Source organism: Bradyrhizobium cytisi (assembly GCF_008123515.1).
In the GTDB taxonomy this organism is placed as follows: domain Bacteria; phylum Pseudomonadota; class Alphaproteobacteria; order Rhizobiales; family Xanthobacteraceae; genus Bradyrhizobium; species Bradyrhizobium cytisi.
Genome location: NZ_VSSR01000025.1, coordinates 114809 through 171200, shown reverse-complemented (window position 1 = coordinate 171200; position 56392 = coordinate 114809). Strand labels below are relative to the sequence as shown.

At 63.6% G+C, this 56392-nt stretch carries 49 protein-coding genes and 1 pseudogene (1 of these 50 only partly in view); 31 read left to right on the top strand and 19 right to left on the bottom strand.

Annotated features, from left to right (window positions below):
- Positions 1-217: 217 nt before the first annotated feature.
- The 3 genes from FXB38_RS17540 (at position 218) to FXB38_RS17530 (ending at position 2210) form a co-directional block, all read left to right on the top strand.
- Positions 218-658 carry a GNAT family N-acetyltransferase gene (locus FXB38_RS17540; RefSeq protein WP_148752111.1) on the top strand — a complete coding sequence of 147 codons (441 nt, stop codon included), beginning with the start codon at positions 218-220 and terminating at the stop codon, positions 656-658.
- Between the two features lie 416 nt (positions 659-1074).
- Positions 1075-1566 carry a septal ring lytic transglycosylase RlpA family protein gene (locus FXB38_RS17535; RefSeq protein ID WP_148752110.1) on the top strand — a complete coding sequence of 164 codons (492 nt, stop codon included), beginning with the start codon at positions 1075-1077 and terminating at the stop codon, positions 1564-1566.
- A 125-nt stretch (positions 1567-1691) separates the two neighbouring features.
- Positions 1692-2210: a P-loop nucleotide/nucleoside kinase family protein gene (locus tag FXB38_RS17530; RefSeq protein ID WP_148752109.1), complete on the top strand. Its 519-nt coding sequence runs from the start codon at positions 1692-1694 to the stop codon at positions 2208-2210.
- A 170-nt stretch (positions 2211-2380) separates the two neighbouring features.
- Here FXB38_RS17530 and FXB38_RS17525 read toward each other — a convergent pair whose 3' ends face one another.
- Positions 2381-3289, bottom strand: a complete 909-nt coding sequence (locus FXB38_RS17525) for a LysR family transcriptional regulator (RefSeq protein ID WP_148752108.1) — start codon at positions 3287-3289, stop codon at positions 2381-2383.
- Positions 3290-3420: 131 nt separating this feature from the next.
- Here FXB38_RS17525 and FXB38_RS17520 point away from each other — a divergent pair, with 131 nt between their 5' ends.
- The 7 genes and pseudogenes from FXB38_RS17520 (at position 3421) to FXB38_RS42775 (ending at position 9355) form a co-directional block, all read left to right on the top strand.
- Complete coding sequence (locus FXB38_RS17520) at positions 3421-4635, top strand: MFS transporter (protein WP_148752107.1); 1215 nt, start codon at positions 3421-3423, stop codon at positions 4633-4635.
- A 50-nt stretch (positions 4636-4685) separates the two neighbouring features.
- Positions 4686-5105 carry a (R)-mandelonitrile lyase gene (locus FXB38_RS17515; RefSeq protein WP_148752106.1) on the top strand — a complete coding sequence of 140 codons (420 nt, stop codon included), beginning with the start codon at positions 4686-4688 and terminating at the stop codon, positions 5103-5105.
- Complete coding sequence (locus FXB38_RS17510; RefSeq protein WP_148752105.1) at positions 5102-6118, top strand: zinc-dependent alcohol dehydrogenase family protein; 1017 nt, start codon at positions 5102-5104, stop codon at positions 6116-6118. Before FXB38_RS17515 ends, FXB38_RS17510 begins: the two co-directional genes overlap by 4 nt.
- 238 nt (positions 6119-6356) lie before the next feature.
- The gene (locus FXB38_RS17500) at positions 6357-6704 is read left to right on the top strand and encodes a hypothetical protein (RefSeq protein WP_148752104.1); all 348 of its coding nucleotides are present in this window, start codon (positions 6357-6359) and stop codon (positions 6702-6704) included.
- Positions 6705-7082: 378 nt separating this feature from the next.
- Positions 7083-7355 (top strand): annotated as a pseudogene (locus FXB38_RS17495) (SUMF1/EgtB/PvdO family nonheme iron enzyme); the annotation flags it as partial.
- Positions 7356-7572: 217 nt separating this feature from the next.
- Positions 7573-8892, top strand: a complete 1320-nt coding sequence (locus FXB38_RS17490) for a TAXI family TRAP transporter solute-binding subunit (protein WP_148752103.1) — start codon at positions 7573-7575, stop codon at positions 8890-8892.
- 286 nt (positions 8893-9178) lie between these two features.
- On the top strand, positions 9179-9355 hold the full coding sequence (locus FXB38_RS42775; RefSeq protein WP_187434946.1) for a hypothetical protein: 177 nt from the start codon (positions 9179-9181) through the stop codon (positions 9353-9355).
- 104 nt (positions 9356-9459) lie between these two features.
- Here the strand turns inward: FXB38_RS42775 and FXB38_RS17485 are convergent, their stop codons facing one another.
- Together FXB38_RS17485 and FXB38_RS17480 are read right to left on the bottom strand one after the other, a co-directional pair.
- Positions 9460-9912, bottom strand: a complete 453-nt coding sequence (locus FXB38_RS17485; protein ID WP_148752102.1) for an arsenate-mycothiol transferase ArsC — start codon at positions 9910-9912, stop codon at positions 9460-9462.
- Positions 9913-10025: 113 nt separating this feature from the next.
- Positions 10026-10523, bottom strand: a complete 498-nt coding sequence (locus FXB38_RS17480; RefSeq protein WP_148752101.1) for a YkgB family protein — start codon at positions 10521-10523, stop codon at positions 10026-10028.
- A gap of 217 nt (positions 10524-10740) precedes the next feature.
- On the opposite strand from FXB38_RS17480, the gene FXB38_RS17475 reads away from it, so the two are divergent.
- Positions 10741-11058: an antibiotic biosynthesis monooxygenase family protein gene (locus FXB38_RS17475; RefSeq protein WP_148752100.1), complete on the top strand. Its 318-nt coding sequence runs from the start codon at positions 10741-10743 to the stop codon at positions 11056-11058.
- A gap of 266 nt (positions 11059-11324) precedes the next feature.
- Here FXB38_RS17475 and FXB38_RS17470 read toward each other — a convergent pair whose 3' ends face one another.
- Positions 11325-13055, bottom strand: a complete 1731-nt coding sequence (locus tag FXB38_RS17470) for a methyl-accepting chemotaxis protein (protein ID WP_148752099.1) — start codon at positions 13053-13055, stop codon at positions 11325-11327.
- Positions 13056-13276: 221 nt separating this feature from the next.
- On the opposite strand from FXB38_RS17470, the gene FXB38_RS17465 reads away from it, so the two are divergent.
- The 4 genes from FXB38_RS17465 to FXB38_RS17450 all read left to right on the top strand — a co-directional run bounded on the left by FXB38_RS17465 (position 13277) and on the right by FXB38_RS17450 (position 19771).
- Positions 13277-14659: an ethanolamine ammonia-lyase subunit EutB gene (locus FXB38_RS17465; RefSeq protein WP_187434945.1), complete on the top strand. Its 1383-nt coding sequence runs from the start codon at positions 13277-13279 to the stop codon at positions 14657-14659.
- A 171-nt stretch (positions 14660-14830) separates the two neighbouring features.
- Positions 14831-16417: a B12-binding domain-containing radical SAM protein gene (locus FXB38_RS17460; RefSeq protein ID WP_148752097.1), complete on the top strand. Its 1587-nt coding sequence runs from the start codon at positions 14831-14833 to the stop codon at positions 16415-16417.
- Positions 16414-17199: an ethanolamine ammonia-lyase subunit EutC gene (gene eutC / locus FXB38_RS17455; protein ID WP_148752096.1), complete on the top strand. Its 786-nt coding sequence runs from the start codon at positions 16414-16416 to the stop codon at positions 17197-17199. The genes FXB38_RS17460 and eutC overlap by 4 nt, the downstream gene beginning before the upstream one ends.
- A 205-nt stretch (positions 17200-17404) precedes the next feature.
- Positions 17405-19771: an efflux RND transporter permease subunit gene (locus FXB38_RS17450; RefSeq protein ID WP_148752095.1), complete on the top strand. Its 2367-nt coding sequence runs from the start codon at positions 17405-17407 to the stop codon at positions 19769-19771.
- 166 nt (positions 19772-19937) lie between these two features.
- Here FXB38_RS17450 and FXB38_RS17445 read toward each other — a convergent pair whose 3' ends face one another.
- Positions 19938-20435, bottom strand: a complete 498-nt coding sequence (locus tag FXB38_RS17445) for a hypothetical protein (RefSeq protein WP_148752094.1) — start codon at positions 20433-20435, stop codon at positions 19938-19940.
- Between the two features lie 457 nt (positions 20436-20892).
- Between FXB38_RS17445 and FXB38_RS17435 the strand changes: the two genes are divergently transcribed.
- The 8 genes from FXB38_RS17435 (at position 20893) to FXB38_RS17400 (ending at position 27934) form a co-directional block, all read left to right on the top strand.
- Entirely contained in the window at positions 20893-21126 is a 234-nt protein-coding gene (locus tag FXB38_RS17435) for a hypothetical protein (protein ID WP_027533949.1), read from the top strand.
- A 191-nt stretch (positions 21127-21317) separates the two neighbouring features.
- Positions 21318-22214: a squalene synthase HpnC gene (hpnC, locus tag FXB38_RS17430; protein ID WP_148752093.1), complete on the top strand. Its 897-nt coding sequence runs from the start codon at positions 21318-21320 to the stop codon at positions 22212-22214.
- Entirely contained in the window at positions 22204-23043 is an 840-nt protein-coding gene (gene hpnD, locus FXB38_RS17425; protein WP_148752092.1) for a presqualene diphosphate synthase HpnD, read from the top strand. Before hpnC ends, hpnD begins: the two co-directional genes overlap by 11 nt.
- Positions 23043-24299 (top strand): hydroxysqualene dehydroxylase HpnE, encoded by a 1257-nt coding sequence (hpnE, locus tag FXB38_RS17420; protein WP_148752091.1) that lies wholly within the window; start codon positions 23043-23045, stop codon positions 24297-24299. The genes hpnD and hpnE overlap by 1 nt, the downstream gene beginning before the upstream one ends.
- A 63-nt stretch (positions 24300-24362) precedes the next feature.
- Positions 24363-26330: a squalene--hopene cyclase gene (shc, locus tag FXB38_RS17415; RefSeq protein ID WP_148752090.1), complete on the top strand. Its 1968-nt coding sequence runs from the start codon at positions 24363-24365 to the stop codon at positions 26328-26330.
- Positions 26327-27076 (top strand): phosphorylase, encoded by a 750-nt coding sequence (locus FXB38_RS17410; RefSeq protein ID WP_187434944.1) that lies wholly within the window; start codon positions 26327-26329, stop codon positions 27074-27076. The genes shc and FXB38_RS17410 overlap by 4 nt, the downstream gene beginning before the upstream one ends.
- Positions 27077-27270: 194 nt before the next feature.
- Positions 27271-27546, top strand: a complete 276-nt coding sequence (locus FXB38_RS17405; RefSeq protein ID WP_148752088.1) for an AbrB/MazE/SpoVT family DNA-binding domain-containing protein — start codon at positions 27271-27273, stop codon at positions 27544-27546.
- Complete coding sequence (locus FXB38_RS17400; RefSeq protein ID WP_148752087.1) at positions 27533-27934, top strand: type II toxin-antitoxin system VapC family toxin; 402 nt, start codon at positions 27533-27535, stop codon at positions 27932-27934. The genes FXB38_RS17405 and FXB38_RS17400 overlap by 14 nt, the downstream gene beginning before the upstream one ends.
- Before the next feature lie 105 nt (positions 27935-28039).
- On the opposite strand, the gene FXB38_RS17395 is transcribed toward FXB38_RS17400, so the two are convergent.
- The 4 genes from FXB38_RS17395 to ispH all read right to left on the bottom strand — a co-directional run bounded on the left by FXB38_RS17395 (position 28040) and on the right by ispH (position 31647).
- Complete coding sequence (locus FXB38_RS17395; RefSeq protein ID WP_148752086.1) at positions 28040-28495, bottom strand: nuclear transport factor 2-like protein; 456 nt, start codon at positions 28493-28495, stop codon at positions 28040-28042.
- A gap of 64 nt (positions 28496-28559) precedes the next feature.
- Positions 28560-29165, bottom strand: coding sequence for a protoglobin domain-containing protein (locus FXB38_RS17390; RefSeq protein ID WP_148752085.1), 606 nt, complete (start codon positions 29163-29165; stop codon positions 28560-28562).
- 359 nt (positions 29166-29524) lie between these two features.
- The gene (hpnH, locus tag FXB38_RS17385; protein ID WP_148752084.1) at positions 29525-30685 is read right to left on the bottom strand and encodes an adenosyl-hopene transferase HpnH; all 1161 of its coding nucleotides are present in this window, start codon (positions 30683-30685) and stop codon (positions 29525-29527) included.
- Positions 30686-30720: 35 nt separating this feature from the next.
- Positions 30721-31647: a 4-hydroxy-3-methylbut-2-enyl diphosphate reductase gene (ispH, locus tag FXB38_RS17380; RefSeq protein ID WP_148752136.1), complete on the bottom strand. Its 927-nt coding sequence runs from the start codon at positions 31645-31647 to the stop codon at positions 30721-30723.
- A 461-nt stretch (positions 31648-32108) separates the two neighbouring features.
- Between ispH and hpnN the strand changes: the two genes are divergently transcribed.
- Positions 32109-34697, top strand: coding sequence for a hopanoid transporter HpnN (gene hpnN / locus FXB38_RS17375; protein ID WP_148752083.1), 2589 nt, complete (start codon positions 32109-32111; stop codon positions 34695-34697).
- On the opposite strand, the gene FXB38_RS17370 is transcribed toward hpnN, so the two are convergent.
- Positions 34665-35294, bottom strand: a complete 630-nt coding sequence (locus FXB38_RS17370) for a DUF2147 domain-containing protein (RefSeq protein WP_187434943.1) — start codon at positions 35292-35294, stop codon at positions 34665-34667. The genes hpnN and FXB38_RS17370 overlap by 33 nt on opposite strands.
- Positions 35295-35436: 142 nt before the next feature.
- Between FXB38_RS17370 and hpnO the strand changes: the two genes are divergently transcribed.
- Positions 35437-36828: an aminobacteriohopanetriol synthase HpnO gene (gene hpnO, locus FXB38_RS17365; RefSeq protein WP_148752081.1), complete on the top strand. Its 1392-nt coding sequence runs from the start codon at positions 35437-35439 to the stop codon at positions 36826-36828.
- A 93-nt stretch (positions 36829-36921) separates the two neighbouring features.
- Here hpnO and FXB38_RS17360 read toward each other — a convergent pair whose 3' ends face one another.
- From FXB38_RS17360 to FXB38_RS17340, 5 genes are all read right to left on the bottom strand, one after another.
- Positions 36922-37686 (bottom strand): anti-sigma factor family protein, encoded by a 765-nt coding sequence (locus FXB38_RS17360; protein WP_148752080.1) that lies wholly within the window; start codon positions 37684-37686, stop codon positions 36922-36924.
- Positions 37683-38231, bottom strand: a complete 549-nt coding sequence (locus FXB38_RS17355) for a sigma-70 family RNA polymerase sigma factor (protein ID WP_187434942.1) — start codon at positions 38229-38231, stop codon at positions 37683-37685. Before FXB38_RS17355 ends, FXB38_RS17360 begins: the two co-directional genes overlap by 4 nt.
- 139 nt (positions 38232-38370) lie before the next feature.
- On the bottom strand, positions 38371-38709 hold the full coding sequence (locus tag FXB38_RS17350; protein WP_148752078.1) for a cupredoxin domain-containing protein: 339 nt from the start codon (positions 38707-38709) through the stop codon (positions 38371-38373).
- A 24-nt stretch (positions 38710-38733) separates the two neighbouring features.
- Positions 38734-39678, bottom strand: a complete 945-nt coding sequence (locus FXB38_RS17345; RefSeq protein WP_148752077.1) for a metallophosphoesterase family protein — start codon at positions 39676-39678, stop codon at positions 38734-38736.
- Positions 39679-39994: 316 nt separating this feature from the next.
- Positions 39995-41614 carry a GMC family oxidoreductase gene (locus FXB38_RS17340; RefSeq protein WP_148752076.1) on the bottom strand — a complete coding sequence of 540 codons (1620 nt, stop codon included), beginning with the start codon at positions 41612-41614 and terminating at the stop codon, positions 39995-39997.
- A gap of 174 nt (positions 41615-41788) precedes the next feature.
- Between FXB38_RS17340 and FXB38_RS17335 the strand changes: the two genes are divergently transcribed.
- Positions 41789-42961: a M20 aminoacylase family protein gene (locus FXB38_RS17335; protein WP_148752075.1), complete on the top strand. Its 1173-nt coding sequence runs from the start codon at positions 41789-41791 to the stop codon at positions 42959-42961.
- A 73-nt stretch (positions 42962-43034) separates the two neighbouring features.
- Here the strand turns inward: FXB38_RS17335 and FXB38_RS17330 are convergent, their stop codons facing one another.
- From FXB38_RS17330 to FXB38_RS17320, 3 genes are all read right to left on the bottom strand, one after another.
- Positions 43035-44657: an inorganic phosphate transporter gene (locus FXB38_RS17330; protein WP_148752074.1), complete on the bottom strand. Its 1623-nt coding sequence runs from the start codon at positions 44655-44657 to the stop codon at positions 43035-43037.
- Positions 44658-44756: 99 nt separating this feature from the next.
- The gene (locus FXB38_RS17325) at positions 44757-46199 is read right to left on the bottom strand and encodes a UdgX family uracil-DNA binding protein (RefSeq protein WP_148752073.1); all 1443 of its coding nucleotides are present in this window, start codon (positions 46197-46199) and stop codon (positions 44757-44759) included.
- A complete protein-coding gene (locus FXB38_RS17320; protein ID WP_148752072.1) occupies positions 46199-47434 on the bottom strand; it encodes a putative DNA modification/repair radical SAM protein in 1236 nt (411 codons plus the stop codon). The genes FXB38_RS17325 and FXB38_RS17320 overlap by 1 nt, the downstream gene beginning before the upstream one ends.
- 162 nt (positions 47435-47596) lie before the next feature.
- Here FXB38_RS17320 and FXB38_RS17315 point away from each other — a divergent pair, with 162 nt between their 5' ends.
- From FXB38_RS17315 to FXB38_RS17305, 3 genes are read left to right on the top strand one after another with little or no spacing between them, the layout of a single operon-like run.
- On the top strand, positions 47597-48409 hold the full coding sequence (locus tag FXB38_RS17315; protein WP_148752071.1) for an ImuA family protein: 813 nt from the start codon (positions 47597-47599) through the stop codon (positions 48407-48409).
- Positions 48300-49889 (top strand): Y-family DNA polymerase, encoded by a 1590-nt coding sequence (locus tag FXB38_RS17310; protein WP_187434941.1) that lies wholly within the window; start codon positions 48300-48302, stop codon positions 49887-49889. Before FXB38_RS17315 ends, FXB38_RS17310 begins: the two co-directional genes overlap by 110 nt.
- A complete protein-coding gene (locus tag FXB38_RS17305; protein WP_148752070.1) occupies positions 49886-53266 on the top strand; it encodes an error-prone DNA polymerase in 3381 nt (1126 codons plus the stop codon). The genes FXB38_RS17310 and FXB38_RS17305 overlap by 4 nt, the downstream gene beginning before the upstream one ends.
- Before the next feature lie 155 nt (positions 53267-53421).
- On the opposite strand, the gene FXB38_RS17300 is transcribed toward FXB38_RS17305, so the two are convergent.
- Positions 53422-53709 (bottom strand): hypothetical protein, encoded by a 288-nt coding sequence (locus tag FXB38_RS17300; RefSeq protein ID WP_148752069.1) that lies wholly within the window; start codon positions 53707-53709, stop codon positions 53422-53424.
- Between the two features lie 53 nt (positions 53710-53762).
- On the opposite strand from FXB38_RS17300, the gene FXB38_RS17295 reads away from it, so the two are divergent.
- Positions 53763-55178: a CoA transferase gene (locus tag FXB38_RS17295; RefSeq protein ID WP_148752068.1), complete on the top strand. Its 1416-nt coding sequence runs from the start codon at positions 53763-53765 to the stop codon at positions 55176-55178.
- Between the two features lie 145 nt (positions 55179-55323).
- Positions 55324-56392 carry the 5' portion of an efflux RND transporter periplasmic adaptor subunit gene (locus tag FXB38_RS17290; protein ID WP_148752067.1) on the top strand. 176 nt of this gene lie beyond the right edge of the window, so the window shows 1069 of its 1245 coding nt (coding positions 1-1069); its start codon is at positions 55324-55326; the stop codon falls past the right edge of the window.

Genomic DNA, 56392 nt, shown 5'->3' with positions numbered 1-56392 from the left:
CCAGAGGCCCACCGAGCGTGCGTCTTTTCATCCTCCCATCAGGAGACGTATTTGAAACTCTGTTGCTGCGATGTTACACGGCCCGGGGCGTCACTCAGTGGACTTTTCGGACATCTGTCGAGCCGACGACATATGGGCTGCGCTTGGCCCCAAGCCTAACGGCCCATGGTGCGTTGTCCTGTCGGCTAATCGCAACAAACCGGAAATCCGCATCGTGATGTCCATGATAACCCTCCGCGAGATAACCGCTGCAACTGTGCGGGTGGTTTGCGCCTTGGAAACCAGAGAGGAGCAGAAGCGCTTTGTCGCCCCCAACGCACTCTCAATAGCGCAAGCATATTTCGAGCCGCGAGCCATCTTCAGGGCAGTATACGCAGACGAGGTACCGGTTGGCTTCGTGATGTGGAAGCCAGCCGATGAGGCGGAAGTTGCCTATCTTTGGCGGTTGATGATCGACCATAACCACCAAAAGATGGGCTACGCAAAACAGGCGATCACGCAGCTGATCAACCTTCTCCGCGATGCTGGCTACCGACGAATGCAGACGAGCGTCGTGCTCGGCGATGGCGGTCCGCTAGACTTCTATCGTTCGATCGGATTCGTTGAGACTGATGCGATGCTCGCAAACGGGGAGCGGGTTCTAACGCGCAGCTTGTAGAATTCCGTACGAGTCCGCAGCCGCTTCATCCGCATCGGCGACGGTCCGGACCAAGTCCACCTCGCCGCAATCGGCAAGGAGCTGATCAAAGCGCGGCGGGGTGATATGCAGATGTCCCGAAGTTCCGCGCCATTGCCGTTCTCACGGGCGTTGCGCGATGAGCCCTCACCGCTGAGTACGTAAGACTCCGGGGATCAAGACTCATCGCTCCAGGTGTCATGTTGCTGACTCATTCCCTGTCTTAGACAGCGACAACGAAAACACGATGCGGGAACCGCTCAGGTTCTCGCAATGGTTCCGCAAGCCAGGGGTGGCACGAATCCGCAAGAGACTGGCGCAAGTCGAAAAACGCTGACGCGTTCGCTTGGCCATGTTCTGCGGCATCGGGAACCGTACGAAAAATCAAAGGAGATATAATGGTGTTCCGCTCGAGCGCCGCAATTTGCGGCGCCCTGGTTGCGCTTGCCGTTTCTGTGACCGTTGCCCGCAGTGAAACAAGTGGGGTTCATTCAAGCACCGTCGTCGATGCCGCCCGTGGAGATGTGATCGTTGGCGCAGCATCGACATATAATCCGTTCAAGCCCGGCAAGGAGGAGGGTGGCCCGAGAACAGCCTCCGGCGAGCGTTATGATCCCTCAGTCTGGACAGCCGCCATCAAGACGGGCTTGCGTCAGAAATTTGGCGGGGTTCAGTTCGGCGCAAGACCGAAATTTGCACTCGTCGAGGCCGTCGGCAAGAAGGTCATCGTCAAGATCAATGACGTGGGGCCGCTCAGGCCCGGCCGCATCATCGATCTCAACGAGCGGACGATGCGCCATTTCGACCCGAGCATGGAGCTTGGAGTCCTTCCTCAGGTCACCGTCAGGCCGCTGTCCGGCGACGATTGGACTCCTGGGCCGGTTGGCTGAACGTTGTAGCCGAAAAAGGCATGGCACAACGGGTTGGAATCATGCCGCCGTGGGCTTTGCTTTCTTTGAGACCGTTGCTCTGCGTCGCCCATTGCAGGCCGCAGCATGCCGATGGATGATGAGGCATGGCAAGCCGGCAACCCACCCTCATCGTTTTCGGCGGCCTTCCCGGCACCGGGAAGACCACGCTCTCACGCGAGCTGACGAGACGGTTTGCTGCGACCTATATCCGCGTCGATGCGATCGAGCAGACGCTGCGCGCGGCGGGCCATGACGTCGGCCAGATGGGCTACGTCATCGCCAATGCACTGGCGGCCGAGAACCTGCGGCTCGACCGCGTGGTGGTCGCGGATTGCGTCAATCCGGTGCCGGCAAGCCGCGATGGCTGGCGGCAAACGGCCCTGCAAGCATCGGCGCGCATCGCCGAGATCGAAGTGATCTGCAGCGACGTGGCTCTGCACCGGCAGCGCGCGGAAGCGCGCACGTCCGACATCGCCGGCCTCAAGCTGCCGAGCTGGCACGACATCGTCAGTCGCCATTATGAACCATGGGATCGCGACCATCTGGTGCTCGATACCGCCAGTGATTCGATCGATCATCTGCTCGAACGGATGGAGATCTATCTTCGCGACGAAACCGGTTGAGCTGGGTTCCGCCCCACAGCGACATTTTGTCCGCGCCAACCCCGTCATCATCCGTTCAAAATCCGTTGCTAGTCTCCCACGTGACGATTGGTTCGCCGGATGTACGCGGACTGCATCGCAAGCCTCGGCCCTCGTGCCGGGGCTTTTCGTTTGGACGCACATCAGCGCGACTAGCCGCGCTTTCTTCGCGCTTCGTTGTAGCGGAGCGCGTCGACGATCACCTTGAATGCAGCCGAGTTCTGCCGTGAGGTCGGATAGTAGATGTAATAGCCGTCGAATTTCGGCGACCAGTCGTCGAGCACGATGACGAGCTCGCCGGACCGGACGTGCCGCGTCACCATATCTTCGGGAAGATAGGCGATGCCGAAGCCTTTGATTGCGGCTTCGATCATGGCGCGGGAGTCGTTGAAGGTCAGTTGCCCCTCGACCCGCACCCGGAGGTCGGGACCTTTCTTGGCGAACTCCCATACATAATGACCGCCGGCCGCCGCGCGCCGCTTGATGCAGACATGCTTCAGGAGGTCCTGTGGATGCTTCGGCTTCGGATGCTCTTTCAGATAGGCGGGCGAGGCGACCGCGACGAGCCGCCAGTCCGGACCGATGCGCACCGCGATCATGTCCTTCTCGACGCTCTCGCCGAGGCGGATGCCGGCATCGAAGCCGTCCTCGACGATGTTGCGGAAGGCCGTGTCGAGGCTGAACTCGACCTTGATGTCGGGATATTTCGTCAGGACTGGCACCAGCTTCGGCCAGACGGCCTTTTCCAGGGCATGGTCCGAGAGCGTAATCCGGATAGTGCCCGACGGCTTGTCGCGCAGGGACATCAGTGCGGCGATATCGCGTTCGATCTCCTCGATGCGCGGCGCAACCGATTGCTGGAGCCGCTCGCCGGCCTCGGTCAGGCCGACGCTTCGTGTCGTGCGCGTGAGAAGCCGCAGGCCCATCTGCGATTCCAGGCGCTTGATCGTGTGGCTCAGCGTCGACTGCACGACGCCCAGTTTCGCGGCGGCCTTCGTGAAGCTGCGCTCGCGGGCGACAGCCACGAAAGCCAGCAGATCGTTGAAATCCTGAGCGGCCATGGGCCGCCACTATTCATGGCTCACATCGATTAATGCAAGCAAATTATATCGGCTAATCGAATGCCGTCGGCGGCGCTATGTGTTGCCGTGACCAGCGCCGGTGTGGGCGCTTCGCGACATATGGATCCCCGATGGACGTCACGACAAATCAGAAGACGATGCAGCCAGTGGCCGCGTGGAGTGCAGTTTTTGCACTGTCGCTCTGCGCCTCGACGCTGGTCGCAGCCGAATGGATGCCCGTCAGTCTGCTGACGCCGATCGCGGACAGTCTGCATTTGACCGAAGGCCAGGCGGGGCAAGCCATTTCCGTATCCGGCCTGTTCGCGATCCTCACCAGTCTCTTCATCTCGGCCGCGACGCGCGGTGTCGATCGTCGGTCCGTCTTGTTGTGGCTGACCGGCATCACCCTCGTCTCCGGCATCCTCGTTGCTTTTGCGCCCAGTTATGCGGTCTTCATGGTCGGACGCGCGCTGGTCGGCATGGCCGTCGGTGGCTTCTGGTCGATGTCCGCCGCGACGATGATCCGCCTCGCGCCGGACAAGGATGTGCCGCGTGCACTTGCGCTTCTCAATGGCGGCAATGCCCTCGCGACGACGATTGCCGCGCCTCTCGGCAGCTTGCTCGGCCAGTACATCGGTTGGCGCGGCGCGTTCTTTTGCGTCGTGCCGATTGCAGCGATGACCCTGCTTTGGCAATTCTTCACGTTGCCGCGCATGCCGAGTCAGCAGCGGGCAAGCGCGGCGGCGGCGTTCAAGGTTCTGCGCCGCCCTGAAGTTCCCTACGGCATGCTCGCAGCGGCGCTGTTCTTCCTCGGGCAGTTCTCACTCTTCACCTATCTGCGGCCGTTCTTCGAAATGGTGACGCGCGTCGACGCCACGACCATTTCGGTTCTGCTGCTCGTCATGGGCGTGGCCGGTCTTGTCGGCACGTCACTGATTGGGCTCGTCATCCGCCAGCGCCTTTATTCGTCTCTCGTCTTGATGCCGTTCGCAATGGCCGTCGTGGCGGTCGCATTGACGGCTTATGGTTCCTCACTCGGCGCAACGGCTGCACTGATGTTCCTGTGGGGCTTCGTCGGTACGGCGGCGCCCGTCGGCTGGTGGACGTGGCTGAGCAGCGCATTGCCTGACGACGCGGAAGCAGGTGGAGGCTTGATGGTCGCGGTGGTTCAGTTTGCCATCACGATCGGAGCCGCCGGCGGCGGCGTGCTGTTCGACGGTGGCGGTTATCGCGCCACCTTTCTGTTCAGCGCCGTCATCCTCGCGCTCTCGTCCTCGGTCATCCTGTTTGGAATCTTTCGTCGGAGAGCAAGAACCAACTCGCAATGCGCGGCTTGTGCCTTGTGACGCGGCTTCGCGCGCAATGTTTGAAACACTGACAGCAACGGAGACACAACATGCAAATCCGGCAAGCAGGCTCCCAGGCATCGGTCCGGGCTCCGGCAGAGTATTTCACCGGTACGGTCCGTATCGATCCCTTGTTTCCGGCCATCGATCCGTCTCGCGTCGCCGGCAATCACGTCACCTTTGAGCCCGGCGCGCGCACTGCATGGCACACGCATCCTTTCGGCCAGACGCTGATCGTCACGTCCGGCCGCGGCCACGTGCAGCGCTGGGGCGGTCCGATCGAGGACATCCGACCGGGCGACGTGGTCTCGTTCGAGCCCGGCGAGAAGCACTGGCATGGCGCGTCAGCGAACACGGCCATGAGCCATATCGCCATCCAGGAAGCGCTCGACGGCAGCCCGGTCGCGTGGATGGAAAAGGTAACAGACGAACAGTATGGCGCGGCCGCCGCCAACGGAGACCAACAATGAAGGCAACCGTCCTCTACGGACCCGGCGATGTCCGCTACGAAAGCGTCGACGACCCCAGGATCATTCGCCCGACCGATGCCATCATCAAGCTGTCGGCCACCTGCATCTGCGGTTCCGATCTCTGGCCCTATCGTGGACTACAGCCCAGTGAGGGCCCTGCGCATATGGGGCATGAATATTGCGGCGTGGTCGTCGAGATCGGCGGCGCGGTGCGGACGATCAAGCCCGGCCAGTTCGTCGTCGGCTCGTTCTGCCTTTCGGACAATACCTGCCCGCATTGCAAATTCGGTTTCCAGTCGTCGTGCGAGCAGCGTGAGTTCATGTCGGGCGCGCAGGCGCCTTACGCGCGCGTCGCGCTCGCTGATGGCACGCTGGTCGCGACCAGCGAGATGCCGGGACGCGATCTCATCCCGCATCTGCTTGCGACCTCCGACGTGCTCGGGACCGGCTGGTACGCCGCGGACGCCGCGAATGTGAAGCAAGGCTCCGTGGTCGCGGTGGTCGGCGACGGTGCGGTCGGCCTCATGGGTGTGCTTGCAGCGAAAGAGATGGGCGCGGAGCGCATCATCGCCATGAGCCGCCACAAGACGCGGCAGGATCTGGCCCGGGAGTTCGGCGCCACCGATATCGTCGTCGAGCGCGGCCTCGAGGGCATCGCGCGCGTCAAGGAGCTGACCCGGGGCGTCGGTGCCGACTCGGTGCTCGAATGCGTCGGCACGCAGGAAGCCATGTCACAAGCGCTCGAATGCACGCGTCCGGGCGGCACGATCGGCTATGTCGGCGTTCCCCATGGCGTGACCTTCGATGGCCAGGCGTTGTTCTTCGGGCAGCGGCGCATGCTGGGCGGTCCCGCTCCGGTGCGGCGGTTCCTGCCCGATCTCATGGATCGGGTGCTCAATGGACGGATTCAGCCGGGCAAGGTGTTCGATCTCACGCTGCCGATCGACCAGGTTGCCGAAGGCTACAAGGCGATGGACCAGCGCCGCGCGATCAAGACGATGCTGACGGTGTGACGGCGGGGCAGGGCGCTGTCTATCGGGAGCGACTCTGCAGGCTCCCGATCAGCCGCCCAACCAGCTCATCGATTTCGCCCAGCGCCGTTGGCGGATCGAGGAATTCCTCCGGACTGATTTTACGAATCCGATTGTTTCGCGATCGCATAAGCGTAGGGTCCTGTCGATCACGCTGCCAGCTCGTACGACGACGTGAAATTGAGGTCTCTGACTCTTAACTCTTGCGAGGAGGACCAAAATGTTCGCGCACATCCCGACAGTATTGCTTACGTTGCCGCTGATTTTCAACGTCGCCGACACCGTGCCGAACTTCAACATTCAACGGGGCTGCAAAGTCGACAGCGCGTCGGCTTCCGATCCCAATGCCGGTATGGCCGCAACAATCAAGCGGTGTGTGGACGACGAGCAGCGGGCGAAGGATCAGCTTCAGACCCAATGGCCGGGTTTTTTGGCGTCTGACCGCGCTATGTGTATGTCGGTGGCCGTTGGCGAGAAGGCAGACGACAATGCGATGCCGCCCAGTTACGTCGAATTGTTGACCTGTCTTCAGGATCAACAATTTGCGCGAAAGCTTCCCAAGAACTGATCGTACTGCATCGCGACTGCTCCGAACTTCGGCCGTCCGGTTTGATTTAAATCAACACGCGGAATTTCCACTGACCGCCGCACGCGTGAGTGCGAGGACAAACATGCTTGCTTCCACAGCGTGTTAGGCGCAATGTGCGGTAGCAGACAATCGTCCGGACCATTGATGTCTATCGGACGATGATTCAAATCGCTCTAGCATTCTTCGATGTTCAATTGACGTCTGGCGCGCATTGAGGCGCCGGCCATGTGATTGATCGACGGCCGCTTCCTGGCGCGCCGTCAGGACGAGCGTAGTTTTGTGTGCCTTGGCAGGATTGTGCGTATCATGAGTCTCTCCGAAGCAGGCACGTGGGCAGTTGCTGAGCGACACGCCGACATGCTGCTCGTTCCCGGCGGCATGTTCCGGATGGGATCGGACAAGCATTATCCCGAGGAGAAGCCGGCCCATCGCGTCGCGGTCGACAGCTTCCGGATCGATCGAACGCCAGTGACGAACCAGCAGTTTCGTGCATTCATTGAAGTGACGGGATACGTCACCTTTGCCGAGATCGCTCCCGATCCGAACGATTATCCGGGTGCATTGCCCCACATGCTGAAAGCGGGTTCGCTCGTTTTCAATCCACCCGATCATCCCGTCGATCTCCGCGACCGCAACTCTTCCGTGGGCAAGCTCGACAAGGCGCTCGATGTCGCTCAGGCGGAGGGCTGGACCATTGTCGACATGAAGAATGACTGGAAGCGCGTATTCGCGTTTGAAGGAAAATGAGACGCCCAATGGCCTGAAAACCGTCTGGCCGTGAAAAAGGACACAACGAAAGTCAGCCGCGTAGCGGCGGCAATCGATCGACGTGTTTGGGATGACAGGCATGACTTCGCCGAATTTGCCGCTCTGGCTTCGTTTTGTCCTGCTGGTCGGAGCAGTTGGTCTTGCGGCAGGCGCGAGCCTGTTCGCTTATCGATACTACACGCGCCCGGTGACCCTGAGCGTGGCGGTCGGCTCCATTGATGGCGAAGCGGCCAAGATGATGTCCGCCATGGCAAGCCGACTCGTCGCGACCAACGCGCCGGTCCGGCTGAAGGTTGTCGACAGCGGCACGGCGCTCGAGGCGGCCAATGCGTTTTCGGCCGGCAAGGTGGACCTTGCCGTGGTTCGCGGCGATGTCGGTGACCTGTCACAAGCGAAAGCCGTGGTGGTCGTGAGCCACATGGTCGTCCTCATCGTTGCTCCGCCGGGATCGACCATCGACAGCATCGACAAATTGAAAGGCCGGCGCATCGGGGTGATCGGCGGAGACACCAATGCCAAAATCGCCGATGTGCTGAGCAAGGAATACGGACTGGATCGACAGAAGGTGTTCAAGGATATCCCTTTGACGGATGCCCGGCGAGCCATCCAGTCCAAGGAGGTTGCGGCAGTGCTCGTCGTGATCCCTTTGGCCCAGAAATATTTGTCACTGGTGCGAGGCTTCTCCCAGCAAGGGCCAAAAGCGTTGCCGATCCTGATCGCGATCGATTCCGCCGCGGCAATCGCGGAAACCGAGCGTGCCTATGAGAGCTTCGACGTCCCAAAGGGCACCCTGCGAGGAGCGCCGCCAGTCCCGGACGATGACCTGACAACCTTGAGGACTTCACTCTATCTGGTTGCGAACAAGAAGCTTGGTTCCGATCTGGTCGCCACGCTCACCCAGACGATCATGAGCGTCCGCAGGGACCTTTTGGCCGAGGATCCGATTTTCGCGCAGATCACAGCGCCCAGCACCGACCAGGATGCCTACCTTCCGCTGCACCCCGGGGCGGCGGCCGTCTACAACGCCACCCAACAGAGTTTCATGGATGAGTACGGCAACTGGATTTACCTCACGCCGATGATCCTGGGAGGCGCTGCGACCGTCCTCGCCGCGGCCTGGAAATTCCTGGGACTTGGGAGCCCGAAAAGCGAGGGTCCGCTGGATTCCCTTTATGCGCTGGGGCGCCGTATCCGAAAGGCCGGCACCGAAGCCGAACTCTCCGACATCGAGGAAGAGATCGACGGTATCCTCAGCGCGCAACGCGCCAAAGCAGCGCGCGGAGACGAGAGTGCGGTGGACGACGCGACGCTGAATGTCGCCGCCCATAGGCTCGAGAGCTTGGTCCACGATCGACGAGCGATGCTTGCGAAGAAACCTGCAGTGGCCTGTGTAGCCTGAGCGACACAGAGGAGTCGTTATGAATTAGTTGCCGCTGCGAACTCCCGCAGCCATCGCCCTTTTATGCGCCGGCTTTCTTTCGACCACCGCGACGGTTTCGAGGGCCGATGAAAGCGGCACCAGTTTTTAGCTTCCGGGCATATTTGGCAGTCTCGCGACCGCGCCGGGGCAGCCGGGATGGGCGTTCGCGACGGTTTATTATCATACATCGGTCAGTGCTGGTGCCGATGTCGCGCGTTCCCGCGGACTTCAGATCGGCAGCCTGAATCCGAACCTGAACGTCAATTTGAATGCGACCCTGAAAGCCGATGCTGACCTCGCATTGCTCGTCCCGAGCTACACGTTCGCAACTCCGGTTTTAGGTGGTCAGTTGGCGGTACAGATGGCAGCGATCGTCGGGCGCAACGGCGCCACCGTCAACGGGACACTATCCGTTTCGCTGCCGCCCTTCGGCTTGGTGTGAACCGACAGCATCGGCGATTCCGTCACTGGCTTCGGCGACCTCTATCCGAAGATGATGCATGGGGGCTCTTCATTTTGAAGCGCGCATGAACGCGGATATTCGCACTATCGCTGGCGGCTCTGCAGGCTCCCGATCAGCCGCCCAACCAGCTCATCGATTTTGCCCAGCGCCGTTGGCGGATCGAGGAACTCGATATCGTCCACGTTCCAGTATTCGACGCGATGGGCAACGCCGGCAAAGCGACGCTCGATCATGGGGCGATGCTCGGCATACTTCAGCGCGACCACGAGCGCGGCTTGCGCAAAGTCGTCGACCGTGCAGAGCGCCGGACCGCGCGCAGCGCCTCCCGGCGCGATGCCTTTCGCTTGCAAGGCATTCAGCGTGTAGGGCGACATGGGCCCCACGTTCTCGGGAAAGAGTTTTGCGGCGACGGCGCGCGAGAAGGCGTGCCAACCCAGCCCTTCGAGCCCGGCCTGATGGTTGAAAATCTCCTCGGCGTAGCGGCTTCGATAGTAGTTTCCCGTGCAGAGAAACAGCACGCGATTGGTCTTGTTCATCAAGTCGTGCTTCCACCAACGATCTGCCACATGCCAGAGCAGTCATGTGGCCCCGCAATCCGAAGAAGTTAACACGGTCTCGCGCCGATAGACACGTGGCTCTTTGAGCCGTCTTAGCAGCGCAGCCGCGTAACCACCTGTGGCAGTGACGCCAGGAGCAGCACGGCGCAGACGCAAAACAGCACAATATCCTTGAACAGGAACTCGCCCGCCAGATTCCAGGCCATCGGGTCGGTCGAGATGCTCCATTTCACGACGCCAGGCGTGGTGAAAAAGAACGACCAAGTGACGGCGAAAGTGACCGCCCCCATCAACGATCCCAGCGCTGAGAGGATCGGGCTGAACGCACCGGCAGCCAGCAAGGCCGCAATCACGAATTCAGTGACACCGAGGACATAGGCTCCGCCCCTCAATCCGAAGACCGATAGCCACGAGACAAGCGGGCTGTTGCTGATGAATTGCGCGATGCCCTGGGCCGACTGTAGCGTGAACTTCTGCATGCCGAACGACACGAAGATCACGACCATGACCCAGCGCAGGATCGCCAGCGGTCGATAGGACCCCGCCCCATCCTCTGCGATATGGAAGGTTGCTCTCGCTAGCTCTTTCATTTGACCGGCCCTTGACGATGCATTGTTGGCAGTACGGCCGCACTCCCGGGCTCGTTACGCGCGGCCGGAAGCGTCTCAGTTCACGATTGTGTGCGGCGCGGCCGGGCTCGGATCACGAAAATTGTCGTTGGACATGGGAATTATTGATCCCGAAACGTAATAATGGCCGGGCGCCCGCGAACTCTCTCTCGGGTTGGAATTGAATGCGGAGGACGAAATGCTCGGTGAGGTGATCGTGATTGGAGACCTCAAGCTGCGGGACGGCGCATCGGGCGACGAGTACGATCGCCTGGGCGAGCGCATGTATGGAATAGTCAGCGGCCTTCCCGGATTTCTGTCTGTGAAATCATTCAAGGCGGATGACGGGGAGGAGATCACCGTCTTTCGCTTCGCCTCGGAGCAGGCGCTCGAAGGCTGGCGGACCCATCCCGACCATGTCGAAGCCATGAAGCGAGGTCATGCCGAATTCTACGCCAGCGGATTCTTGCAGATATGCAAGGTCATCCGCGAAGTCGGCCCGTTCGAGCATGGGTGATGAGGCCCGGGCCGTACCAGATGGCATCCTGGGAACGCGTGTCCCCGGTTGTCTCTGGGCGCCCCCTGGGGTTCGGTTCGGGGAGCATCGCCATGGTGACATCATGCCGGTGTTTTGCCCGACGTGTCAAACAAATTTCGTAAAATCAGCAGCCGTGTGACGCTGGCGGTCAGGCCATTGACAAGGCTCACCCTGCCTACTGTGCATGGGGTTGTTTTCGCGTGTTGGGTTTAGGCGGGCCTGCTCTGTGGACGGCGGCCGCTCGATCACCCCGCCTTGGCAACGCGGCTGTCCGAGCGCAAGTTCTGGAAGAACTTTTCCACCTCGCGCGACAGCGTGTCCGCCGTCGCGCTCACGCTGCTTGCGGCCGTCAGCACCGAGGAGGCCGCCGTGTCGGTCTCGCCGATGGCGTCGCGGAGCGAGGTGATGCTGGCGACCAGCGTCTCGTTGCCCTGGGCTGCGCTCTGCGCGTTGGAGGAGATCTCGCGCGTGGCCTGGTCCTGCTGGCCGACGGCGCCGGCAATCGCGGAGGTGACCTCGTTGATCTCGCGCACAGCGCCGCCGATCTCGCGGACGGCATCGACCGCGCTGCGGGTGGAGGACTGGATCATCGCGACGTTCTCGCCGATGTCGGCGGTCGCCTTCGCGGTCTGTCCCGCCAGCGCCTTCACTTCGTGCGCGACGACCGCAAAGCCGCGGCCGGCGTCACCGGCGCGCGCAGCCTCGATGGTGGCGTTGAGCGCGAGCAAATTGGTCTGCTCGGCGATCGTCTGAATGAGGGTCAGCACGCCGTCGATGCGCTGCGTGGCAGCGGCGAGGCTCTCGATCTCGGCGATCGATTTCTCGGTGCGCTGGCCGGTCTGCTCCACCGCGCCCGCGGATTGCCGCACCTGGCGGCCGATCTCCTCGACCGATGCCGACAGCTCCTCGGCGGCACCTGCCACCGCACTGACGTTGTGCGAGGCCTGCTCGGTGGCGTTCGCCGCCGTGCCGGCGCGGCTGCTCGCATCCGCGGTGACGCGGGTGATGGTCTGCGCGGTCTCGCGCATGACGGTGGCGTTGTCGCTGAGGCCGCGCATGATCGCGCCGATCGCCTCGCGGAACGCTTCGACCGACTGCTCGATGTGGTGCGCGCGCTGCTCGCGTGCCGCGGAATCCTGCGAGACCTGCGAGGCGAGGTTGCGGTTGCGCCCCATCGCGTCCTGGAACACTTCGATGGCGCGGGCCAGTGCGCCGATCTCGTCGGCGCGGCCGGCGTGCGGCACCACGACATTCTCGGCGCCGTCGGCGACCTGCTTGATGGTCGCGGTGATCGCGGCGAGCGGCCGCGCGATCGAGCGGGCGATGATGATGATGCCGATCACGACCAGCGCCAGCGCCACGCCGGCGAGGCAGGTCAGCACGAAGGACAGAGTACGGTTGGTCTCGGTCTCGCGCGCGATCTGCCTGGCGCGCTCGGCATAGACCTTGGAGAGCGCCTCGAGATCCTTGTTCAGCGCCGAGCGCACGGCGCGGTTGGCGTCATTGTCGCCCCATTCGCGGCCCGCGGCTGCATTGATCTCGACGCCGCGGCGCACCAGCTCCTTGCGGAAGTCGACGAACTGCTCGATGCGCTTCTTGAAGGTGGCGAACTGCTCGGCGTCGTCAGCCTTGACGATGCTCTCCCATCCCTTCACGACATTCAGGATTTGCCCGTTGAACTTGAGCAGGCCATCGCCGTATTTCTTCACGACCGCCGGTTCGGTCGACATGTAGACGCCGCGCGATTCCATCACGACCGCATAGACCAGCGAGTTGACGCGCTCGACGTTCAGCGCCGCCGCATTCGCCGTCTCGATCGCGCTGGTCAACTCGGCGCCGCGGCGGCTGTTGTAGTCCGACAGCATCGCGATCGCCGCGATGAGCAGGGCGAACAGCGCGAAGATCGCATAGAGCTTGGTGGCCAGCGAGAAACGGCCTGCCAGGCCGGCGGTATTCCCAGATCGGTCTGATGTCATGGTGCGGGGGCCCGAATGGCCAGGAGTGGCCGGACTGCGCGGTCTTCTAAAATTGATGCAAAACTATGCAGAATGAAGATGGACGCAGCGTTAACGCGGCCGTTGGCCCCCCTTCGCCCCAGGTCGAAAGAAAGGTAAGATATTTCAGCGTCTTGATCCGAAGGTATAGTTTCAAGATCGCCTTGGAGTCGGTCACTGGCCGACGAACCCCGGAGGGACCTTTGGTCTACCGCCACGCCATCGACGCCACGACCTACACCTTTCCCGACCTGCGCGACCTCCTCGCCAAGGCGACGCCGCCGCGCTCCGGCGACCGGCTGGCCGGCATTGCCGCAGGGAGCGCCGAGCAGATGATCGCCGCGCGGATGGCGCTGGCGGACGTCCCACTCGGTCAATTCCTTAACGAGGCCGTCATCCCCTATGAGGCCGACGAGGTGACCCGGCTTGTCATCGACAGCCATGACGCCAAGGCGTTTGCCCCCGTGGCCTCGCTGACGATCGGAGCCTTCCGCGACTGGCTGCTGTCGGACGTGGCCACGGCGGAGGTCTTGCGCAAGCTCGCGCCCGGCATCACGCCGGAGATGGCGGCGGCGGTATCGAAGCTGATGCGCAACCAGGACCTGATCCTGGCGGCGCGGAAATGCGAGGTCATCACCGCCTTCCGCAACACCATCGGCCTGAAGGGCCGGATGAGCACGCGGCTGCAGCCCAACCATCCCTTCGACGATGCCAGGGGCATCACCGCCTCGATCCTCGACGGCCTGCTGTTAGGAGCCGGCGATGCCTGCATCGGCATCAATCCGGCAAGCGACGATCCGGCCGTCATCGCGCAATTGCTGCGGCTATTGGACGAGATCATCGCGCGGCTGAAGATTCCGACCCAAGGCTGCGTGCTGACCCATGTCACCACGACGCTGGCGCTGATCGGGCAGGGCGTGCCGGTCGACCTCGTCTTCCAGTCGGTCGCCGGCACCGAGGCCGCCAATCGAAGCTTTGGCATCGACCTCGCGCTGCTGAAGGAGGCGCAGGCAGCCGGGCTGTCGCAGAAGCGCGGCACGGTGGGCGAGAACGTGATGTATTTCGAGACCGGCCAGGGCTCCGCGCTGTCGGCCAACGCCCATCACGGTGTCGACCAGCAGACCTGCGAGGCGCGTGCCTATGCGGTGGCTCGTGCCTATGCGCCATTGCTGGTCAACAGCGTGGTCGGCTTCATCGGTCCGGAATATCTCTATGACGGCAAGGAGATCATCCGGGCGGGGCTGGAGGATCATTTCTGCGGCAAGCTGCTCGGCCTGCCGCTCGGCACCGACATCTGCTACACCAACCATGCCGAGGCGGACCAGGACGACATGGACAATCTGCTGACGTTGCTTGCCGCCGCCGGCGTCACCTTCATCATGGGGGTGCCCGGCGCCGACGACGTCATGCTGAACTACCAGTCCACCTCCTTCCACGATGCGCTCTATGTCCGCGACGTCTTCGGCGCGGCCCGAGCGCCGGAGTTCGACGACTGGCTGGTCCAGACCGGAATTGCGGGCGCCGACTTCCGGCTTGCCGGTGATGCAGGCCTGTTGCCCGATTTCGCCTCCCGGTTGATCGCGTGACGCGAAAGTCCCGCAAAAAACATCATCCGACGGCGTGAACCAGGGAAACCATTGGTGCGTCTCATGAATTAGTTCGGTGCCACAATATTGAGGAATTCCGGTCGCAGCGTTACGCTATGTTTCTGGAGACCTCGTCAGTACCGTTCGTAGAACGTGGTTGGGGGAAGTTCGATGCGCGCTGAAAGCAACGGAACGAGCCGGCATATTCTCTGTGTCTTCCCGCGTTACACGTCGTCTTTCGGCACCTTCGAGTATGCCTATCCGCTGACCGACGGCGTCCGCGCCTTCATGCCGCCGCAGGGCCTGCTGTTGCTCGCGGCCTATCTGCCGAAGGAGTGGCAGGTCAAATTCGTCGACGAGAATCTTCGCCGCGCGACAAAGGAAGAGTTCGAATGGGCGGAGGCGGTCTTCGTCAGCGGCATGCACATCCAGCGCCAGCAGATGAACGACATCTGCCGCCGCGCCCATGAGTTCGACCTGCCGGTTGCGCTCGGCGGTCCCTCGGTCAGCGCTTGCCCGGACTATTACCCGTCATTCGACTATCTCCATGTCGGCGAGCTCGGCGACGCCACCAATCAGCTGCTCGAAATCCTGTCGCGCGATACGTCTCGCCCCGAGCAACAGGTCGTGCTGACGACCAAAGACCGCGTGCCGATGACGGAGTTTCCGATCCCGGCCTATGAGCTCGCCGACGTGAAGCGGTATTTCCTCGGCAGCATCCAGTATTCCAGCGGCTGCCCGTATCAATGCGAGTTCTGCGACATCCCCGGCCTCTACGGCCGCAATCCGCGCATCAAATCGCCCGAGCAGATCATCGCCGAGCTCGACCGCCTGCGCGAATGCGGCATGACCGACACGGTCTATTTCGTCGACGACAATTTCATCGGTAACCGCAAGGCGGCGCTGGATCTGCTGCCGCATCTGATCGAGTGGCAGAAGAAGACCGGCTATGTGGTGCGGCTCGCCTGCGAAGCGACGCTCAACATCGCAAAGCGCCCCGAAATCCTCGAGAAGATGCGCGAGGCCTATTTCATCACCATCTTCTGCGGCATCGAGACGCCGGACCCCGACGCGCTGAAGGCGATGCACAAGGACCACAACATGATGGTCCCGATCCTCGAGGGCGTGCGCACCATCAACTCCTACGGGATGGAGGTGGTGTCCGGCATCATCATGGGGCTCGACACCGACAAGCCGAACACCTCGGAGGCGCTGCTCGCCTTCGTCGAGGAGTCGCACATTCCGCTGCTGACCATCAACCTGCTTCAGGCGCTGCCGAAGACGCCGCTGTGGGACCGGCTGGAGAAGGAAGGGCGCCTGGTCGATGACGAGGGGCGCGATTCCAATGTCAACTTCCTGTTGCCCTATGACGACGTCGTCGCATCCTGGAAGCACGCCATGAGCGTCGCCTACGAGCCCGAGAAGGTCTACGCGCGCTTCCAGTATCAATGCGACGAGGTTTATCCCCATCGCCTCAAGATGCCGGTGCCGGACGAGATGAAGACCTGGACCAATATCCGGCGCGGCCTCGTCATGCTGCGCAACATCTTCTGGAAGGTCGGCGTGCTCGGCGACTACAGGCGCGTGTTCTGGAAGTTTGCGCTGGAGCGGATCCGCCGTGGTGACATCGAAGGCCTGATCGGCTGCACCATGATCGCGCATCATCTCATCACCTTTGCGCGCGCGGCATCGAGCGGCAAGCAGAACGCGTCGAACTATTCGATCCGGCTGCGCGAAGCGTCCGTTCCCGCCGAATGAGCGACAAGCCCGTTCCGGCACGCCCGACCGTCGACCTGAGATCGTTCACGCCTGCGCGCGTCGCGCTCGGGCGCAGCGGCGCGAGCCTGCCGACAAAACCGCTGCTCGATTTCACGCTGGCGCATGCCCGCGCCCGCGATGCCGTGCACGCCGCCTTCGACGCGCCGGGTCTGGTTGCCGGGGTGAGGGCGCTCGGTCTTGGCGCCAGCGAGGTCGCGAGCCGGGCCGCCGATCGCAGCGATTATCTGCGCCGGCCGGATCTTGGACGGCAGCTCGATGCCGGTTCTGCCGCGGCGCTGGCGGACGGTGCCACTGCGCCGTGCCAGCTTGCGATCGTCATCGGTGATGGATTGTCGGCGGCGGCGGTCCATGCCCACGCAGTCGCGCTGCTGCAAAGCCTGCTGCCGCTGCTCCGCGAAGGCGACGCTGTCGCGATCGGCCATGTCGTCGTCGCCTCAGGCGCGCGGGTTGCGCTGGGCGACGAGATCGGGGCCATTCTCGGCGCCCGCATGGTTTTGATGCTGATCGGCGAACGGCCGGGCCTGTCCGCGCCCGACAGCCTCGGTGCCTATCTGACCTTCGCGCCGAAGCCCGGGCTGACCGATGCCGCGCGCAACTGCGTGTCGAATATCCACAGGGCCGGGTTGAGCTATCGTGAGGCCGCCCTCAAGCTCGTCTGGCTGGTCCGCGAGGGACTGGCGCGGGAGGTCACGGGCGTGGCGCTCAAGGACGAGAGCGCCGACCGGGCGCCGCGTCGAATTGGCTCGGCTTTGCCCGAATGACGGGCATTCCGGTAAAATCGCCGCATCTTGATCGATTTGGAGACCCTTGGCGTGCTTGCGAGGCGGGCTCATGACCTGCTAAACCGCTGCCGGCGATTTTACGCGCATTTTCAAAGGGCAAGCCTCCCATTCGTATGGCATTTTCAAGCCGTTCGCGGGGCGCAATAAGCTCACTGACCGAGCCGATTTAGGAACTGGACAAGGCATGCTCGAAAAGCACCGTGAGAATGAGGTTCATGTCGACAAGGTCGAGCAAGGGCCTGCGTCCTCCATCGCCTTCGGGCTGGAGCGCATCGGGCTGATCGCCGTCCGGGCGCCGATCGTCTCCTGCATCATCCTGGTCGTGCTGATCGTCGGCGCGGTGTTCGGCATCTACCGGATCAAGATCGACGATTCGCTGTCCCAGCTGTTCCGCTCCAACACGCCGGAATTCCGCCAGTATGAGGCGGTGACGAAGAAATTCCCGGCCGAGGAATTCGACGTTCTCGTCGTGGTCGAGGGCAAGAACCTCCTGGCGCGAAACAATCTTGAGAAGCTGCGCGACTTCATCACTGACATGCAGCTGGTCGAGGGCACCCGCGGTTTGGTCTCGCTGTTCTCCGCGCGCCAGGCGCCGGCGCCGGGCAAGCTGCCGGCCGCGCTGTTCCCGGCCGAGCTGCCCGAAGGCGCGGCCTATGACCAGTTCATCGAGACCGTCAAAAACAACGAGATCATCCGCGGCAAGCTCTTGTCTGAGGACGGCACGCTCGCGCTGATCGTGCTGTCGCTCGATCCCGAGGTGGTCGCCTCCAGCAAGCTCACGAAGACCGTCGGCGACATCCGCGCGCTGATGAAGGAGGATCTCGGCGAGACCGGCCTCAGCGTACAGCTCTCCGGCGTGCCGGTGATGCAGCTCGAGATCCGCAACGCGGTCGAGCGCGACGGCCTCACCTACAACGTCCTCGGCATTCTCGCCGGCTGCGTCATCGCCATCATCTTCTTCCGCAAGATCTCGTTCATGGTGGTGGCGGCGTTCCCGCCGATGATCGCGATTTTGATCGCACTCGGCGCGCTCGGCTGGGCCAATTTCAACCTGAACATGTTCCTGAACGTGATGACCCCGCTCATCATGGTGATCTCGTTCTCGGATTCGATGCAGCTCACCTTCGCCGCACGCGACCGGCTGATCGCGGGCCAGGACAAGTTCACCGCGTTCAGGAATGCGGTGCTGGTGGTGGGCCCGGCCTGCGTGCTGACGCACGGCACCGCCGGCATTTCCTTCATCGCACTTCAGTTCTCGGACTCCGACCTGATCCGCAAATTCGGCGAGGCGGGCCTTGCCGCAACCATCATCGCGCTGGTCACGGTGCTATCGCTGGTGCCGGTGTTCGGCGTGCTGTTCGTGCGCAACGAGAAGCTCTTTGCCGTCAAGTTCCAGACCGCGGATGCCGGCGTGCAGGCGCTGCGTAATTTCTGCTACTGGATCGCGGTGCGCATGGTCGGCCGGCCTGGCCTGTTCAGCCTGATCGCACTGCTGTTCGTCGCCAGCCTCGGCGTCGTCTACGCCAATCTGCAGCCGCGCTACCGGCTCGCCGACCAGGTGCCGGACAAGCGCCAGGCGGTGGCCGCCAGCAACCGGCTCGATGCCAAGCTGACCGGCGCCAATCCGGTCAACGTGCTGATCCAATTCCCCAAGGGCGAAACGCTCTACTCGCCGGAGACGCTGCAAACCATCGCCGACGTGCACGCGACCGTGGAGAAGGCGGCCGGCGTCGGTAACGTCTGGTCGCTGGAGACGCTGCGCCGCTGGCTGGCGGAAAAGGCCGGCAGCGACGATGTCGCGACGCTGAAGGAATATGTCAACGTCATCCCCGAGCATCTGGTGCGAAGGTTCATCGATGCCGAGCAGGATGCGGTGGTCGTGGCCGGCCGCGTGCCGGACAAGGACTCCAGCCAGCTCCTGCCGATCGTCGACAAGCTCGACACCGAGCTCGACGCCGTCCGCAAAAAGCATCCCGGCTACGAGGTTGCCGTCACCGGTCTTGCCGCCATCGCCGCGCGCAATTCGGCCGGCATGATCGAGAAGCTGAACCGCGGTCTCACCGTCGAATTCGCGATGGTCGCGATCTTCATTGGGCTGGCCTTCCGCTCCTGGGTGGTGATGTTCGCCTGTATCCTGCCGGGCATTTTCCCGGTGGTGATGTCGGGAACGGTGCTGTGGGCGATGGGCGAGGGGCTGCAATTCGCCAGCGTCGTCGCGCTCACCGTCTCGTTCGGCCTGGGCTTGAGCGCCACCATCCACTTCCTCAATCGCCTGCGATTGGAAAGTAAGCCCGGCGTCGGCTCGGCGATCGCGGTGGAGCGGGCGACCGTGCTGGTCGGCCCGGCGCTGATCCTGACCACGCTGGTGCTGGCCTGCGGCCTCGTCGTCACCGTGTTCTCGGACCTGCCGTCGCTGCGGCTGTTCGGCTGGCTCAGCGCCTTCTCGATGGTGGCGGCGCTGGTGGCCGACCTCTTCATCCTGCGGCCGACGGCGATGTGGTTGATCAACCTGCACGCCAAGCTTCAGGGCCCCGACAAGCCGGCGATCTGAGCGGGGCGCGATGCGCGGGCTCAAGCGTCAATGCGCTACAGGTTGACCTTGAAATCGTCCCGCCCAACACCCCAAAGCAGCTGTCTGCGAAATCGGTTCATTCAGTAAAAAGCCCCCGGCTCGCGAAAAACCGGGGGCGTGTTCCTCTTGGAAGCGGGAAGAGCGATCAGCTCTTCGTCATCGTGATATTGACGCCGCGGATCTCGCCCTTGGACGAGATCTGCACCGTCTGCTTGGTGCCGTTGGTGCGCAGCGTCAAATTGGCGGCAAAGCCGTTGGCCTCGACGAACACGTCGATCTGGCCGCCGCCGGCGGTGCCCTGGAGATTGCCGAAGATGTTGCGACTGGACTCGCTCCAATTGCCGGAGATGCGGTCGCCCTGGCTGGTCACGTCGCTGGTGAGGTCGAATTTGTAGCTGTCGGAGGCGCAGTGCAGGGCTTGCTTCAGGTTGAGGCCGGTGCCGCCAACCTTGTAGTCCGCCTTGCAGCGGATGTGCTCGGTGGAACCGTCGGACAGCGCCACAGTGCCGGTACCGGTCCAGGCGCCATCGAAACCGGCGAACGGTCCTGACGACTGAGCGTGGCTTGCCGAAACCGAGAAGAGCAGCGCCGCGCCAATGCCGGCCGCCTTGATCGCCTGTCCAGATCGTCCAAAGAACTTCATCTCAAATATCCCGTTTTGGAACGACGCCGCTCATGGCAGGACGTCTCGCCACATCGAAAGTTTAGTGTTCCGAACCCGTGTCAGGTTCAAGCCTAACCGCCCACGATGTCAGGTGCGCAAAGCGCTCTCGCGTTGGTCCGAGCCCGGATTCCCTCTGTTTCCATGTGTTTCCGGCCGAAAAAGCGGATCGGACAGATGCAGCTCTGCAACAGGTGCCGTCCAAAACGCGACCTGCCCGAATTATGACGTAGTATCAACCTCTTACATCTGCCAATGAAGGCCTAGGGAAGACCTGATTTGGTAGGGGTGGCGCCAATTTGGCCGCATTTGCCAGCGCTTGTGCCTTCTCCGGTGCCGCCCTTTCCGCGGCAACTTGCCATCAGAACAATCCGTTCCCGTCGTCCGCCCTGTGCTGTCCGGGACTGGTGCGATTCTGCCGTCAGAATGAAGGAATACAATGCGTAAGCTTCTCGTCGCTCTCACCGTGCTGTCGGCAACCCTGTCCACGGCTGCGTTCGCCCAGCAGGGGCGTGGCACGGACGCCGAGCAGAAGGCCTGCACGCGCGACGTGCAGAAGTTCTGCCGTCCGGTCATCGACCAGGGCGATTTCACCGTTCTGGCCTGCCTCAAGGAGAACCGGGCCAAGATCTCGCAGGCCTGCGACCAGGTCCTGAAGAACCACAATCAGTAAGCTCGGCCGCTGGCCCACAAAGGCGGCCGTGGGGCCGCCTTTTTCACGCCGGATCCGCGGGGCTGCCATCGAGAGACAGGATTGGTTTTGCGGCCGTATTCCCCTATATGGGGGCCGCGGCGGCGTCGCCGGCATGAGCCTGCGCGAGCGCAAAAGCCTTTCCTGTCCAAACGATTGTTGATCAGCCCTCGATGACCTCTGCGAGCGAATTGCGATCCGGTAAGGGTGACCGCGACGAGAATTTTCCCGTCGCGTCCTGGATCATTCATCCGCGTCATCGCGCGCTGATCCTGGCGTATTACAATTTCGTCCGCACGGCCGACGACATCGCCGACCACGCGACCCTGCCGGCGGACGAAAAGCTTCGCTATCTCGACCTGCTCGAGGCGGAACTGCTCGGCAAGGACGAGACCAAGGGCGACACCCAGGCTGAAGCCGTCGCGCTGCGGCGCGCGCTGGCCGAGCGGGGCATGGCACCGCGCCACGCGCTGGACGTGCTCATCGCGTTCCGCATGGACGTGACAAAACTGCGCTACGAGAGCTGGGACGAGGTCATCCACTATTGCCGCTATTCGGCGATGCCGGTCGGCCGCTTCATGCTCGACGTCCATGGCGAGAGCACCTCGACCTGGGCCGCGTCGGATGCGCTCTGCGCGGGCCTTCAGATCAACAACCACCTCCAGGATTGCGGCAAGGATTTCCGCGAGCTCAATCGCGTCTATCTGCCGCGCGATGCACTGGCCGCAAGCGGCGCCGCGGTCGAGCAGCTTGGACTTGCGCGGTCGCCGCCGGCGATGCTGGCCTGTCTCCAGGGGCTCGCCGTGCGCAACGAAGCGCTGCTCAACGAGGGCAGGTCGCTGAGCGCGGAGATCAGGGATGTCCGGCTCGGCGTCGACGTCGCGGTGATCCAGGCCTATGCGGACCGCATCGTGCGCCTCTTGAAGGTGCGCGATCCCCTGCGCGAACGCGTGCATCTGACCAAGCTTGAGCTGCTCACCTTCAGCCTCGCCGGCATGATCGGCGAAATCGGCCGCCGCGCGATCGGCCGCAAGGCCATCTCCAGACCTGGGACTGCCCATGACGCTTGAGGCGACCACGCCCGGCGCCAATTATGGCTCGACCGCATCCGGCAGCTCCTTCTATGCCGCGATGCGCATCCTGCCGCGCGACCAGCGCGAGGCGATGTTCCAGATCTACAGCTTTTGTCGCCAGGTCGACGACATCGCCGATTCCGACGGCCCGCGCGACGAGCGGCTCGCCGCGCTCCAGGAATGGCGCAACGACATCGACGCGCTCTACCAGGGCAATCCGCCGCCGCGGCTGAAGGACTACGCCGCCTCGGTGAAGACCTTCGGGCTGAAGCGCGAGGATTTCCTCGCCATTGTCGACGGCATGGAGATGGACGTGCCGCAGGACATCCGTGCCCCCGACATGGCGACGCTCGATCTCTACTGCGATCGCGTTGCCAGCGCAGTCGGGCGGCTGTCGGTGCGGGTGTTCGGCCTGCCGGAAGAGGACGGCATCCTGCTCGCCCATCACCTCGGCCGCGCGCTGCAGCTCACCAACATCCTGCGCGACATCGACGAGGACGCAGGCCTCGGCCGGCTCTACCTGCCGCGCGAGGCGCTGCTGCATGCCGGCATCACGTCCAACGATCCGGACCGTGTGATCGCCGAGCGCGCTCTGCCGAAAGTCTGCCTGCCGCTGACGCAGCGCGCGAAGATGCATTTCGAGAAATCGGACGAGATCATGAGCCGCAACAAGCGCCGCGCGGTGCGCGCGCCGCGGATCATGTCGAAGTACTATCACGCCATTCTGGACCTCCTGATTGCGCGCGGCTTCGACGCACCGCGCGAGCCGGTGCGTGTGTCGAAGGTCACACGCTTCGCGATCCTGTTCCGCTACGCTTTCATCTGATGCAAAACACAGCTCACATCATCGGCGCCGGAATTTCCGGCCTCTCCGCCGCCGTGCGGCTCGCCAATGCCGGCTTCAAGGTCGCCGTGCACGAGGCGACGCAGCAGGCCGGCGGCCGCTGCCGCTCCTATTTCGACGGCGCCACCAATCTCACCATCGACAACGGCAATCATCTGCTGCTGTCGGGCAACAGCCACGCGCGCGCCTATGCGCGCTCGATCGGCACCGAGGCAGGCCTGGTCGGCCCTGAAACCGCGCAGTTTCCATTCGTCGACATCAAGACCGGGCAGCGCTGGCAGATCGATCTCGGTTCCGGCCGGCTGCCGACCTGGGTGCTCGACGAGGGCCGCCGCGTTCCCGACACCGGTCTGACCGACTACCTCAAGCTGGCGCCGCTGATCTGGGCGTCGGAAGCGACGCTGGTCGGTAAATCCATTCCCTGCGAAGGCATTCTCTATCAGCGCCTGGTGCAGCCGCTGCTGCTCGCGGCGCTCAATGTCGATCCCCCCGAGGGTTCGGCGGGGCTTGCCGGCGCAATCGTGCGCGAGACGCTGCTCGCGGGCGGGCAGGCCTGTCGTCCGCTGATCGCGCGCGACGGCCTCAGCGCCGTGCTGATCGAGCCTGCCGTGACGTTTTTGACCGAGCGCGGTCACTCCGTTCAGCTCGGCCATGAGTTGCGGTCCTTCGTCAGCAATGACGGCAAGGTGACCGCGCTCAATTTTGGCGGTGAGGACGTGATCCAGCTTGGCGTCGGCGATGTCATCGTGATGGCGGTGCCGCCGCGCTCCGCTGCGAGCCTGCTGCCCGGCCTGAAGACGCCGACCGAATTCCGCGCCATCGTCAACGCGCATTTCCGCATTGAGCCGCCTCCGGGTTCGGCGCCAATCCTGGGTGTGATCGGCGGCGTTGTGGAATGGCTGTTCGCGTTCCCGAACCGGCTCTCGGTGACCATCAGCAACGGCGACCGTCTCGTCGACATGCCGCGAGAGGAACTCGCGCAGGTGATCTGGAACGACGTCTGCGAGGCCGGCGGCGTCTCCGGCGAACTGCCTCCTTGGCAGATCGTACGCGAGCGTCGTGCCACATTTGCGGCCACGCCGGCGCAGAATGCCCTGCGTCCGGGGCCGGTCACCGCACTGAAAAACCTGTTCCTTGCCGGCGACTGGACTGCTACGGGATTGCCAGCAACGATCGAGGGATCGGTCAGGTCCGGCGATCGCGCCGCCGATCTGGTTTTGGCCGCCAAAGGATCCTGAAAAGCGGCCCTGACGGGCAATGTCCCCGTCACTTTCAATCGACTATCGGAGCAATCGAGCGACATGGATTCGGTGAACGCGACCAGCCGCGAAGCTTTGGAATCGAGCACCCTGGAATCGAGCATTGCGTCGGCCACGCAAGGCGTTCTCGGCTTGCAGCAATCCGACGGCCATTGGGTGTTCGAGCTCGAGGCCGACTGCACGATCCCGGCCGAATACATCCTGCTGCGCCATTACCTCGCAGAGCCCGTCGACACCGTGCTCGAGGCCAAGATCGGCAACTATCTGCGCCGCGTCCAGGGCGCCCATGGCGGCTGGCCGCTGGTGCATGACGGCGAGTTCGACATGAGCGCCAGCGTGAAGGCCTACTTCGCGCTCAAGATGATCGGCGATTCCACAGACAGCCCGCACATGGTGCGTGCGCGCGAGGCGATCCACGCACGCGGTGGCGCGATCAATAGCAACGTCTTCACCCGCTTCCTGCTCGCGACGTTCGGCGTGGTGAGCTGGCGCGCGGTGCCGGTGCTGCCGATCGAGATCGTGCTGCTGCCGTTCTGGTCGCCGTTCCACCTCAACAAGATCTCCTACTGGGCACGCACCACCATGGTGCCGCTGATGGTCATCGCCGCGCTGAAGCCGCGCGCGAAGAATCCGAAGGGCGTCGGCATCGACGAGCTGTTCTTGCAGGATCCGCGCTCGATCGGCATGACCGCCAAGGCGCCGCATCAGAGCATGGCCTGGTTCCTGCTGTTCCGCGCGCTCGACGCGATCCTGCGTGTCGTCGAGCCGATGTTTCCGAAGCGCCTGCGCCAGCGCGCGATCGATGCCGCGCTCGCTTTCACCGAGGAGCGGCTCAACGGCGAGGACGGCATGGGCGCGATCTATCCGCCAATGGCCAACATCGTCATGATGTATGACGCGCTCGGCAAGGACGAGAATTTTCCGCCGCGTGCGATCACGCGCCGGGGCATCGACAAGCTGCTCGTGATCAAGAGCGAGGAGGCCTACTGCCAGCCCTGCGTCTCGCCGGTGTGGGACACGACCCTGACCGCGCATGCGCTGCTTGAGGCCGGCGGTGACAAGGCGGTGCCTGCTGCGAAGCAGGGCCTCGACTGGCTGATCCCGAAGCAGGAGCTCGAGGTGAAGGGCGACTGGGCGGTGAAACGGCCCGGCGTGCGTCCGGGCGGCTGGGCGTTCCAGTACAACAATGCCCATTACCCCGATCTCGACGACACCGCCGTGGTGGTGATGTCGATGGATCGCATGCGCCGGGAACACGGTGCGACCGGCTATGACGCGGCGATCGACCGCGGCCGGGAGTGGATCGAGGGCATGCAGAGCGACGACGGCGGCTGGGCGGCCTTCGACGTCGACAACCTCGAATATTACCTGAACAACATCCCGTTCTCGGACCACGGCGCGCTGCTCGATCCGCCGACCGAGGACGTCACCGCGCGCTGCATCTCGATGCTGGCCCAGCTTGGCGAGACCGCGAAGACCAGCAAGCACGTCGCCGACGGCGTGGCCTACCTCAGGAAGACCCAGCACCCGGAAGGGTCCTGGTACGGCCGCTGGGGCATGAACTTCATCTACGGAACCTGGTCGGTGCTATGCGCCCTCAATATGGCCGGAGTTCCCCACACCGATCCCATGATGCGCAAGGCGGCCGGCTGGCTGGCCTCGATCCAGAACGAGGACGGCGGCTGGGGCGAGGACGCCGTCAGCTACCGGCTGGACTACAAGGGCTGGGAACCCGCCCCGTCGACCGCCTCGCAAACGGCATGGGCCTTGCTTGCCCTGATGGCTGCTGGCGAGGTTGATCACCCGGCCGTCGCCCGCGGGGTGGAGTACCTGATTGCAACACAGAACGAAAAAGGACTGTGGGACGAGAGCCGTTACACCGCCACAGGCTTCCCCCGCGTGTTCTATCTGCGGTACCATGGTTACCCTAAGTTCTTCCCGCTGTGGGCGCTCGCGCGGTATCGGAACTTGCGGAACACCAACAGCAGGGTGGTAGGGGTCGGAATGTGACTTTGGGGACGGGGGACTATGTTACCGCGGGTCAAGCCGTTGACCCGCGACCGATACTGATCGTGACCGGTCTGGTTCAGGAGGCCCGCATTGCCGCCGGGCCCGGGATGGCGGTCATTTGCTCGTCCAGCAGCCCGACGCAATTGCGGGCGCTTCTGACGGTGGTGGATCCCGAAACGATTCGTGGCGTGATCTCGTTCGGCGTGGCCGGCGGGCTCGACCCGACGCTGCGCTCCGGCGACGTCGTGGTGGCGACCGAGGTGCTCTCGGGCGACACCCGCTGGGCCGCCGGCCTGTCGCTCAGCGACGACCTCATCGACAAGCTGACCTCCGGCCGCCGCCGCGTCGTACGCGGCTCGCTTGCCGGCGCCGAGGAAGTGGTCACGGGCAGCTCTTGCAAGGCGGCGCTGCATTCCGTGACCGGCGCCTCCGCCGTCGACATGGAAAGCCACATCGCGGCCGCCTACGCCGCCGAGGCCGGCCTGCCGTTCGCCGCGGTCCGCGTCATCAGCGACCCCGCCCACCGCGCGCTGCCGGCGCTCGCGCGTGCCGCGATCAAGCCGAACGGCCAGATCGACCTCGCCGCGGTCCTGCGTGGCATCGTGCGCAATCCGGCAACGCTGCATGCGCTGGTCTCGACCGGCATCGACTTCAACCGCGCGCTGCGCTCGTTGCGCGGCTGCCGCGACTTCCTGATCGGCACCGAGCTCGTCGACAGCGAGGCGCTGGTCGCAGAGACGATCTGAGCGGGTGCTTCGAGCTGACAAGAGAAAGAGCCCGGTCGCGATTGGCGATCGGGCTTTTTATTTGAGCTGCCGCAATCGTCATCACAGGTGAGGTCGCAATCACTCAATGAGGTCTCGGCACCGCCGCCACCGAACGGCTTGAATGTGAGCCCGCGCCTATCTTACGTTCGTCTTACATCAAGAAGGTCAGGCCAATGGCCGGCGCGGAAAAGCTCACCACCACCGTTTCCACCAAGGGACAGGTCATCCTGCCCAGCGCCATTCGCCAGCGGCGGGAATGGAAGGCGGGAACGCGGCTCACGGTCGAGGACACCCCGGAGGGCGTGCTGTTGAAGCCGGCCCCGGCCTTTGCTGAGACACGGCCGGAGGACGTATTCGGCGTCTTGGCCCACCGCGGCAAGCCGAAAACACTGGAAGAGATGGACGAAAGCGTGCTTGCCGAAGCCAGGCGGCGGCATGATCGCGATTGATACCAACCTGATCGTCCGCTACCTGACCGGGGACCACGTCACGCAATCCGCACTTGCCCGCGCCTTAATCGACGGCGAGAAAGTCTTCGCCGCTATCACGGTGCTCCTCGAAGTCGAATGGGTGCTTCGAAGCGCGTACGAGTATCAGGCCGCGGACGTCGTGCGCGCGCTTCGCCTCTTCTCGGGGCTTCCGACTGTCACAGTCGAGGACGGCCAGATGGTTGCGGCGGCGCTCGACCTTGCCGGGAAGGGAATGGATTTCGCGGATGCTCTGCGTCTGACAAGATCCGGACATTGCGAGAGCTTCGTCACCTTCGATCGCAAGCTCGTCAGGGCCGCGAAAGCGGCCGGCCATGAGGGAGTGCGCGAAGCACGGTCATCGCGGTGAAACTACGCGACGGCACTGAAACGGTCTCAGCCCGCAGGATGGATTGCGCCCTTGCGAAACCCATCTCGTGTCGATTACCGCTCTCGCCTTTGTCCCGTACAACTCTCATGCACCGGGGCCGCTGTGATATTCATTGCGCTGGAGGACGCGGAAGCCGAACCAACCCCAGTACACACAATGGCGCTGAATGAGACCATCGTCGTTGAGATCCATCGCCTCGACGAAGTCCATTTGCTCGCCCTTGCCGGCATCGCGCGGGTATTCCCAAATCAGGCGCTTGCCGTCGGTGAGATAGCCAGTCCGAAAATATTGGCGTACAGGCGGCTTGCGGATCGCGAGAATGTCGAACAGCGGCCGGATTTCCTTGTGCCCGTGAAGATAACCCCGGTCGATGCCCAGAAGGTGCGGCACGAGCGGGCTTTCGAACCAGGCGTCATCAAAGAGCGCGAGCAATCCGTCCGCATCGTTATGCGACAGCGCATCGTTCCAGGCAAAGTACATCCGTTCGACCGGCGTCGACCCGGCGGTAACGAGGTTCCTCGGCAGTGTCTTCTCGTCCATTGCGTCACTCCGTCTAGCTGACCACGCCCCCGCATTGTGGAGTGGATTTCGATCTGCTTGCCGATCAGAAGTCGCCTTCCCGGATATATGGCTGCACCCAAAGCGTCGCCTGAAGGATCACCGACTTCCACCACGCATCGTACATTCGGTTGACAATGTCCGGTGGATGGCCGCGCTTGGCGAGAAACGGCCGCATCGGCACGACGATGGTGGAACAAAATGCCAGTAGATCACGTGCACGAATGTGGCCAAGCGTGTGCCCGTGGTCCGTCTTGTTCTTCTTTGTCCGATGGTGCCGCAGCCCAATCTCGTATTGGTAATTGAGCCAGGCCTGATCGTATTTGGCACGGGCCGTATCGGTCACCCACCGCCCGAATCGCTTTGCGACGGCGCCTGCATATTCGGTATCGACCTTATGCGTCTTGGGATCTTCGTCGTAGGCGCGCAGATGAGGGTGATCAAAAATGACACCCCGCCAAACCTTCAGCAAATCATCAACCTGATTGGCAAGTATCTCCTCCGACATTCGGAGGTAGACGACATCTTCCTCGGAAAAGAGCGCCGATTTCTTTAACTCCTCCCATTCCTCCAATGTGATCGGCGATTTAGCGACCTTGTCGGTTCCGTAGTCGTATCCAGGGATCTTCTGTTTCTCTTTCACCTCATCCATTGTGTGTAACTCCTTGCTTGCTCCTGCTTTGATGGGTGAGCGATTGTGCCAGCCGGGTACGCCGGAGTTTCGGAGGCGAGGAACGCGATACTTTGGCTGTAGAGCGCGTAACGCGTCTCCTCGAGATGCATCAGGTAGGTGCCGCGGCCGAGCTTAATGTCGCGGTTGACGGGCGAGGGTCCCGAAGAGCACCTTTCTGAAGCATCGCCGCTCCATTGCAGAGCGAAACGCACGCCCAAAGACATAGTTGCAGAGGCGGCGCGGCTTTCTGGTCGTGCCAAGTGCTTGAGCTGAACAAAGCAAAAGGCCCGATCGCCATTGGCGATCGGGCCTTTTCTGTTCGGTGCAGCCCAGCGCGCTTACGCCGCAGTCGAAGCCTTCCGTGCGGCCTTCTCCTGCGCCGCGGCGGCCTCGTCCTTGCGGATCTCGGAGAGCTTCTTCTGGACCTGCTCCGAGAAAATGTACTGCGCCGGGCGCTGGTTCGACATGTCGATCTCCGGCGCCATCGGGCCCGTGGTCCTGATGCCGCGCAGCGACACCCACATCGCCTTGATCGGGTTGTTGAGAGCGGCGGTCGCTGCCGTCGGCTCGTAGCCGCAATGGGCCATACAGTCGGCGCACTTCTCGTACTTGCCGGTGCCGTAGGTCTCCCAGTCGGTGGTGTCCATCAGCTCCTTGAAGGTTTTTGCGTAGCCTTCGCCGAGCAGGTAGCAGGGCTTCTGCCAGCCGAAGATGTTGCGCGCGGGCATGCCCCACGGCGTGCACTCGTATTCCTGGTTGCCGGCGAGGAAGTCCAGGAACAGGCCGGAATGCATGAAATTCCACTTCTTGCCCTTGCCCATCGCAAAGACGTCGCGGAACAGCTTCTTGGTCTTGGTGCGGTTGAGGAAGTGCGCCTGGTCCGGCGCGCGCTCATAGGCGTAGCCGGGCGACATCGACACGCCGACGCCGAGCTCGACGGTGAGGTCGAGAAACTTTGCGATCTCCTCGGCCGGATGGCCGTCGAAGATGGTGGCGTTGACGTTGACGGTGAAGCCGCGCGCCTTCGCCGCCTTGATCGCGGAGACGGCGCGGTCGAACACGCCCTGCTGCGACACGGCCTTGTCGTGGTGCTCCTTCAGGCCGTCGAGATGCACGGAGAAGAACAAATAGGGCGAGGGCTCGAACAGGTCGAGCTTCTTCTCGAGCAGCAGCGCGTTGGTGCAGAGCGAGACGAACTTCTTGCGGGCGACGAGGCCGCGCACGATCTCGCCGATCTCCCTGTGGATCAGCGGCTCGCCGCCGGGGATCGCCACCATCGGCGCGCCGCACTCGTCGGCCGCGTCCCAGCACTCCTGTGCGGTCATGCGGCGGTTGAGGATCGCATCCGGATAGTCGATCTTGCCGCAGCCGACGCAGGCGAGGTTGCAGCGGAACAGCGGCTCCAGCATCAGCACGAGCGGATAGCGTTTGCGGCCAAGCAGTTTCTGCTTGAGCAAATAGCCGCCGATACGCATTTCCTTGAAGAAGGGGATTGCCATTACAAGTTTCTTTCTGGGCTTGAAATTCGGATAGGTCAGCTTGCAGCCAGTTGGGCCGGAAGCCTGAATTCGATGTTTTCCTCGCGGCCCGGGAGCACCGAGACCGTCACCGGTCCGATCCGCCGCAGCGCTTCGATCACGTCATCCACCAGCACCTCAGGCGCCGAGGCGCCGGCCGTGAGGCCGACGGTTCTGGCACCCTTCAACCACTCCGGATTGAGCTCGCGGCCATCGGCGATCAGATAACTCGCGACGCCGGCTTCGGTGCCGATTTCGCGGAGCCTGTTCGAGTTCGAGCTATTGGCAGCGCCCACCACCAAAATCACGTCAACCAGTTTGCCCAATTCCCTTACCGCAGATTGGCGGTTCTGTGTCGCATAGCAGATATCCCGGATGTCGGGGCCTTGAATATCTGTAAATCGGGCCTGAAGGGCCCCGATAATGTCCTTGGTGTCGTCGACCGATAGCGTAGTCTGGGTGATGTAGGCCACTGGCGTATCCGCCGGCAGCGCCAGGGCCCTGGCCTCTTCAACGCTCTGGACCAGCAGAACGGGGCCGGCAACCTGGCCCATCGTGCCCTCGACCTCGGGGTGGCCGGAATGGCCGATCAGGATCAGGGTGCGACCCCTGGTGATGTAGCGCTTCCCCTGGTTGTGAACTTTCGTGACCAGGGGGCAGGTGGCGTTCAACACCGGAAGGTCGCGCGCGGCGGCCTCTTCCTCGACGCTGCGGGCGACGCCATGGGCACTGAAGACGGTAACAGCCTTCGGTGGAACTTCGGACAATTCCTCGACGAAGATCGCGCCTTTGTTCTTCAGGCTCTCGACGACGTATTTGTTGTGCACGATCTCATGGCGCACGTAGACCGGCGGGCCGTATTTCTCCAGGGCCCGCTCCACGATCTCGATCGCGCGCACCACACCCGCGCAAAAGCCGCGCGGCTGCGCTAGATAAACTTCCATTGGACGCCCATCACGCAAGTTGCACCAATCCGCTCAATTGTCCCAGGCGGCACCCCGATACGGGCCAATGCTGCAATATCCGCACCATTGGTGTCGCGACCGCGGTAACCGCCCGCCCCCATCTCTGCCCAGGCGCATGCAGGCACAGCGCTTTGTGTCAAAAAATCGGCATCAAGGAAAGACGGAACGAGTATAAGGGTTCCCCGTTAGGCCAATTCGAGGTACTATAATACTTCATTTCGCGTGAGCAAGACTGCGAGATTTGTGCTCACCCCTTCGTCACTTTACCGCCTCAACTCGACGGCTATACCGGCCGCTCCGCATGGTTTTGCCATCGTCTCCCGCAGTTTACTTCGAACCTGGTTCCCGCGAGAGCCACTCAAACAGCAATAGGTTTCGCGTGGGAACTCCGATAAACAGCGGGCGTTTCCGGCAGGCTGTTAACACTAGAAAGAAAAGAAGTGCTGCAGAGCGTAGTCGTTGCCATCGTCAGGGCCTGTACCCGGTTTGCCTCCCTCGTCGTCGTTGTCGGGCTCCTGCTGGCAGTGGGGGCGGGCTATTACGCGTCCCGGCACTTCGCCATCAACACCGACATCAATTCGCTGATTGCCCAGAATCTGGACTGGCGCCAGCGCGACCAGCAGTTCGACCGCGCTTTCGACCGCGACGCGACGATTCTCGCGGTCGTCGAGGCCAGGACGCCGGAGATGGCGACCGCAGCCGCGGACGCGCTGTTTGCCAAGCTGAAGGACAACAAGACCGAATTCCAGTCGATCCAGCAGCTCGGCACCGGTGAGTTCTTCGAGAAGAACGGCCTGTTGTTCCTGCCGACCGAGGAAGTCGGCAAGATCACCGGCCAGTTCGAATCCGCAGCGCCCCTGATCGAGATCATGGCCGGCGATCCGTCGATTCGCGGACTGACCGGCGCGCTGGAGACCGGGCTCGCCGGCGTCAAGCGCGGCCAGGTCAAGCTCGACAGCACCGAGCGGCCGTTCAACCAGATCGCGCAGACGGTCGAGACCGTGCTCAACAAGGGCAATGCGAGCTTCTCCTGGCGCGAGCTCGTCAGCGATCAGCCGCTGTCGGATTCGGACAAGCGTGCCTTCATCGAGTTCAAGCCGGTCCTCGACTACAATGCGCTGGAGCCCGGCAAGGGCGCGACCGACGCGATCCGCAAGGCCGCGCTCGATCTCGATTTTGCGACCAAATATCAGGCGCGGGTGCGGCTGACCGGTCCAGTCCCGATCGCCAACGAGGAATACGCCACCGTCCAGGAAGGTGCTGTCGTCAACGGCGTCGGCACCGTCGTCGTCGTGCTCCTGATCCTCTGGCTCGCGCTGCATTCCTCGAAGATCATCTTCGCAGTGTTCGTCAATCTGTTCGTCGGCCTTGCGCTGACGACCGCTGGCGGCCTGATGATGGTCGGCTCGTTCAACCTGCTATCGATCGCGTTCGCCGTGCTGTTCGTGGGACTGGGCGTCGACTTCGGTATTCAGTACAGCGTCCGCTACCGCTCGGAGCGCTATAAGCACGACGATCTCTCCAATGCCCTGGTGCTTGCCGCCAAGCGCTCCGCGGTGCCGCTGTCGCTGGCGGCGATGGCGACGGCCGCCGGCTTCCTCTGTTTCCTGCCGACCGACTACAAAGGCATTTCCGAGCTCGGCCAGATCGCCGGCGTCGGCATGCTGGTGGCGTTCCTCTCGAGCATCACGGTGCTGCCCGCGATGCTGAAGCTGCTGAACCCGCCGGGCGAGATGGAGCCGGTCGGCTATGCCTTCCTGGCGCCACTCGATTACTTCCTGGAAAAGCACCGGGTGCTGGTCGTGGGTGGCACGCTGCTGCTGGCGGTCGCCGGCCTGCCGCTGCTCTACTTCCTGAAGTTCGACTTCAACCCGATGAACCTGCGCAACCCGAAGGCCGAGTCGATCGCGACCTTCCTCGACCTTCGCAAGGATCCCAACACCGGCGCCAATGCCATCAACGTGATGACCAGGTCGGAGGAGCAGGCCAGGCAGGTTGAAGCGAAGCTGGAGAAGGTGCCGGAGGTGTTGCGCGTGATGTCGCTCGACAGCTTCGTGCCGGAGGACCAGCAGCCGAAGCTGAAGCTGATCGCGCAGGGCGCCAAGGTGCTGAACCCCGCGCTCAACCCCGACCAGATCGACCCGGCGCCGTCGGATCAGGAGAACGTCGATTCGTTGAAATCCTCGGTCGACAATCTGCGCCGCACCGCCGGTGACGCCAAGGGCCCGGGCGCAGTCGCCTCGCGTCGGCTCGCGGACGCGCTCGAGAAGCTCGCCAATTCCGACGAGGCGACCCGCAACAAGGCGCAGGACGTGTTCGTCACGCCGATGAAGATCGTGTTCGACCAGCTCAGGAACGCGATGCAGGCCGAACCGGTCACCCTGAAATCACTGCCGCCCGATCTCGTGAACGCCTGGAAGAGCAAGGACGGAATCATCCGGGTCGAAGCTCAGCCGAAGGGCGATCCCAACGACAACGATACGCTGCGCAAGTTTGCGGCAGCGGTGCTCGAGGCCGAGCCGACCGCAATCGGCGGACCGGTCTCGATCCTGAAGTCCGGCGACACCGTGGTGAATGCATTCATCCATGCCGGCATCTATGCGTTGCTTGTGATCGGCCTGTTGCTGTGGATCACGTTGCGCCGGATCGTCGACGTGCTGATGACGCTGGTGCCGCTTCTGGTCGCCGGCGCGGTGACGCTTGAGATCTGCGTGCTGATCGGCCTGCCGCTCAACTTCGCCAACATCGTCGCGTTCCCGCTGCTGCTCGGCGTGGGCGTCGCGTTCAAGATCTATTATGTCGTGGCGTGGCGGTCCGGCAGGACAAACCTGCTTCAGACGAGCCTGACGCGTGCGATCTTTTTCAGCGCACTGACGACGGCGACCGCGTTCGGCAGCCTGTGGCTGTCGAGCCATCCGGGCACATCCAGCATGGGCAAGCTGCTCGCACTTTCTCTGGTGACGACGCTTGCCGCAGTGCTGCTGTTTCAGCCGGCCCTAATGGGCAAACCCCGCAATCTCCGGGAGTAGGCAGATGTCGCCGACTGGATCGGCGGCACCTTTCTGACCGGGCTTGGCCGCGGTGACGCTCTTCGGAGCCGCCGCCGTCGGCGCAGGTGCCGCGGCACCCGGCGCTGCTGCCTTGGGCGCCGCACCTGTCGTCTTGGGCGCACCCTTCGCCGTGGCGCTGGCGGTGCTCAAGGGAATCGGCGGACCGACGCGGGTCCAGGTCTCGCCGCCGCACAGGAAGCCGAGCACGCAGCCCTTGATCTCGAGCTGATCGGTGCCGACAGGCGTGATGGTCGCACTATACATCTGACCATCCTTGGCGTTGTAGACCTGACCTTCCCACTGCTCGGCACCGGCCGTCTTCTTCATGTCGATCAGGGTCGCCATGCCCAGCGTCGGCCTGTTCTTTTTTGAGACATCCGGGTTGTTCTCGTCGCGGCCTCCGGGCTGCTTTTCCCAGGAAACCGCGCCCCACATGCTGCCATTGCATTGGGCGACGCGGATATTGGCAACCCCATCGGCGACCCGCCAGTCGCCGGTGGGATCGGCGGCGAGCGCCGGTGTCAGGCCGGCGTAACCGCCTGCCAGTATTATTCCGGTGTAAAGGGCCAAACGCATGAGTGTTCCTTGGCAGTGCAACATGGTCTAAAGCTGTGCTTGCGAAGATGGTCCGAAAAAGGGCAAAAGGCCGCACAGATCCTTTTCCGTTTGCTGACCGTTTTCAGTTGACGAAGCGGCCCTCAACCGAAGTATGTAGCGGATGAACAGTCCAAATCCAGACATGTCCCAGTTGTTCGCGGACCGTCAGGCCCAGCGCAGCACCCTGCATAATCGGTACCTGAACGAGCAGTTCGTCCGGGTTCTCAAGACCATCGGCTACGACGTCGGCTTCCAGAAGGGGCAGGGACAATACCTCTTCGATCGCGAGGGGGCGCGTTATCTCGACCTCTTGTCCGGCTTTGGCGTGTTCGCAATCGGGCGCAATCATCCGGTGATGCGCGATGCGCTGAAAAGCGTGCTCGACGCCGATCTGCCCAATCTCGTCCAGTTCGACGTCTCGGTGCTCGCGGGCGTGCTCGCCGAGCGGCTTTTGAAATACGTTCCGTATCTCGACAAGGTGTTCTTCGCCAATTCCGGCGCCGAATGCGTCGAGGCGGCGATCAAGTTCGCGCGTGGCGCCACCGGCCGCCCCGGCATCGTCTACTGCGCCCACGGCTATCACGGCCTGACTTATGGCGCACTGTCGCTGACCGGTGATTCGAACTTCCGCACCGGCTTCGAACCGCTGCTGCCGGGCTGCACCTCGGTTCCGTTCAACGATCTTGCCGCGCTCGAAAAGGCGCTGGCCTCGCGCGAGGTCGCGGCCTTCGTGGTCGAGCCGATCCAGGGCAAGGGCGTCAACATGCCCTCCGACGAGTTCCTGCCGGGCGCGGCCGCGCTCTGCAAGAAGTACGGCACGCTGTTCGTTGCCGACGAGATTCAGACCGGCATGGGCCGCACCGGCCGCTTCCTCGCGGTCGAGCACTGGAACGTCGAGCCCGACATGGTGCTGCTGTCGAAGTCGCTCTCGGGCGGCCACGTGCCGGTCGGCGCCGTGCTGACGCGCAAGAGCATCTTCGACAAGATCTTCAACCAGATGGACCGCGCGGTGGTGCACGGTTCGACTTTCTCCAAGAACGATCTCGCGATGGCCGCCGGCATTGCCACGCTCGACGTGATGGAATCGGAGAAGCTGATCGAGTCCGCCGCCAAGCGCGGCGCCGAGCTTCGCCTCGCGCTCACCCGGATGGTGCCCGGCTACGAGCTCTTGAAGGAAGTGCGCGGCAAGGGCCTGATGATCGGCATCGAGTTCGGGCCGCCGAAATCGCTGCGGCTGCGGGCGTCCTGGAACGTGCTGGAGGCCGCCAACAAGGGCCTGTTCTGCCAGCTCATCACCGTGCCGCTGTTCAAGGATCACAAGATCCTGACGCAGGTCGCCGGTCACGGCAGCCACACCATCAAGCTGCTGCCGCCGCTCACCATCACCGAAGAAGACTGCAGCTGGATCGAGCGCGCCTTCGACGAGGTCATCGCCGGCAGCCACAAGGTCCCCGGCGCGATCTGGTCGCTCGGCAAGACGCTGGTCGACAACGCGGTGCGAAGGTCGGCCTGATCTCGTCATTGCGAGCGAAGCGAAGCAATCCAGAGTCCCTCCGCGGAGACGATCTGGATTGCTTCGCTCCGCTCGCAATGACGGTGGAGACGTCTACCCCTCCACATTCGCCTTCATCGCCGCCTCGAACTTGTCGACGAATTCGGTGAGCTCGTCGCCGCCGATATCGCTGACGGCCCAGAAGTTCAGGCCGCGCTCGCCCCAGCGGCGGCAGTTGAAGCCCTGCATGGTCTGCGTCTTCGGCGGCCGGTGCTCGGTGCTCGCGGTCTGCGACACGAACAAATTGATGATGTGCTGCCGGCGCCGGTAGACCACGGCACCGATCGCGCGCGCATCGACATAGTCGAGCCGGCCGCCGACCAGCGTAAAGCCTTGCGCGGTGAGGTCGATCACGGGCGGGGCGACATCGAGCTTGCCGTTGAACCAGGGCTTGACCGTGTGCTGATCAGTCGAGACCACGTCGATGAGGTGGCCGGCCTGGAGCGAGCGCAGATGTGCGGAGACGACCTCCGAGAGAATGCGCTGCTGGTCGTCCTGGCGCAGCACCACGGCGACGACGCCGGAGGCGGCGAGCGCCGAGACTGCAGAACCCATCGCAAAACCGCGCAGCACGGAACGCCGGCTCGGCTGCGGCCGCGCTTGCGGCATCGACGCCTCGATACGGGCACGCAAGCCAGCGGGCGCGGTATAGCGCAGCTTCGTATCGGCCAGCACGCGCTTCATCTCGCGCTGTGCCGCAAGCTCGGCCGTGCAGGCCGGGCAGCTTGCGATATGGGCTTCGACCTCGCGCGCATGGCCGGCATCGAGCTCGTTGTCGAGCAGCGCGTGAAGCAGGATTTGTGCTTCGTCGCAGGTCATTTCGAGTGCTCCTCTTCCGCCGTCCAGGCCGCGCGCAGCATGGCGCGGGCGCGGGCGAGGCGGGACATCACGGTGCCGACCGGGGCACCGACGGCTTCGGCAATTTCACGATAGGACAGGTTGCTGATCTCCCGCAGCACGAAGGTTTCCTTGAAAGGCTCGGCAAGCGCGTCGATCATCTTGCGGATGGCGCCGGCGTCGCGGCTGCGCAGCACCTCGGTCTCCGGGCTCGCCTCGCTCTCCTGCCACATCGGCGTCTGGTCGGCGGCGCCGGGCGTGTCCTCGATCGCGGCGTGCGAGTGCGCGCGTCTGGCATATTCGGCGTTGCAGACATTGCGCAGGATCGCGAACAGCCACGGCTTCATCGCCGGGCCGCGATAGCTGTCGAAGTGCTTCAGCGCGCGCAAATAGCATTCCTGCACCGCGTCCTCCGCGTCGGAGGCGTCGCGCAGCAGGTAGCGTGCGAGCGTGTAGACGTCGTCGAGATAAGGGAGCGCCGCCTCGCGGAAGCGCTGCGCCTTCTGGAAATCGTCGCTGACGGGCATCGCCTCTCGCTTTGCCTCTTGCTGCGTTTCGTATGTCGTTGCGTGCTTCGCGTCGTTGTTGGGCCTGACCGAAGGCACGCGAGCCCGGCCGGCGTGGGACCACCGGCCGGGCAAGACAGAGATGCCTTGGTTGGAGACGTTACTCAACCTTGATCATCCCGGTCATGTGCGGGTGCAACGAGCAAAAATACTTGTAGTCGCCCGCATTGGTGAAGGTGAACGCGAACTTGTCGTCGGTGTCCAGGGTCTTGGACCTGAACTTGCCGGCCGACACCACGGTGTGGGGGATGTCGTCCCGGTTGGTCCAGGTCACGGTCGTGCCGACCTTGATCTTGAGCTCCGGCGGCTGGAAGACGAAATTGTCGATATGTACCTCCAGGTTGTCGTCGGCGCGGGCGATTGTGGCGGGTAGCAGGATGGCCGCGGCCAAAGTGAGACCGAGGTCGACCCCGAAGTCGCGGCGGTTGAGTGTCTTCATTGTCAGCTTCCGTTCAGCCCTGGATCAACCCTGCAGCGGCGTATCGATGATCGCGAGCCGCTGCTCGTTCTGCTTGAAGTTGATGCTGGCGACCCCGAGCATCGAACGGAGCTTGGCGTCCTCGACCTTCATCGGTCCGGGCGAGGCGGCGGTACCCGGCGCCGGCTGCGGGAACGCGGTCGAACGCGCCGTGTGGAAGGTGACGTTACCCTCGACCTTCTGCATCACCTGGTGGATGTGCCCGTTCAGCACGGTGACCGAGCCGAAGCCCTTGACGTATTCGAGTGCGCGGCCGCCGTCCTCGGTGCCCCAGCCCCATTCCGGATAGACGGTCCAGAGCGGAATATGCGCGAACAAAACGACCGGCGTGGATTTCGACTTGCCGCGGAGGTCGTCCTCGAGCCAGGCAAGCTGCTCGGCGCCGAGATTGCCGAGGCCGCCGCCCTTGAGGTCGACGACGTTGACGAGGCCGACGAAGTGCACGCCGCCGGCGTCGAAGGAGTACCAGCCCTGGCCCTTGGTGCCGCGGCCGTAGCGCTCGCGATAGAACTTCACCTCTTCGTCGAGGAAGTCATGCTCGCCCGGCACGTAGTGCACGTCCAGCTTGGACTGCGAGATGATGCGATCGGCGTTGTCGAACTCGGAGGCTTTCGACAGATGAGTGATGTCGCCGGTGTGGATCATGAACGACGGCTTGACCGGCATCGCATTGATCTTGTTGACGGCTTCCTCCAGCGTGCCCAGCGCATTGGGGTTGGCCGGCTTGTCGAAGCCGACATGGCTGTCGCTGATCTGGAGGAAGGTCATGCCGGGCGCGGCGGCGGTTGCGGCCTCGGCTGAATCGATAATGCCGAGCGAGCGCGGCACGCCGCCCGTGATGGTCCAGAGCACCCCGGTGCCGGCCCATGTCATGCATTCCAGTACCTTGCGGCGGCTGACGCCGTCTTCGCCGTGATCGTGTCCGCTCATCGCACGTCTCCCTTGGCCCGGAATTGGGCTTCGTGGAGGTGATTGGGGGAGGGGGCGGTTTATTCGCGGGGGGCGATGACGATTTCGTGAGGTGGGATCACGTAGGCCGGATGCAGCGCAGCGCCTGTTGGCGGCTCGACAGCGCGCAATTTGCTACGCTGCGCCAGGGAACATGAACGGGGATCTACGCCGAAAATTCCCGGACCGCCCGCAGCACGAGGGCAGGCGGATTGCCGATCTCGCCCGATTGCAACGTGGCGATCTCCGAGCCGGTGGGACCGAGGGAAAAGCGCTGACTGATCATGGTGATTGGATGCTACTTCGCATCCTCCATAATCATCGCCGCGCCCTTCTCGGCGATCATCGCGGTCGGCGTGTTGGTATTGCCCGAGGTGATCGTCGGCATGATCGAGGCGTCGACGACGCGAAGACCGCTGAGGCCATAGAACCGCAGGCGCTCGTCGACCACGGCCATGGGATCGCTCGCCGCGCCCATTTTCGCCGTGCCGACGGGATGGAAGATGGTGGTGCCGATATCGCCGGCGGCTTTTGCCAGCGAGGCATCGTCGTCGCCGACGGTGGGGCCGGGCAGATATTCGCGCGGGCGATATTTTGCCAGCGCCTTCTGCTGCATCAGGCGGCGCGTGGTGCGGATGGCGTCGGCGCCGACCTGGCGGTCGTCATCGGTCGACAGATAGTTCGGCGCGATGATCGGCTTTTCGTCCGGCGTCGCCGAGCGCAGACGCACAGTGCCGCGCGAGGTCGGCTGGAGATTGCAGGCGCTCACCGTGATCGCCGGGAAGCGGTGCAGGGGATCGCCGAACTTGTCGAGCGACAGCGGCTGCACGTGGAACTGGATGTTGGCGCGCGCGCGTGTCGCATCGGAACGCGTGAAGATGCCGAGCTGCGACGGCGCCATGGTCAGCGGACCGCGGCGGCGGAAGGCATAGTCGAGGCCCATCAGGCCGCGGCGGATCAGATTGTAATAGGTCTCGTTCAGCGTCCGCACGCCCTCGACCTTGTAGATCGCACGCTGCTGGAGATGGTCCTGCAGATTGCGCCCCACGCCGGGCTTGTCCATCACGATGTCGATGCCGAGCGGCGACAGCCAGTCGGAGGGCCCGATACCGGAGCGATGCAGCACCTGCACCGAGCCGATCGCGCCGGCCGACAGGACCACCTCGCGCTTTGCGCGCGCCTCGATGGTCTCGCCGTTCTGGATGAAGCGCACGCCGACGGCGCGGCCCTGCTCGATGATGAGACGGTCGACCAGCACATTCTTCTCGAGCCGCAGGTTCGGCCGGTTCAGCGCCGGCTTGAGGAAGCCGCGCGCCGACGACCAGCGCCGGCCGCGCTTCTGGTTGACGTGGAAATAGCTCGTGCCTTCGTTGTCGCCGGTGTTGAAATCCGGGATGCGCTTGATGCCCATTTCCTCGGCGGCATCACCAACGGCATCGAGAACGTCCCAGGACAGCCGCGGCGCCTCGATGCGCCAGCCCCCGCCGGTGCCGTGATGCTCGCTTGCGCCCAGGAAATGATCCTCGAGCCGTCTGAACAGCGGCAGCACGTCGTCATAGCCCCAGCCGGTCATGCCGAGCTGGCGCCAGTGATCGTAATCGGCGGCCTGTCCGCGCATCGAGATCATGGCATTGATCGCCGAGGAGCCGCCGATCACCTTGCCGCGGGGATAGGCGAGCGCGCGGCCGTTCAGGCCCGGCTCGGCCTCGGTCTTGAACATCCAGTCCGAGCGCGGATTGCCGATCGCGAAGAGATAGCCGACCGGAATGTGGAACCAGATCCAGTTGTCGTCGCCGCCGGCCTCGAGAATGAGGACGCGGTTCTTGAGCTCGGCCGACAGCCGGTCGGCTAGGATGCAGCCGGCCGTGCCGGCGCCCACGACAATGTAGTCAAACTCACCTTCGAGCCGCCTTGGCATTCTGCTTCCACCCGGATGGTCTCTAAACGTTCCATCCTAATAGGCAGACGGAGACGATCGGGACAAGTCCGGCCATGCCGGGCGGGCAGGGCCAGGCCCCGATCCCTGACGGTTGGGTGGACTGGTGCTTGCATGGTAGACAGGCCTGCATTTCAACAAAGCTCGAGATTCTCCATGCCCATCGTGAACCGCGTCGCTGACCTTCAATCCGATATCCAGGCCTGGCGGCGGGACATCCACCAGCACCCCGAGCTGCTGTATGACGTCCACCGCACCGCAGCATTCGTCGCGGATCGCCTGCGCGAGTTCGGTTGCGATGAGGTCGTGACCGGCATCGGCCAGACCGGCGTGGTGGGCGTGATCAAGGGCAACAAGCCGGCCGGCGAGGGGCTCAAGGCGATCGGCATGCGGGCCGACATGGACGCGCTGCCTGTCGATGAGCAGACCAACCTGCCTTACGCCTCCAAGATTCCGGGCAAGATGCACGCCTGCGGCCATGACGGCCACACCGCGATGCTGCTCGGCGCCGCACGCTATCTCGCCGAGACCCGCAACTTCGCCGGCGATGCCGTCGTGATCTTCCAGCCGGCCGAGGAAGGCGGCGCCGGTGGCGCGGCCATGGTCAAGGACGGCATGATGGAGCGCTTCGGCATCGAGCAGGTCTACGGCATGCACAACGGCCCCGGCATTCCGATCGGCTCGTTCGCGATCCGGCCGGGCCCGATCATGGCGGCGACCGACGAGGTCGACCTCATGATCGAGGGTCTCGGCGGCCATGCCGCACGTCCGCACAAATGCGTGGATTCCGTTCTGGTCGGTGCACAGCTGATCACGGCGTTGCAGTCGATCGTCGCGCGCAGCGTCGATCCCTTGGAATCGGCCGTGATCTCGATCTGCGAATTCCACGCCGGCAATGCCCGCAACGTCATCCCGCAAACCGCTATTCTGCGGGGCACCATCCGCACGCTGACGCCGGACGTGCGCAAGCTGGTCGAGAAGCGCGTGCGCGAAGTCGTGGCGGGCGTCGCCCAGATCACCGGCGCCAAGATCGATCTGCACTACAAGCGCAATTATCCCGTGGTGAACAATCACGTCGCGGAGACCGAGGTGGCGTCGCGCATTGCCAAGCAGGTCGCGGGCGATGCCAATGTGCTCGAGATGTCGCCGCTGATGGGCGGCGAGGACTTTGCCTACATGCTGGAAGCGCGCCCCGGCGCGTTCATCTTCTGCGGCAACGGCGACAGCGCGGGCCTGCATCACCCTGCCTACAATTTCAACGACGAGGCGATCGTGTTCGGTACCTCCTACTGGGTCAAGCTGGTCGAGGAACAGCTCGCGGCGTCGTAAGCCAAGACGCCGGCAGAAATGAAAAGGGCCCGTGCATCGCACGGGCCCTTTGACGTTAGCAAGCGATGGTCTCTCAGAAGAGGTGAGAGAACAGATAGTACAACGTGCCCGAGATGATCATCGCGGCCGGCAGGGTCAAAACCCAGGCCATGGCGATGTTGCGGATCGTGGACCATTGCAGGCCGGAGCCGTTGGCGGCCATGGTGCCGGCGATGCCGGATGACAGCACGTGGGTGGTCGAGACTGGCAGGCCGTAGATGTCGGCGGCGGCGATGGTGGCAGCCGCCGTGATCTCGGCGCAGGCACCTTGCGCGTAGGTCAGGTGCGTCTTGCCGATCTTCTCGCCGACCGTGACGACGATGCGCTTCCAGCCGACCATGGTGCCCAAGCCAAGCGCGATGGCGACCGCGATCTTCACCCAGCCGGGGATGAACTTCGTGGCGCTGTCGAGCGAGCCCTTGTAGGCGTTGAGCACGGCGACGTCGCTGGTGCTGAGCTCGGCTTCCTTGTCCTTCATCAGGAAGCGCAGTGCTTCCGAGACGAGGTACATGTCGTTGCGGGTGTTGCCGACGAGGTCGGCCGGCACCTTGGCGAGCGAGCCGTAGGTGGTCACCTGCTTGGCGATGTCGCGCACGAGCACGGCGAGCGACGGGAACGTGCCGCCGTTGACCTCATGCTGCGCGACATAGTTGGTCACGGCGGGCCGCGGATTGCCGATCACGCTGTAGCCGGCGGCCTTGCCTTCGATGATCTTGCTGGCGGCGTCCGAGTTCTGGCTGAACGCGGCGATCTGGCTCTCCGGCAGCGCGCGGTTGAGCGCGTAGGCGGTTGGCACGGTGCCGATCAGGATCAGCATGATCAGGCCCATGCCCTTCTGACCGTCATTGGAGCCGTGGAAGAAGCTCACCAGCGTGCAGGTGAGGATCAGGATGCCGCGGATCCACAGCGGCGGCGGCTGGTCGCCCTTCGGCTCGCCGAACAGAGCGGGCGTGGCGCGCAGCAGCGCGGAGCGCAGGATCAGCAGCAGGCCCGCGGCCAGCGCGAAGCCGAACAGCGGCGACAGCAGCAGCGCCTTGCCGATATTGGTGGCCTGGGACCAGTCGACGCCCGAGGTGCCGCTGCGGCCGTGCAGGAGCGCGTTCATGATGCCGACGCCCATGATCGAGCCGATCAGGGTGTGCGAGCTCGAGGCCGGCAGGCCGAAATACCAGGTGCCGACATTCCAGATGATGGCGGAGATCAACAGCGCGAACACCATCGCAAAGCCGGCGCTGGAGCCGACCTGTAGGATCAGTTCGACCGGCAGCAGCGAGACGATGCCGAACGCGACTGCGCCCGAGGACAGCAGCACGCCGAACAGGTTGAACATGCCGGACCACACCACGGCGACGTGGGCGGGCAGCGAGCGGGTGTAGATCACGGTCGCGACCGCGTTGGCGGTGTCGTGGAAGCCGTTCACGAACTCGAAGCCGAGTGCGATCAGAAGCGCGACGAACAGCAGGAGGAAGGGAGCAAAGGTCTTGACCTGCGCGCCGGCAGCGTCGACGTCGACCCAGATGCTGTAGGCGACGAAGAGCAGTGCGGCGGCGATCACTCCCATATAGATTACGCCGGTGAGCGGATGGAATCCGCGATTAAGGTCTGGCCCCTTACTCAAGGCCGGCTCGATGGAGCCTGGCAAAGCAACGTCACTCATTGGAAATTCTCCTGTCCCAAGGCCCCGATTTTGCGCGCGGCATGTGACAGGCGGTTGAAATGGCGGACAGGCAGTTGAAATGATGGAATTTATCCACGCTCAGGCGGCGTGCGCGGACTTCTTCTGCAAGCTGGCAGCAATCGTGAGGTCTTCGACAAAGCGCTGATATTCCAGCACCTTCGCTTCCGGATCGGGTAGCCGCAGCAGATAGGACGGATGCACCGTCACCAGAGCCTTGCGTCCGTCGGGGAGGTCTATGAGCCGGCCGCGGTTCTTGCCGATGGGCGTGATCTTGCCGAACACGCTTTGTGCGGCGGTGGCGCCCATCGCCACGATGAGATCGGGCTGGATTGCCGAAACTTCCCGCTCATACCATTGCCGGCAAGCTTTGATCTCCGGCGTCGCAGGCTTCTGGTGCAGGCGGATCTTTCCGCGCGGCACAAATTTGAAGTGCTTCACCGCGTTGGTGACATAGACCTTGTTGCGATCGACGCCGGCTTCCGCGAGCGCGCGGTCGAGCATCTGGCCGGCCGGGCCGACGAAGGGGTGGCCGGCGAGATCTTCCTTGTCGCCGGGCTGCTCGCCGACCAGCATGATGGTGGCGTTCTGCGGTCCCTCGCCGAACACGGTCTGCGTCGCGTCCTTGTAGAGCGGGCAGGCGCGGCAATGGGCGGCTTCCTCGCGAAGCGCCTCGAGATCGTTGGTGACAGTCTTACGTGTCATCGGAGCCTCCGGCCGTTTCTGAGGCTTGTGCGGATCGGTTGCGGCGTTGGCGATCATGGCGCCGGTCATGCGTTCGGCGTCCTCGATCAGAGGCTTAATGATCGAGGCCTCGGGCAGGTTCCTCCAGTATTTCTTCGGCATCTCCGTCTGCATCGCCTTCACCTTCAACCGCGCCGGGTTAAAGATGCTGGCGTAGTAGCGCCGCCAGGTTTCCTCCAGCCGGTCTTCGCCCGGCGCCTCGCTCTTGCTCACGCCCGGCGTGAACGAAAGCGCGTGGCCGTCCCAATGCGCGCAGAGATCGGGCGTCAGGATTGACCAGGGCATATCGGCAAAGCGTCTGGCGAAGAACGGCGCGGCGAGCTCGACGATATAATGCTCCGGCTCGAACCAGGCGACGTAATGCGCGGCACGTTCACGGCCGATCTCGCGAAAGCGCACGAAGGCGTGCATCTTGTGCTCGTCGCGATGGACCGCTCTTGCCATCGCCGTAGCTAACGCGATGTCAGGATCGGTCGCGACCTCGATGAGATCGTGATTGTCCTTCAGTCGCCAGAGCAGGCGATAGAGGATCGCAAAGCGCTGCGGATCGCGATGCAGGATGGCGGTCTGGGCGAGCTCGACGAATTTTGCCGACACGCTGAAGGTGCCGTCGTTCACCTCGAGGATCGGAGATAGCGCGGGCGGTGCGAACAACTCGGCTTCGCCGCCTTGCACGGCCCATGTGACTTCGGTGGGCTTCACATGATGAAGCACGAGCATGCGGGCGGCTTTGCGCCAGCTTTCGAAATCGGTTTCGGTGTCGAGGATGATGTACTGCATCAGAAGCCAAACCCCAGTTGCGTTGCTTTCGGCTTGAACCGTTCGATCAGCCGCGCCTCGTCGAGGCGGTGCGGTGCGGGCCGGTGATCGCTGAGCACGATGAACGGCAGCACCTTGTTGCGGGGCACGTGCAGCCGCGCGAGATCGGAGAGACGGATCGTGGTGGTGCGCCGTGTGGCGATGATGCGCTCGACCGCCTTGGTGCCGAAGCCCGGTACGCGCAACAGCTCCTCGCGGCTGGCGCGATTGATGTCGAGCGGAAAGCGGTCGCGGTGGCGCAGCGCCCAGGCGAGCTTTGGATCGATGTCGAGCGGCAGCATCGCGCTGTCGTCGACGATCTCGCCGACGTCAAAACCGTAGAAGCGCATCAGCCAGTCGGCCTGGTAGAGCCGGTGCTCGCGCAACAACGGCGGCTGTACCAGAGGCAACGCGCGGCTGGCGTCGGGGATCGGGCTGAAGGCGGAGTAATAGACGCGCCGCAGCCGATAAGAGCCGTAGAGATTGGCGCTGGTGTGGAGGATGGTGTGATCGTTCGCGCCATCTGCGCCGACGATCATCTGCGTGCTTTGTCCTGCCGGCGCGAAGCGCTGCGGCTTGGCCTTCGTCTTGGTGCTGCGGTTGTCCTCGGCTTCGTCCAGTTTCAGCCGCAGCCGGCCCATGGTGCGGCGGATCGCACGCACGTCCTTCTCGGGCGCGAATTGTTGCAGGCTGGTCTCCTCAGGCATCTCGATATTGATGGAGAGACGATCGGCATATCTGCCGGCTTCCGCGATCAGCGCGTCGTCGGCCTCCGGAATGGTCTTGAGATGGATGTAGCCGCGGAAGTGATGCTCCTCGCGCAGTTTTCGCGCGACGCTGACCACCTGCTCCATGGTGTAGTCGGGACTGCGAATGATGCCGGAGGAGAGAAACAGTCCTTCGATGTAATTGCGCCGGTAGAAGTCCAGCGTCAGCTTGACCACCTCGTCGATGGTGAAGCGAGCGCGCGGCACGTTGGAGGAAGCGCGGTTGACGCAATAGAGACAGTCGTAATTGCAGGCGTTGGTGAGCAGCACCTTGAGCAGCGAGATGCAACGCCCGTCCGGCGCGTAGGAATGGCAGATGCCCATGCCCGGCGCGGTCGAGCCCATGCCCTTGCCGTCGCTGGAATCCCGCTTTTCGGTGCCGCTGGAGGCACAGGAGGCGTCGTACTTGGCTGCATCCGCCAGGATCTCCAGCTTGCGTTGTACGTCCATCCCGGAATCCCTTTGATTCAGCTCATGAATCTGATCGAGCGCAATTCGATTGACTCTTCGCGCGCCGTTAGCTTTATATTAGAACATACCATGAACAAATGAGCCAGCCGCTGGTTCTCTTTTTGAGAGCCATCGGCAATCACCTCTGAAGGAGCGGCGAGCATGAGCGGCGCACGCAGAAGCGCGCTTGCGACCTTGCGCAGCCAGATCGAACGGATCGAGACGGCGGAGGTCATCCATCGTCACGACCGCGTCGCGCTCGGCCACGGCGAGGTCGACCACGCCTTGAAAGGCGGGCTCGCACGCGCGGCGATCCACGAGGTGTTTTGCGAGGGGCGTCAGGGCGCGGCCGCGACGGGCTTTATCACCGGGCTTGCGGGCCGCGTCACGGTGCGTCGGCCGCTGCTGTGGGTGCGGCAGGATTTCTCGGAACTTGAAACCGGCGCGTTGTCGATGTGCGGGCTCGCCGAGCTCGGCCTCGATCCGCGCCGCGTGGTGATGGTGCGCGCGGCCGACGTGGAGAGCGCGCTGCGCACCTCGGCCGATGCGCTCGCCTGCGATGCGCTCGGCGCCGTCGTGCTCGAGCTCTGGGGCGAGACCAGGCAGTTCGATCTCGTGGCGAGCCGCAAGCTGACGCTGGCCGCACAATCCTCCGGCGTCACCGGCCTCTTGTTGCGGATGGCGGCACAGCCGCTGCCCTCGACGGCGGAAACACGATGGATGCTGCGCGCGGCGCATTCGCCGCCGGGCGCGGCTTCAATGCCTGCGGCGCTTTGGAGTGCCTGGGGCGCGCCGCGCTTCGATGTTGAGCTGTTGCGCAATCGTCATGGCCCGTGTGGCCGGTGGATCATGGAATGGAAGTGTGATGAGTGCCAGTTCTCTGAACCGTCGGCGTATTCTCAGCCTGTGGCTGCCGCGCCTGCCCATCGACCGGATCCAGCGGTTCTTGCAGGTGAGCAGCGGCGCGCAGGATGAGCCCAGCATTGTCGTCATCAAGGACAACAATGCGCTGGTGATCCATGCGCTGGACGAGGCGGCCGAGCGGCTCGGTCTGTACATCGGCCAGCCGCTGGCGAATGCGCGAGCGATGTATCCGGACCTGAAAGTGTTCGACGCCGATGTCGTGGCCGATGCAAAGGCGTTGAGCGATATCGCCGACTGGTGCGACCGCTTCACGCCGCTGGTGGCGCTCGATCCGCCGCACGGGCTGTTCCTCGACATCACCGGCTGTGCGCATCTGTTCGGTGGCGAGGCTGCATTGTTGCAGACGCTGGTCCGTGCGCTGGCGCGCCAGGGCTTTGCCGTCGGCGCCGCAATCGCCAGCACCTCGGTCTGCGCGCGCACGCTGACGCGGCAGACGCCTGGCGTTATTGTTGTCAATGGCGGGGAGGCGGCGGCGATCGACCGGTTTCCGGTGTCCGCGCTCGGTGCGGACGAGGCCATCACCACCGGCCTGCGCCGGGCCGGGCTGAAGACGATCGGCGATGTCGCCTTGCGCACGCCGAGCGAAATCACGGCGCGGTTCGGCGCGCGGTTCTCCACGCTGCTCGCGCATGCGCTGGGGCAGGGCGATGCGCCGATCAGCCCGCGAAAACCGCTGCCCGACTACATCGTGGAAAAACGCTTTGCCGAGCCGATCGCGACCGACACCATGATCGCGATGACGCTGTCGCGGCTGGCCGATACGCTGATCGCTTCCATGGAAAAGCAGGGCAAGGGCGCGCGCCGATTAGAGGCCGCGTTCTTCCGCACCGACGGAGTGGTGCGCGCGATCATGGTCGAGACCGGGCGTCCCGTGACGCGAAGTGCCGTCATCGACCGGCTGTTCCGCGAGCGGCTCGATGCGCTTGCCGATCCCCTCGATCCCGGATTCGGCTTCGATATGGTGCGGCTGTCGGCGAGCCGCACCGAGATCGTGGTGCAGGAGCAGCGCGATCTCGACGCCAATGTCCATGACAATGACGAGCTCGCCGCGCTGATCGACCGCATCGCCGCGCGTATCGGCGGAAAACGCGTCGTCGTGCATCTGCCGCAGGACACCCATATCCCTGAAAGTGCGGTGCTGGCCGCGCCCGCGCAGCATCATCTCGCCGCTGCCATGCAGGCCGAATGGCCGGCGCGTGCCGAGAGCGAGCCGCCGCTGCGCCCCTTGCGGCTGTTCGACAAGCCGGAGCCGGTCACAGTGCCGTTCGCGACCGTGCCTGATGGCCCGCCGCATCAATTCACCTGGCGGCGTGCAAAACATGCGGTGGTGCGGGTGGAAGGACCCGAGCGCATCGCCATGGAATGGTGGCGGCAGGACGGCAAGCAGCTGACGCGGGATTATTTCCGCATCGAGGATGCCGAAGGCCTGCGCTTCTGGATTTTTCGCGATGGTCTTTACGAGGGGGAGGTGTTCGACGCCGACGGCAAGCCCGCTTCTCCCGGCTGGTACGTGCACGGTCTCTTCGCATGACGACATCAGCTTATGCCGAGATCGGCATCACCACAAACTTCTCCTTCCTGCGCGGCGGCTCGGATCCGCGCGCCTATGTGCATCAGGCCAGCAAGCTCGGCATTCCCGTGATCGGCATTGCCGATCACAACACGCTGGCCGGCGTGGTACGGGCCTGGAATGAGCTCGACAATGACACGGTGCTGCACAAGCCAAAGCTCCTGATCGGTGCGCGCATCGTCTTCATCGACGATACGCCCGACATTTTTGTCTATCCGCGCGATCGCGCCGCCTATGGCCGGCTGTGCCAACTCCTCACCAGAGGCAAGCGTGGCGACGACATCACGCGAATCGAGAAGGGCGAATGCCATCTCAGCTTCGCCGATCTTCTGGAGTTTTCTGAAGGCCAGCTCCTGGTCCTGACGCTGCCGCATCGGTTTGATGATGCGAAAGCGCTGGATGTGCTTTCAAGGCTCGAGGCCAGCCGCGCCGAAGGCGTGTGGCTGGCCGCGAGCCTGGTCTATCGCGGCGACGACCGTCGCCGTCTGGCGCGGCTCGACGATCTCGCAGCCAAAGCAAGGGTGCCGCTGCTCGCGACCAACGAGGTGCTCTATCATGATCCCGGCCGCCGGCCGCTTCAGGACGTGCTGACCTGCATCCGGGAAAAGACCACGATCGAGGCGGTCGGACGCAAGCTGGAAGCCAACGCCGAGCGCTTTCTGAAGACGCCGCGCGAGATGGCGCGGCTGTTCCGCGATTTCCCCGAGGCGATTGCGGAGACCATGCGCTTTGCCGACAAGATCGACTTCTCGCTCGACCAGCTCAAATATCAATATCCGGACGAGCCGGTGCCGCCGGGCAAGACCGCGCAGGGGCATCTGGAGGATCTGACCTGGGCAGGCGTCGATAAATATTTTGGCGGGATCGACAACATCGACGCAAAGCTCCGCGCGACCTTGCACAAGGAGCTCGCGCTGATCGCCGAGCTGAAATACGCGCATTACTTCCTCACCGTGCATGACATCGTTCATTACGCGCGCAGCCAGAACATCCTGTGCCAGGGGCGGGGATCGGCGGCCAATTCGGCGGTGTGCTACGTGCTCGGCATCACCTCGGTCGATCCGACCAAGGTCGATCTGCTGTTCGAGCGCTTCATCTCCAAGGAGCGGCTGGAGCCGCCGGATATCGACGTCGATTTCGAGCATTCGCGGCGCGAGGAGGTGATGCAATATGTCTATCGCCGCTACGGCCGCCACCGCGCTGCGATCATCGCCACCGTTATCCATTATCGTCCGCGCAGCGCCATCCGCGACGTCGGCAAGGCGCTGGGGCTGACCGAGGACGTCACCGCCGCGCTCGCCGACACCGTCTGGGGCAGCTGGGGCAAGGGTCTCAACGACATGCAGGTGAGGCAGGCCGGGCTCGATCCGCAAAATCCCATGATCAATCTCGCGGTCGAGCTTGCGACCGAGCTGATCGAATTCCCGCGTCATCTCTCCCAGCATGTCGGCGGCTATGTGCTGACGCAAGACCGGCTCGACACCTATGTGCCGATCGGCAACGCCGCGATGGACGACCGTACTTTCATCGAATGGGACAAGGACGACGTCGACGCGCTCAACATGATGAAGGTCGACGTGCTCGCGCTGGGCATGCTGACCTGCATCCGGAAGTGTTTTGATCTGATCGATCGGCATAAGGGCGAGCGCTGGGTTCTGGCGACCGTTCCGCAGGACGATCCCAAGGTTTACGACATGCTGTGTGCTGGCGAGTCGCTCGGCGTGTTCCAGGTCGAGAGCCGCGCACAGATGAACATGCTGCCGCGGCTGAAGCCGCGGACCTTCTACGATCTCGTCATCGAGGTCGCGATCGTGCGTCCGGGTCCGATCCAGGGCGACATGGTGCATCCATATCTGCGCCGGCGGAACGGGCTAGAGAAGGTGATCTATCCCTCGCCATCGCCCGAGCATGGTCCCGCGGACGAGCTCTACAAGGTGCTGCACAAGACGAAGGGCGTGCCTCTGTTCCAGGAACAGGCGATGCGTATTGCGATCGAGGCGGCGAAATTCACCCCCGAGGAAGCCAACGGCCTGCGCCGCTCGATGGCGACCTTTCGCAATGTCGGCACCATCGGCCAATACGAGGAGAAGCTGATCGGCAACATGGTCGCGCGCGGCTATGATGCAAACTTCGCCAGAAGCTGTTTTGACCAGATCAAGGGCTTCGGCTCCTATGGTTTCCCGGAGAGCCATGCCGCGAGCTTTGCCCAGCTCGTCTATATCTCGTCATGGCTGAAGTATCATCATCCCGACGCCTTCTGCTGCGGGCTTCTGAACTCGCAGCCGATGGGCTTTTACGCGCCGGCGCAGATCGTCGGCGACGCCCGCAAGAACGGCATCGAGGTGCGCGAGATCGACGTGTCCTATAGCTTTGCGCAGAACACGCTGGAGAACACGGACGACAGATATTGTGCCGTTCGCCTCGGCTTCCGCCAGATCGACGGCTTTCACTGGCTCGATCCGGATGAGGAATTCCTCAAAGCGGAGCAAGCGAAGCGGCAGGGCAAGGTCTATGTCACTCAGGAAGACTGGGCCGACCGCATCATCAAGGCTCGCGACCGCCAACGGTTCACCTCGCTCGAAGATTTTGCCCGCGACACCGGCCTGCCCAAGCGCGCGCTGATCCTGCTGGCGGATGCTGATGCATTCCGCTCGCTCGGGCTCGACCGCCGCGAGGCACTGTGGCAGGTGCGACGGCTGCCCGACGATGTGGCGCTGCCGCTGTTCGAGGCAGCCACCGCGCGCGAGCAGCCGGACGAGCAGGCCAAGCCGTTGCCGGTGATGCCGCGTCCCGAACAGGTCGTCGCCGACTACCAGACCATCCGGCTGTCACTCAAGGGCCACCCGATGGAATTCCTGCGCGAGACGTTTTCGCGCGAGCGGATCGTCGCCTGCAAGGAGATCAGCCATGAGAACGAACGGCGCCGCGTCCGCTGCGCCGGCGTGGTGCTGGTGCGGCAGCGGCCCGGCAGCGCCAGTGGCGTCGTGTTCATGACGCTGGAGGACGAAACCGGTATCGCCAATGTCGTGGTGTGGCCCAAGATCATGGAGCAGTACCGCAAGGAGGTGATGGGCGCGCGCCTCATCCAGGTCGAAGGCTATATCCAGAGCAGCCCCGAGAAGGTGACGCATCTGATCGCGCAGCGCATGATCGACCGCTCGCACGATCTGGTCGGTCTTGCCAACGATGCCCTGAGCCGCAAGCATCCGGTCCCGGCAGGCGCCGACCTGATCGAGCCGCTCAATGACGACCGCCGCGACCACGCGGACATGCCGGCGCAAAAAATCCGCCACCCCCGCAACGTCCGCATCCTGCCGCCGTCGCGGGATTTCCATTGAGGAGTGGTGGGGAGCCGCCACACCCGTCATTGCGAGCGTAGCGAAGCAATCCAGTCTTTCCGCGGAGGGATTCTGGATTGCTTCGCTGCGCTCGCAATGACGAGGATAGAGGATTGCTTCGCTTCGCTCGCAATGACGGCGGAAACAGCGTGCCCTCACTCCGGCGCCGCTCCCACCGGCGGGCCGCCGGGCGGGCGGTGCAGGAAGGTCAGCGAGGCGTAGGCGCCGGCCCAGGAACCCATCGCCGCGAACGCGACATAGAAGGCGTTCTCGGTGTAGCTGATCACGGCGTAGGACGAGAGCAGGTACCAGACCGCGCTCCAGTTCGCCGCCGGGACGCGCTTGCGCGCGATCACGGCCGAGGTGAACATCACATAGACTGCGTCGGTGGCCGCCGTTGCGATGAACACGGCGCCCGCGGTGAGGGGATCGATGGCAGCCATTGCATTCCTTTGTGTGCTAATGGAAGTCGCAAAGCTAAGGGAGAGAAGCGGTCATGCAAAGCCCTGCCGACATTCTCAGCGACATCTGGGCTTCCGCCGACGGCGACAAGGCTGCGCTCGCGCGTGTATGGCTGACCGGCGAAGAGCCGCAGATCCCATCCTCGTTTCGCGTTGCCGTTGCCGGACAAACGACGATTGCCGCTGCCGGCCTTGCCGCTGCTGAAATCTGGCGGATGCGCGGCGTCGAGGCGCAGGATGTCGCCGTCGACATGCGTCACGCCGTCGTCGAATGCCGTTCCGAGCGTTATCTGCGCCTCGACGACAAGCCGCCGCCACCGGCCTGGGATGCCATCGCCGGCGTCTACAAGACCGGCGATAGCCGTTTCGTTCGCTGCCACACCAATTTCAGGCATCACCGCGACGCCGTCTGCAAGGTGCTTGGCTGTGTGCCCGAGCGCGAGAAGGTGCAAGCCGCGCTGATGCAATGGAAGGGCGAGGATTTTGAAGCCGCGGCCTATGCCGCCGGCGGGGTCGTCGCTCTGATGCGCTCTTACGATGAATGGTCGGCGCTGCCGCAAGCACGTGCGCTCGCGCAATTGCCGCTGATCTCGATCGAGAAGATCGGCGACGCCTCTCCAAAATCTTGGTCTAAAAAGCCGTGGCCCAAAGGCGATCGCCCCCTCTCGGGTCTTCGCGTGCTCGATCTCTCCCGCGTCATCGCCGGTCCCGTCGCCGGCCGCACGCTTGCCGCGCACGGTGCGGACGTGATGCTCGTCTCGGGGCCGGAGCTGCCTGCCATTCCCTGGCTCACCATCGACACCGGCCGCGGCAAGCTCACCACCTTCATCGAGCTGAAGAGCGAGGCGGGCCAAGCGCAGCTGCGCGCGCTGTTGAAGGAGGCCGACATCTTCTCGCAAGGCTATCGCCCGCGCGCGCTCGCAGCCCTCGGCTTTTCGCCGGAGCAGGCCGCGGAGATCAATCCCGGCATCGTCTACGTCACGCTGTCGGCTTACGGCCATGCCGGCCCATGGGCCGAGCGGCGCGGCTTCGATTCGCTGGTGCAGACCACGACCGGCTTCAACGACGCGGAAGGCAAGGCCGCCGGCATCAACGGTCCCAAGGAATTGCCGGCGCAGATGCTCGACCACGCCACCGGCTATCTGATGGCATTCGGCGCGATGATGGCGAGGGCGCGCCAGGCGCGTGAAGGCGGCAGCTGGCACGTGTGCGTGTCGCTGGCGCAGACCGGACGCTGGCTTTGGAATCTCGGCCGTCTCGAAGGTGGTCTTAACACCCCGGATCTTACGGGTGAGGCTGTACATGCAACGTTCATAGAGACAGTGTCATCTGGCTTCGGCACGTTGACGGCGGTGCGCCATTCGGCGGTGCTGTCGCGGACACCGGCGCGATGGAGCCGTCCGGCCATGCCGCTCGGCAGCCATCCGCCGCAATGGCCGGCGCGAAGCTGACGTGAAGCTGACGCGTCGCAAATTTTTAACGCAAACCGCAGGACGCCCAGCGTTTTTTAGGTTGTTTGAAATCTCAATTCGGCACTATTAGCGCGACCGATGAGGCAGTCGTTTGCCGAGATCGTCGCAGACTTGACCGGGCCCCATGGTAGTTGAAAATACCAAGCGATTGCAGGTGCTTACAAAACGACGGGTGATTACATCCGTAGTTTTACTGGCGCTTGCCGGGGCCGGGGCCTACGGCTTTCTCCATGCGGGCGCCAAGGACAAGAGCCATTCCGAAGTCTCCAGCCAGTCGCGCCGGAATGCGCAGAACTTCACGCCGACACCGTCGGAATGGGCGACGCTGACGATCGAGCCGGTCAATGCCAAAAGCTTCCGCGCCGAGTATGTCACCGAAGGCAAGGTCGCGGTCGACGAAGACCGTTCGACGCCGGTGTTCTCGCCTTATGCGGGCCGGGTGACCAAGCTGCTCGCCAAGCCCGGCGAGAGCGTGACCCAAGGTCAACCGCTGTTCACAATCGAGGCCGCCGACACCGTGCAGGCCCAGAACGATTTCATCGCGGCGATGACGTCGCAGAACAAGGCGAAGTCGGCGCTTGAGCTTGCCGACATCCAGTACCGGCGCGCCAAGGATCTCTACGAAGGCCGCGCCATTCCACTCAAGGACTATCAGCAGGCGGAAGCGACCCAGGTCCAGGCGCAGAACGACATGCGCTCCTCGGTGACGGCGCTGGAGGCTGCAAACAACAAGCTGCGGATCCTCGGTTTCACCGACGAGACGATCAAGGCGTTCCAGACCAAGAGCACCATCAATCCGGAAATCACGATCTATGCGCCGATCTCGGGCACGGTCGTGCAGCGCAAGATCGGTCCCGGCCAATACGTCAACTCCGGCGCCAGCGATCCGGTCTTCGTGATCGGCGATCTCTCCACGGTCTGGCTCACCGCTTTCGTGCGCGAGAGCGACGCCGCCTCCGTCAGCGTCGGGCAGGACATCAGCGTCAACGTGATGGCGCTGCCGGGCCGTCCGCTGACCGCCAAGATCAACTACGTCGCCGCCGCGATCGATCCCAGTACCCGCCGCCTGCTGGTCCGCGCCACGATCGACAACAAGGATGGTCTGCTCAAGCCGGAAATGTTCGCCAACGTCACGATCTATTCGGCCGGCGACCGCGGGGCGCCTGCGGTGCCGAAGCAGGCGCTGATCTACG

Bases quoted from the DNA above. Each gene is read 5' to 3' on its own strand.
- FXB38_RS17460 (WP_148752097.1), top strand. From the start codon at position 14,831: ATGCGCGCTGAAAGCAACGGAACGAGCCGGCATATTCTCTGTGTCTTC.
- ispH (WP_148752136.1), bottom strand. From the start codon at position 31,647: ATGGAAGTTTATCTAGCGCAGCCGCGCGGCTTTTGCGCGGGTGTGGTG.
- FXB38_RS17480 (WP_148752101.1), bottom strand. From the start codon at position 10,523: ATGAAAGAGCTAGCGAGAGCAACCTTCCATATCGCAGAGGATGGGGCG.
- shc (WP_148752090.1), top strand. From the start codon at position 24,363: ATGGATTCGGTGAACGCGACCAGCCGCGAAGCTTTGGAATCGAGCACC.
- FXB38_RS17445 (WP_148752094.1), bottom strand. From the start codon at position 20,435: ATGAAGTTCTTTGGACGATCTGGACAGGCGATCAAGGCGGCCGGCATT.
- FXB38_RS17370 (WP_187434943.1), bottom strand. From the start codon at position 35,294: ATGCGTTTGGCCCTTTACACCGGAATAATACTGGCAGGCGGTTACGCC.
- FXB38_RS17535 (WP_148752110.1), top strand. From the start codon at position 1,075: ATGGTGTTCCGCTCGAGCGCCGCAATTTGCGGCGCCCTGGTTGCGCTT.
- FXB38_RS17295 (WP_148752068.1), top strand. From the start codon at position 53,763: ATGCAAAGCCCTGCCGACATTCTCAGCGACATCTGGGCTTCCGCCGAC.
- FXB38_RS17390 (WP_148752085.1), bottom strand. From the start codon at position 29,165: ATGGATGAGGTGAAAGAGAAACAGAAGATCCCTGGATACGACTACGGA.
- FXB38_RS17490 (WP_148752103.1), top strand. From the start codon at position 7,573: ATGACTTCGCCGAATTTGCCGCTCTGGCTTCGTTTTGTCCTGCTGGTC.
- FXB38_RS17360 (WP_148752080.1), bottom strand. From the start codon at position 37,686: ATGACCTGCGACGAAGCACAAATCCTGCTTCACGCGCTGCTCGACAAC.
- FXB38_RS17355 (WP_187434942.1), bottom strand. From the start codon at position 38,231: ATGCCCGTCAGCGACGATTTCCAGAAGGCGCAGCGCTTCCGCGAGGCG.
- FXB38_RS17520 (WP_148752107.1), top strand. From the start codon at position 3,421: ATGGACGTCACGACAAATCAGAAGACGATGCAGCCAGTGGCCGCGTGG.
- FXB38_RS17470 (WP_148752099.1), bottom strand. From the start codon at position 13,055: ATGACATCAGACCGATCTGGGAATACCGCCGGCCTGGCAGGCCGTTTC.
- hpnH (WP_148752084.1), bottom strand. From the start codon at position 30,685: ATGGCAATCCCCTTCTTCAAGGAAATGCGTATCGGCGGCTATTTGCTC.
- FXB38_RS17315 (WP_148752071.1), top strand. From the start codon at position 47,597: ATGAGCGGCGCACGCAGAAGCGCGCTTGCGACCTTGCGCAGCCAGATC.
- FXB38_RS17310 (WP_187434941.1), top strand. From the start codon at position 48,300: ATGAGTGCCAGTTCTCTGAACCGTCGGCGTATTCTCAGCCTGTGGCTG.
- hpnC (WP_148752093.1), top strand. From the start codon at position 21,318: ATGACCTCTGCGAGCGAATTGCGATCCGGTAAGGGTGACCGCGACGAG.
- FXB38_RS17500 (WP_148752104.1), top strand. From the start codon at position 6,357: ATGTTCGCGCACATCCCGACAGTATTGCTTACGTTGCCGCTGATTTTC.
- FXB38_RS17300 (WP_148752069.1), bottom strand. From the start codon at position 53,709: ATGGCTGCCATCGATCCCCTCACCGCGGGCGCCGTGTTCATCGCAACG.
- FXB38_RS17400 (WP_148752087.1), top strand. From the start codon at position 27,533: ATGATCGCGATTGATACCAACCTGATCGTCCGCTACCTGACCGGGGAC.
- FXB38_RS17540 (WP_148752111.1), top strand. From the start codon at position 218: ATGTCCATGATAACCCTCCGCGAGATAACCGCTGCAACTGTGCGGGTG.
- FXB38_RS17320 (WP_148752072.1), bottom strand. From the start codon at position 47,434: ATGGACGTACAACGCAAGCTGGAGATCCTGGCGGATGCAGCCAAGTAC.
- FXB38_RS17350 (WP_148752078.1), bottom strand. From the start codon at position 38,709: ATGAAGACACTCAACCGCCGCGACTTCGGGGTCGACCTCGGTCTCACT.
- hpnO (WP_148752081.1), top strand. From the start codon at position 35,437: ATGAACAGTCCAAATCCAGACATGTCCCAGTTGTTCGCGGACCGTCAG.
- FXB38_RS17330 (WP_148752074.1), bottom strand. From the start codon at position 44,657: ATGAGTGACGTTGCTTTGCCAGGCTCCATCGAGCCGGCCTTGAGTAAG.
- FXB38_RS17395 (WP_148752086.1), bottom strand. From the start codon at position 28,495: ATGGACGAGAAGACACTGCCGAGGAACCTCGTTACCGCCGGGTCGACG.
- FXB38_RS17325 (WP_148752073.1), bottom strand. From the start codon at position 46,199: ATGCAGTACATCATCCTCGACACCGAAACCGATTTCGAAAGCTGGCGC.
- FXB38_RS17405 (WP_148752088.1), top strand. From the start codon at position 27,271: ATGGCCGGCGCGGAAAAGCTCACCACCACCGTTTCCACCAAGGGACAG.
- FXB38_RS17485 (WP_148752102.1), bottom strand. From the start codon at position 9,912: ATGAACAAGACCAATCGCGTGCTGTTTCTCTGCACGGGAAACTACTAT.
- FXB38_RS17435 (WP_027533949.1), top strand. From the start codon at position 20,893: ATGCGTAAGCTTCTCGTCGCTCTCACCGTGCTGTCGGCAACCCTGTCC.
- FXB38_RS17515 (WP_148752106.1), top strand. From the start codon at position 4,686: ATGCAAATCCGGCAAGCAGGCTCCCAGGCATCGGTCCGGGCTCCGGCA.
- eutC (WP_148752096.1), top strand. From the start codon at position 16,414: ATGAGCGACAAGCCCGTTCCGGCACGCCCGACCGTCGACCTGAGATCG.
- FXB38_RS17530 (WP_148752109.1), top strand. From the start codon at position 1,692: ATGGCAAGCCGGCAACCCACCCTCATCGTTTTCGGCGGCCTTCCCGGC.
- FXB38_RS17510 (WP_148752105.1), top strand. From the start codon at position 5,102: ATGAAGGCAACCGTCCTCTACGGACCCGGCGATGTCCGCTACGAAAGC.
- FXB38_RS17450 (WP_148752095.1), top strand. From the start codon at position 17,405: ATGCTCGAAAAGCACCGTGAGAATGAGGTTCATGTCGACAAGGTCGAG.
- FXB38_RS17340 (WP_148752076.1), bottom strand. From the start codon at position 41,614: ATGCCAAGGCGGCTCGAAGGTGAGTTTGACTACATTGTCGTGGGCGCC.
- FXB38_RS17345 (WP_148752077.1), bottom strand. From the start codon at position 39,678: ATGAGCGGACACGATCACGGCGAAGACGGCGTCAGCCGCCGCAAGGTA.
- hpnD (WP_148752092.1), top strand. From the start codon at position 22,204: ATGACGCTTGAGGCGACCACGCCCGGCGCCAATTATGGCTCGACCGCA.
- FXB38_RS17305 (WP_148752070.1), top strand. From the start codon at position 49,886: ATGACGACATCAGCTTATGCCGAGATCGGCATCACCACAAACTTCTCC.
- FXB38_RS17335 (WP_148752075.1), top strand. From the start codon at position 41,789: ATGCCCATCGTGAACCGCGTCGCTGACCTTCAATCCGATATCCAGGCC.
- hpnE (WP_148752091.1), top strand. From the start codon at position 23,043: ATGCAAAACACAGCTCACATCATCGGCGCCGGAATTTCCGGCCTCTCC.
- FXB38_RS17475 (WP_148752100.1), top strand. From the start codon at position 10,741: ATGCTCGGTGAGGTGATCGTGATTGGAGACCTCAAGCTGCGGGACGGC.
- FXB38_RS17525 (WP_148752108.1), bottom strand. From the start codon at position 3,289: ATGGCCGCTCAGGATTTCAACGATCTGCTGGCTTTCGTGGCTGTCGCC.